Annotated in this window: 60 protein-coding genes, 3 tRNA genes, 1 other RNA gene and 3 pseudogenes (1 of these 67 running past the window's edge); 20 read left to right on the forward strand and 47 right to left on the reverse strand. The window is 35.5% G+C overall.

Annotation, left to right across the window (positions count from 1 at the left end):
- Positions 1 to 246 precede the first annotated feature (246 nt).
- Positions 247 to 1176: a hypothetical protein gene (locus HNR69_RS06320; RefSeq protein ID WP_075293400.1), complete on the forward strand. Its 930-nt coding sequence runs from the start codon at positions 247 to 249 to the stop codon at positions 1174 to 1176.
- A gap of 18 nt (positions 1177 to 1194) precedes the next feature.
- Here the strand turns inward: HNR69_RS06320 and HNR69_RS06325 are convergent, their stop codons facing one another.
- The 10 genes from HNR69_RS06325 to HNR69_RS06365 form a co-directional block, all read right to left on the reverse strand.
- On the reverse strand, positions 1195 to 1641 hold the full coding sequence (locus tag HNR69_RS06325; protein ID WP_075293401.1) for a hypothetical protein: 447 nt from the start codon (positions 1639 to 1641) through the stop codon (positions 1195 to 1197).
- A gap of 217 nt (positions 1642 to 1858) precedes the next feature.
- Positions 1859 to 2191 (reverse strand): hypothetical protein, encoded by a 333-nt coding sequence (locus HNR69_RS06330; RefSeq protein WP_075293402.1) that lies wholly within the window; start codon positions 2189 to 2191, stop codon positions 1859 to 1861.
- Between the two features lie 152 nt (positions 2192 to 2343).
- Positions 2344 to 2484, reverse strand: a complete 141-nt coding sequence (locus tag HNR69_RS09510; RefSeq protein ID WP_157665519.1) for a hypothetical protein — start codon at positions 2482 to 2484, stop codon at positions 2344 to 2346.
- Between the two features lie 76 nt (positions 2485 to 2560).
- Positions 2561 to 3208: a DUF3560 domain-containing protein gene (locus HNR69_RS06335; RefSeq protein WP_075293403.1), complete on the reverse strand. Its 648-nt coding sequence runs from the start codon at positions 3206 to 3208 to the stop codon at positions 2561 to 2563.
- A 226-nt stretch (positions 3209 to 3434) separates the two neighbouring features.
- Positions 3435 to 3695, reverse strand: coding sequence for a hypothetical protein (locus HNR69_RS06340; protein WP_247618151.1), 261 nt, complete (start codon positions 3693 to 3695; stop codon positions 3435 to 3437).
- A gap of 98 nt (positions 3696 to 3793) precedes the next feature.
- A complete protein-coding gene (locus tag HNR69_RS06345; protein WP_075293405.1) occupies positions 3794 to 4210 on the reverse strand; it encodes a DUF4097 family beta strand repeat-containing protein in 417 nt (138 codons plus the stop codon).
- Between the two features lie 98 nt (positions 4211 to 4308).
- Positions 4309 to 4527 carry a hypothetical protein gene (locus tag HNR69_RS06350; RefSeq protein ID WP_075293406.1) on the reverse strand — a complete coding sequence of 73 codons (219 nt, stop codon included), beginning with the start codon at positions 4525 to 4527 and terminating at the stop codon, positions 4309 to 4311.
- Positions 4528 to 4650: 123 nt separating this feature from the next.
- Complete coding sequence (locus tag HNR69_RS06355; protein WP_075293407.1) at positions 4651 to 5115, reverse strand: STY4534 family ICE replication protein; 465 nt, start codon at positions 5113 to 5115, stop codon at positions 4651 to 4653.
- Between the two features lie 762 nt (positions 5116 to 5877).
- A complete protein-coding gene (locus HNR69_RS06360; protein ID WP_075293408.1) occupies positions 5878 to 7908 on the reverse strand; it encodes a DNA topoisomerase III in 2031 nt (676 codons plus the stop codon).
- A gap of 1 nt (position 7909) precedes the next feature.
- The gene (locus tag HNR69_RS06365; RefSeq protein ID WP_041604434.1) at positions 7910 to 8197 is read right to left on the reverse strand and encodes a hypothetical protein; all 288 of its coding nucleotides are present in this window, start codon (positions 8195 to 8197) and stop codon (positions 7910 to 7912) included.
- Between the two features lie 94 nt (positions 8198 to 8291).
- Here HNR69_RS06365 and HNR69_RS06370 point away from each other — a divergent pair, with 94 nt between their 5' ends.
- Together HNR69_RS06370 and HNR69_RS06375 are read left to right on the forward strand one after the other, a co-directional pair.
- A complete protein-coding gene (locus tag HNR69_RS06370) occupies positions 8292 to 9014 on the forward strand; it encodes a hypothetical protein (protein WP_011609878.1) in 723 nt (240 codons plus the stop codon).
- 285 nt (positions 9015 to 9299) lie between these two features.
- Entirely contained in the window at positions 9300 to 9551 is a 252-nt protein-coding gene (locus HNR69_RS06375) for a hypothetical protein (protein ID WP_075293409.1), read from the forward strand.
- On the opposite strand, the gene HNR69_RS06380 is transcribed toward HNR69_RS06375, so the two are convergent.
- Together HNR69_RS06380 and HNR69_RS06385 are read right to left on the reverse strand one after the other, a co-directional pair.
- Positions 9548 to 10444: a hypothetical protein gene (locus tag HNR69_RS06380; protein WP_075293410.1), complete on the reverse strand. Its 897-nt coding sequence runs from the start codon at positions 10442 to 10444 to the stop codon at positions 9548 to 9550. The genes HNR69_RS06375 and HNR69_RS06380 overlap by 4 nt on opposite strands.
- Positions 10445 to 10555: 111 nt before the next feature.
- On the reverse strand, positions 10556 to 11035 hold the full coding sequence (locus HNR69_RS06385) for a hypothetical protein (protein ID WP_075293411.1): 480 nt from the start codon (positions 11033 to 11035) through the stop codon (positions 10556 to 10558).
- Between the two features lie 900 nt (positions 11036 to 11935).
- Here HNR69_RS06385 and HNR69_RS06390 point away from each other — a divergent pair.
- The 4 genes from HNR69_RS06390 to HNR69_RS06405 all read left to right on the forward strand — a co-directional run bounded on the left by HNR69_RS06390 (position 11936) and on the right by HNR69_RS06405 (position 16330).
- Positions 11936 to 13150, forward strand: coding sequence for a CBASS cGAMP synthase (locus tag HNR69_RS06390; protein ID WP_075293412.1), 1215 nt, complete (start codon positions 11936 to 11938; stop codon positions 13148 to 13150).
- Between the two features lie 70 nt (positions 13151 to 13220).
- Positions 13221 to 13655 carry a Mov34/MPN/PAD-1 family protein gene (locus HNR69_RS06395; protein ID WP_081376607.1) on the forward strand — a complete coding sequence of 145 codons (435 nt, stop codon included), beginning with the start codon at positions 13221 to 13223 and terminating at the stop codon, positions 13653 to 13655.
- Complete coding sequence (locus HNR69_RS09605) at positions 13639 to 15342, forward strand: ThiF family adenylyltransferase (RefSeq protein WP_232451735.1); 1704 nt, start codon at positions 13639 to 13641, stop codon at positions 15340 to 15342. Before HNR69_RS06395 ends, HNR69_RS09605 begins: the two co-directional genes overlap by 17 nt.
- Positions 15326 to 16330: a CBASS cGAMP-activated phospholipase gene (locus tag HNR69_RS06405; protein WP_075293414.1), complete on the forward strand. Its 1005-nt coding sequence runs from the start codon at positions 15326 to 15328 to the stop codon at positions 16328 to 16330. Before HNR69_RS09605 ends, HNR69_RS06405 begins: the two co-directional genes overlap by 17 nt.
- 621 nt (positions 16331 to 16951) lie before the next feature.
- Here the strand turns inward: HNR69_RS06405 and HNR69_RS06410 are convergent.
- From HNR69_RS06410 to HNR69_RS06420, 3 genes are read right to left on the reverse strand one after another with little or no spacing between them, the layout of a single operon-like run.
- Complete coding sequence (locus HNR69_RS06410; RefSeq protein ID WP_075293415.1) at positions 16952 to 17374, reverse strand: DUF805 domain-containing protein; 423 nt, start codon at positions 17372 to 17374, stop codon at positions 16952 to 16954.
- 52 nt (positions 17375 to 17426) lie between these two features.
- Positions 17427 to 17927, reverse strand: coding sequence for a hypothetical protein (locus tag HNR69_RS06415; RefSeq protein ID WP_075293416.1), 501 nt, complete (start codon positions 17925 to 17927; stop codon positions 17427 to 17429).
- A 2-nt stretch (positions 17928 to 17929) separates the two neighbouring features.
- Positions 17930 to 18127 carry a hypothetical protein gene (locus HNR69_RS06420; RefSeq protein ID WP_075293417.1) on the reverse strand — a complete coding sequence of 66 codons (198 nt, stop codon included), beginning with the start codon at positions 18125 to 18127 and terminating at the stop codon, positions 17930 to 17932.
- 173 nt (positions 18128 to 18300) lie between these two features.
- On the opposite strand from HNR69_RS06420, the gene HNR69_RS06425 reads away from it, so the two are divergent.
- Positions 18301 to 18762 (forward strand): helix-turn-helix domain-containing protein, encoded by a 462-nt coding sequence (locus HNR69_RS06425; RefSeq protein WP_075293459.1) that lies wholly within the window; start codon positions 18301 to 18303, stop codon positions 18760 to 18762.
- Positions 18763 to 19124: 362 nt separating this feature from the next.
- Here the strand turns inward: HNR69_RS06425 and HNR69_RS06430 are convergent, their stop codons facing one another.
- The 5 genes and pseudogenes from HNR69_RS06430 to ssb all read right to left on the reverse strand — a co-directional run.
- Entirely contained in the window at positions 19125 to 19535 is a 411-nt protein-coding gene (locus tag HNR69_RS06430) for a hypothetical protein (RefSeq protein ID WP_075293418.1), read from the reverse strand.
- A gap of 1 nt (position 19536) precedes the next feature.
- Positions 19537 to 21564, reverse strand: a complete 2028-nt coding sequence (locus HNR69_RS06435) for an integrase (protein WP_075293419.1) — start codon at positions 21562 to 21564, stop codon at positions 19537 to 19539.
- Between the two features lie 2 nt (positions 21565 to 21566).
- The gene (locus tag HNR69_RS06440; RefSeq protein WP_276321274.1) at positions 21567 to 23015 is read right to left on the reverse strand and encodes a site-specific integrase; all 1449 of its coding nucleotides are present in this window, start codon (positions 23013 to 23015) and stop codon (positions 21567 to 21569) included.
- A gap of 58 nt (positions 23016 to 23073) precedes the next feature.
- Positions 23074 to 24030, reverse strand: coding sequence for a site-specific integrase (locus tag HNR69_RS06445; protein ID WP_249967755.1), 957 nt, complete (start codon positions 24028 to 24030; stop codon positions 23074 to 23076).
- Positions 24031 to 24502: 472 nt separating this feature from the next.
- Positions 24503 to 24760 (reverse strand): annotated as a pseudogene (gene ssb / locus HNR69_RS06450) (single-stranded DNA-binding protein); the annotation flags it as partial.
- 211 nt (positions 24761 to 24971) lie between these two features.
- On the opposite strand from ssb, the gene HNR69_RS06455 reads away from it, so the two are divergent.
- On the forward strand, positions 24972 to 25166 hold the full coding sequence (locus tag HNR69_RS06455; protein ID WP_075293420.1) for a hypothetical protein: 195 nt from the start codon (positions 24972 to 24974) through the stop codon (positions 25164 to 25166).
- Between the two features lie 3 nt (positions 25167 to 25169).
- Here the strand turns inward: HNR69_RS06455 and HNR69_RS06460 are convergent, their stop codons facing one another.
- From HNR69_RS06460 to HNR69_RS06475, 4 genes are all read right to left on the reverse strand, one after another.
- Positions 25170 to 25379, reverse strand: a complete 210-nt coding sequence (locus HNR69_RS06460; RefSeq protein ID WP_011609870.1) for a hypothetical protein — start codon at positions 25377 to 25379, stop codon at positions 25170 to 25172.
- 3 nt (positions 25380 to 25382) lie between these two features.
- Positions 25383 to 26180: a hypothetical protein gene (locus HNR69_RS06465; protein ID WP_081376608.1), complete on the reverse strand. Its 798-nt coding sequence runs from the start codon at positions 26178 to 26180 to the stop codon at positions 25383 to 25385.
- A gap of 147 nt (positions 26181 to 26327) precedes the next feature.
- A complete protein-coding gene (locus HNR69_RS06470; RefSeq protein WP_011609868.1) occupies positions 26328 to 26840 on the reverse strand; it encodes a DUF3158 family protein in 513 nt (170 codons plus the stop codon).
- A gap of 40 nt (positions 26841 to 26880) precedes the next feature.
- Positions 26881 to 27150: an AcaB family transcriptional regulator gene (locus HNR69_RS06475; RefSeq protein ID WP_075293421.1), complete on the reverse strand. Its 270-nt coding sequence runs from the start codon at positions 27148 to 27150 to the stop codon at positions 26881 to 26883.
- Positions 27151 to 27349: 199 nt separating this feature from the next.
- Here HNR69_RS06475 and HNR69_RS06480 point away from each other — a divergent pair, with 199 nt between their 5' ends.
- From HNR69_RS06480 to HNR69_RS09610, 3 genes are all read left to right on the forward strand, one after another.
- Positions 27350 to 28534 carry a tyrosine-type recombinase/integrase gene (locus tag HNR69_RS06480; protein ID WP_075293422.1) on the forward strand — a complete coding sequence of 395 codons (1185 nt, stop codon included), beginning with the start codon at positions 27350 to 27352 and terminating at the stop codon, positions 28532 to 28534.
- A gap of 16 nt (positions 28535 to 28550) precedes the next feature.
- The gene (locus HNR69_RS06485) at positions 28551 to 29345 is read left to right on the forward strand and encodes an ATP-binding protein (protein WP_075293462.1); all 795 of its coding nucleotides are present in this window, start codon (positions 28551 to 28553) and stop codon (positions 29343 to 29345) included.
- A 113-nt stretch (positions 29346 to 29458) separates the two neighbouring features.
- A complete protein-coding gene (locus HNR69_RS09610; RefSeq protein WP_081376611.1) occupies positions 29459 to 29575 on the forward strand; it encodes a TnpW family protein in 117 nt (38 codons plus the stop codon).
- Between the two features lie 295 nt (positions 29576 to 29870).
- Here the strand turns inward: HNR69_RS09610 and HNR69_RS09765 are convergent, their stop codons facing one another.
- The 5 genes from HNR69_RS09765 to HNR69_RS06515 all read right to left on the reverse strand — a co-directional run bounded on the left by HNR69_RS09765 (position 29871) and on the right by HNR69_RS06515 (position 31662).
- Complete coding sequence (locus HNR69_RS09765) at positions 29871 to 30074, reverse strand: helix-turn-helix transcriptional regulator (RefSeq protein WP_041604971.1); 204 nt, start codon at positions 30072 to 30074, stop codon at positions 29871 to 29873.
- Positions 30075 to 30189: 115 nt separating this feature from the next.
- Entirely contained in the window at positions 30190 to 30471 is a 282-nt protein-coding gene (locus HNR69_RS06500; protein ID WP_135026463.1) for a hypothetical protein, read from the reverse strand.
- A complete protein-coding gene (locus HNR69_RS06505) occupies positions 30440 to 30661 on the reverse strand; it encodes a RepB family protein (RefSeq protein WP_075293423.1) in 222 nt (73 codons plus the stop codon). Before HNR69_RS06505 ends, HNR69_RS06500 begins: the two co-directional genes overlap by 32 nt.
- A gap of 303 nt (positions 30662 to 30964) precedes the next feature.
- Positions 30965 to 31147 (reverse strand): ribbon-helix-helix protein, CopG family, encoded by a 183-nt coding sequence (locus HNR69_RS06510; protein WP_075293424.1) that lies wholly within the window; start codon positions 31145 to 31147, stop codon positions 30965 to 30967.
- A 296-nt stretch (positions 31148 to 31443) separates the two neighbouring features.
- Positions 31444 to 31662: a hypothetical protein gene (locus HNR69_RS06515; RefSeq protein ID WP_012341117.1), complete on the reverse strand. Its 219-nt coding sequence runs from the start codon at positions 31660 to 31662 to the stop codon at positions 31444 to 31446.
- Positions 31663 to 32616: 954 nt separating this feature from the next.
- Here HNR69_RS06515 and HNR69_RS06520 point away from each other — a divergent pair.
- On the forward strand, positions 32617 to 32916 hold the full coding sequence (locus HNR69_RS06520; RefSeq protein ID WP_012341122.1) for an addiction module antidote protein: 300 nt from the start codon (positions 32617 to 32619) through the stop codon (positions 32914 to 32916).
- A 210-nt stretch (positions 32917 to 33126) separates the two neighbouring features.
- On the opposite strand, the gene HNR69_RS06525 is transcribed toward HNR69_RS06520, so the two are convergent.
- From HNR69_RS06525 to HNR69_RS06570, 10 genes and pseudogenes are all read right to left on the reverse strand, one after another.
- The gene (locus HNR69_RS06525; RefSeq protein ID WP_075293425.1) at positions 33127 to 33645 is read right to left on the reverse strand and encodes a hypothetical protein; all 519 of its coding nucleotides are present in this window, start codon (positions 33643 to 33645) and stop codon (positions 33127 to 33129) included.
- Positions 33646 to 33827: 182 nt separating this feature from the next.
- Positions 33828 to 34442: a PFL_4669 family integrating conjugative element protein gene (locus tag HNR69_RS06530; RefSeq protein ID WP_075293426.1), complete on the reverse strand. Its 615-nt coding sequence runs from the start codon at positions 34440 to 34442 to the stop codon at positions 33828 to 33830.
- Positions 34443 to 34551: 109 nt separating this feature from the next.
- Positions 34552 to 35781, reverse strand: coding sequence for an STY4528 family pathogenicity island replication protein (locus tag HNR69_RS06535; protein WP_081376612.1), 1230 nt, complete (start codon positions 35779 to 35781; stop codon positions 34552 to 34554).
- A gap of 162 nt (positions 35782 to 35943) precedes the next feature.
- Positions 35944 to 36495, reverse strand: a complete 552-nt coding sequence (locus tag HNR69_RS06540) for a DUF2857 domain-containing protein (RefSeq protein ID WP_011609865.1) — start codon at positions 36493 to 36495, stop codon at positions 35944 to 35946.
- A 10-nt stretch (positions 36496 to 36505) separates the two neighbouring features.
- Complete coding sequence (locus HNR69_RS06545) at positions 36506 to 38212, reverse strand: ParB family protein (RefSeq protein ID WP_075293427.1); 1707 nt, start codon at positions 38210 to 38212, stop codon at positions 36506 to 36508.
- Positions 38202 to 39542 carry a replicative DNA helicase gene (gene dnaB / locus HNR69_RS06550; protein WP_260157003.1) on the reverse strand — a complete coding sequence of 447 codons (1341 nt, stop codon included), beginning with the start codon at positions 39540 to 39542 and terminating at the stop codon, positions 38202 to 38204. The genes HNR69_RS06545 and dnaB overlap by 11 nt, the downstream gene beginning before the upstream one ends.
- A pseudogene (locus HNR69_RS06555) lies at positions 39463 to 39977 on the reverse strand (ParA family protein); the annotation flags it as partial. The pseudogene HNR69_RS06555 and the gene dnaB, both read right to left, overlap by 80 nt.
- Positions 39978 to 40111: 134 nt before the next feature.
- Positions 40112 to 40198, reverse strand: a tRNA-Leu gene (locus HNR69_RS06560).
- A 23-nt stretch (positions 40199 to 40221) separates the two neighbouring features.
- Positions 40222 to 40295: transfer RNA gene (locus HNR69_RS06565), tRNA-Cys, on the reverse strand.
- Positions 40296 to 40306: 11 nt separating this feature from the next.
- Positions 40307 to 40382: transfer RNA gene (locus HNR69_RS06570), tRNA-Gly, on the reverse strand.
- Positions 40383 to 40696: 314 nt separating this feature from the next.
- Between HNR69_RS06570 and HNR69_RS06575 the strand changes: the two genes are divergently transcribed.
- Entirely contained in the window at positions 40697 to 41806 is a 1110-nt protein-coding gene (locus tag HNR69_RS06575) for a methionine biosynthesis PLP-dependent protein (RefSeq protein WP_075293428.1), read from the forward strand.
- A 164-nt stretch (positions 41807 to 41970) separates the two neighbouring features.
- The gene (gene trxA / locus HNR69_RS06580; RefSeq protein ID WP_011609498.1) at positions 41971 to 42294 is read left to right on the forward strand and encodes a thioredoxin; all 324 of its coding nucleotides are present in this window, start codon (positions 41971 to 41973) and stop codon (positions 42292 to 42294) included.
- 117 nt (positions 42295 to 42411) lie between these two features.
- On the opposite strand, the gene hda is transcribed toward trxA, so the two are convergent.
- The 5 genes and pseudogenes from hda to gdhA form a co-directional block, all read right to left on the reverse strand.
- Positions 42412 to 43107 (reverse strand): DnaA inactivator Hda, encoded by a 696-nt coding sequence (gene hda, locus HNR69_RS06585; RefSeq protein WP_012341146.1) that lies wholly within the window; start codon positions 43105 to 43107, stop codon positions 42412 to 42414.
- Positions 43108 to 43193: 86 nt separating this feature from the next.
- Positions 43194 to 44435, reverse strand: coding sequence for a uracil-xanthine permease family protein (locus HNR69_RS06590; protein WP_075293429.1), 1242 nt, complete (start codon positions 44433 to 44435; stop codon positions 43194 to 43196).
- 101 nt (positions 44436 to 44536) lie between these two features.
- On the reverse strand, positions 44537 to 45163 hold the full coding sequence (gene upp, locus HNR69_RS06595; protein WP_075293430.1) for a uracil phosphoribosyltransferase: 627 nt from the start codon (positions 45161 to 45163) through the stop codon (positions 44537 to 44539).
- Between the two features lie 139 nt (positions 45164 to 45302).
- Positions 45303 to 46129, reverse strand: a pseudogene (locus HNR69_RS06600) (class II glutamine amidotransferase).
- 193 nt (positions 46130 to 46322) lie between these two features.
- On the reverse strand, positions 46323 to 47672 hold the full coding sequence (gene gdhA, locus HNR69_RS06605; protein ID WP_011609493.1) for an NADP-specific glutamate dehydrogenase: 1350 nt from the start codon (positions 47670 to 47672) through the stop codon (positions 46323 to 46325).
- 404 nt (positions 47673 to 48076) lie between these two features.
- On the opposite strand from gdhA, the gene HNR69_RS06610 reads away from it, so the two are divergent.
- Entirely contained in the window at positions 48077 to 48484 is a 408-nt protein-coding gene (locus tag HNR69_RS06610; RefSeq protein WP_075293431.1) for a hypothetical protein, read from the forward strand.
- A gap of 125 nt (positions 48485 to 48609) precedes the next feature.
- Positions 48610 to 48976: a transfer-messenger RNA gene (gene ssrA / locus HNR69_RS06615) on the forward strand.
- 317 nt (positions 48977 to 49293) lie between these two features.
- On the opposite strand, the gene uidA is transcribed toward ssrA, so the two are convergent.
- Entirely contained in the window at positions 49294 to 51084 is a 1791-nt protein-coding gene (uidA, locus tag HNR69_RS06620) for a beta-glucuronidase (RefSeq protein ID WP_075293432.1), read from the reverse strand.
- Between the two features lie 21 nt (positions 51085 to 51105).
- Positions 51106 to 52134 carry a sugar kinase gene (locus HNR69_RS06625; protein WP_012341153.1) on the reverse strand — a complete coding sequence of 343 codons (1029 nt, stop codon included), beginning with the start codon at positions 52132 to 52134 and terminating at the stop codon, positions 51106 to 51108.
- Between the two features lie 500 nt (positions 52135 to 52634).
- Here HNR69_RS06625 and HNR69_RS06630 point away from each other — a divergent pair, with 500 nt between their 5' ends.
- Complete coding sequence (locus tag HNR69_RS06630) at positions 52635 to 53933, forward strand: adenylosuccinate synthase (RefSeq protein ID WP_136122239.1); 1299 nt, start codon at positions 52635 to 52637, stop codon at positions 53931 to 53933.
- 65 nt (positions 53934 to 53998) lie between these two features.
- Here HNR69_RS06630 and pmbA read toward each other — a convergent pair whose 3' ends face one another.
- A complete protein-coding gene (pmbA, locus tag HNR69_RS06635) occupies positions 53999 to 55351 on the reverse strand; it encodes a metalloprotease PmbA (RefSeq protein WP_075293434.1) in 1353 nt (450 codons plus the stop codon).
- 146 nt (positions 55352 to 55497) lie between these two features.
- Between pmbA and yjgA the strand changes: the two genes are divergently transcribed.
- The gene (gene yjgA / locus HNR69_RS06640) at positions 55498 to 56031 is read left to right on the forward strand and encodes a ribosome biogenesis factor YjgA (protein ID WP_075293435.1); all 534 of its coding nucleotides are present in this window, start codon (positions 55498 to 55500) and stop codon (positions 56029 to 56031) included.
- A 130-nt stretch (positions 56032 to 56161) separates the two neighbouring features.
- On the forward strand, positions 56162 to 57671 hold the 5' portion of the coding sequence (gene der / locus HNR69_RS06645) for a ribosome biogenesis GTPase Der (protein ID WP_011609479.1). Its footprint extends 26 nt past the window's final position; only the first 1510 of its 1536 coding nucleotides appear in the window; the start codon lies at positions 56162 to 56164; the stop codon falls past the right edge of the window.

The following is a 57671-nucleotide window of genomic DNA, read 5'->3' on the forward strand; positions in this document are numbered from 1 at the left end:
GGGTAGGACATACCCGAAGCGTCTATGAAGTGAATCTCAATAGAGATCAGCAGTAGAAACCCGCCGAGAGTAGCCCACAGCTTGCTGTGGGAGCTAGTAGGAATCCCCTGCCTTTAGGCGGGGAGGATGTCAATATGGAGAAGATGAGACGGAAGTGGAATAATTTTTTATTTTGGCAGCAGAAATAAATACCTAAAAACGATGAGTATGGTATTTTATATTAAAATGATATGGTGAGGAGGAATAATGAAAATTTATAAACTAAGCATAAATACCCAAAAAGAATATCACATAGGAAATAGTTCTGAACAGTTTGAAATGCTTACACAACGAAAATCTCCCTATTATCAACATAATCCAAAAGGTATATTAACCGCTTATGCTATTTGTCCCGGTTGTAATAACCCGATAGAACTTATCGGCATGATTAGACAACCAAAAGACAAGAGGCGATATGGAAAACATTGTGGTTATAACGTCATGGGGTTGGCAGTGAATAATGTGGAAGATTATCACTGTTGCAAATATAGAGCCAGACAGAATTATGTTCGTACACAGCGAAGGAATGTAGCCTCTCCTTTGGCCATTCAAATTCTTAACCAACTAAAAGCACAATTCGATCGGATAATTTATCTGCTAAAGGTGACAACAGGTATCCAAATTACACCTAACTTAGCAGAAAAAATGTTAATCACTTATCTTTCCAGTAGAGGTCAATATTATACGGGAGCAGACTTGCGAAATACGCCTTGGATTTTTGCTTATCTCAGTAACAGCCAATCTTTGTATCAGCAGCGTATTTCAAAAAAATATGGAAAATCACCTGAATTAATTGGTGCCTTAAAACAGAGTAAAGATATCGAAATTATTGAAAATGAATCTAGCTATACCATTACAAACAAACCAAATAAGTTTACAACCATCGCATTTTGTTTTCATTCACATAAAGTTATCGCAAAAGAAAATGGGGAGATTATTGAAAAAATGACTTACTCAATTTCTGAAGAAAAAGATAAATTTGACTTTAATGATCCGAAAAATCCTCTAAACAATGTATTGTGGACAACAGAAATCCAATTCGACTATGACTTCTACCAAAAATTGATTTTTTCAAGAAAAAATGAGGATAAACGACAGCATAACTACTTAGCTATCGCCAATAAACTTATTGAGTAATAAAAAGCGATGATCGGCTTAGTGTTGATACCAATAGTCAAAATCTGCATAACGCCCCGATAATCTTAACCAAAAATTTATGGGTAGCGTGGGAATTTCCCCCCTAATTTCTAATTTTTTGAGGGTATCCAAAAACAGGGTAATAGGAAACGTAAAACGGGAAACCGTTTTTTGAGGGGAAACTGAGGTTAGATCAAAGTATTTTTTCTGTATCAGAAAAGCAAAATTTTCATCACAATAATTGCATTGAAAGGTGATATGATGAGTAGGATCAATACGTGCATACCAAGGTGAATAGAGGTAAGGTTGATGTGGAGAGGACTCAATAGCACAAACAACTTGTTTAATCCATTGGTCAGGAATATTAGGGGTAAATCCTTTATCTTTTAACCAAATGAGGCTTTCTATCATCTCTTTTAAAGATAAACTAAATAAGTCATCGTGATGACGAAACAAAATTTCCACGGTAGTGCTCCTCAATAACGGTGATAACAATCTTTTACTATACGGGAGAATTTTGTTAAACAAATCAGAAATTCATTTTTGCCAATAGTTAAAATAAGAGAAATAACAAAAAGCACTCAAAAATGACGATAAAAAACCCGTTTATTACATAATAAACGGGTGAGTGAGTTAATTAATTTTACTTACTAGTACGATGAACATTCACCATACTTGGACGTTAATGTAATGTGGATTTGATTTCTTCCACTTTTGCCATAAACTCATCAAGCGTGTTAATTGCTTCGCCGTTAATGCAAAAATGACTATCCAATCCATTTACAAAGGTGAATACCTTAACTCTCTCATCGCTCTCCTCTAACCCAATGTGTTCAAAGAATAGACTTTCGACCCGTCCGATAACGAGGCTTTGGTAAATGTTACCAAAGTGAGGGATTTCTTTAAAACTTCGAGCAACCTCCCAAACCTCACTATCTTCAATCGTGGCATTAAAATGATAAAGAATGTCCTCCCAATCTGCTAAATTTTGGCTAACATTGTTATCGTAGTACATATTTGTTTCTCCTAGTAATCAATCAGAGAGAAACACACCCTAAAGGGAAGTATTTCCCTCTAGGGTTAAGATGGTGTACAAGGGGAAATATTCCCCTATGGGTATAAAATGAAATCGACCTATTCAAACATAGTCAGATTTAATGTGAAAAGTTAATGGGGTTTGGCTTGTTTATCTGCTTTCACGTTTTTTCCGGAAATCAGATCCCAATTTGCCCAATATACCAAAGCGGTAAAAGTGCCTGCTGCTAGGACTAAAACACTTGACACCCTAATAACCACCAGTTCATACAAGCCTCCTTAACAACGTTGCTTCGTGGTGCGTAAAGTGCGGTGCTATTGCAACACACTTTTTAGATTTTTAGATAAATTAAGCCCAAAGTAATGTCGCTAACTCCACTTTTTTTGCCAATTCATTGACTTTTTTCTTGGCATAAGTGAGTGAAGAGCGACACAGACGTTTATCCGGATTATCCTTCAAATCTTGATGGTTTTCCTTGGCTTTCGCCAATTCAAACTGAAAATATGCAAGACTTTCCGGCATAGATAAATCGATGACTTCTGAACGCTCCAGCCAATAAGGGATTTTGTCCTCATATTGCTCGGCTTTTCGCATTTCTTCGACGGCTTTATCCATACGTCCGGCATTGCGTTCAATTAAAGCACGGTGTCGTCTTTCGCTATGATGTCCTACTTTAATAGGTTCACCTAAGCGTAAAAACTCACGTCCTTCATTTGCTGCTTCACAATACTTTTCGCTACGCGTTTGTGCATTATCTGCCACCGTTTGATAATGTGCTGCTTTTTTAAGTGCATATGTCTGATGATTTACGCCATCGCAACGCACGAAAGAATAAAAATAGAAGTCATCTTGTTGCTTCACAAGGTTGTAGATTTCTACTTCCGTTTCTTTCCCATATTTACTGGTTAGTGTGACAATATCCCCTCGTTGATGAGGTTCGGGACATTTCGCCAAAAATACGTTTGGGACAAATTTTGCATAAGTATTAAGTGACATAAGATATTCTCCTAATAAAACGGGGGAATATCTGCCCCACAAGGGAAAATATTCCCCAATGGGTATAAATTGAAATCTACCTATTCAAACATAGGCAGATTTAATGTGAAAAGTTAACGGGGTTGGCTTGTTTATCCGCTTTCACGTTTTTTCTGGAAATCAGCTCCCAATTTTAACGATGCTGATTGGTATCTTGGATGTTAATGAATAAATTTCATTAAGCCCATCAATACCCCCCCCCCACGCCTGCCAAAATAAACCCTGCCATTTTATACATCGCAGAAGTTAATCTGACTTCAAGTTGGGACATTTCTTGTCTTAGCTCCAATTTCAATTCCTTCAAATCGTCTTTTGTTACTAAGGGGGAAACAGTTTGTCCTAATGCATCATCTAAAGCATCAGCTAAGGCTTCTGCCATTTCAGAAGATTGATTTGCTTCTTGTAATTTTTTTACAAAACGCAATTTGTCAAAACGAATTTGGGACATTGGAATCTCCATAGTCATCTCCATTTAGTGTAAAGAAGTATAAGGGAATTTAGGTAAAAAACAAAATGTTGGATAATTTATCATCTGATAAACGAAAGCTAATCATCACGATAAATATCACCTGAAACCGTATTGACCGCTCCCTGTATCCGTTGTGCTTGTACATCACCATTCACGGTTTTAACATTACCTGACACATCACCGTATATCGACACATCACCGTATATCGACACATCACCACTGACCATTTCAATACATTCGACATTACCTGTTATCGCAATATCGACGAAATTGCTCGCATCAATGTAATTCACATTGCCAAAGACTTCGATGTGTAAAATGGGTGCCTTTTCAAGCACAACCACCTGACCATCAATGGTAAGCTGTGGTGCTTGAATTGACACTTGTCCATTCTCTACTGAGATAGTTTGTGATGAGACAACCATATTTTTCACATTGTTGTGAGAAATCTGAGTGAAAACAGGTTTTCCATTAATATAAATACCTTGTTTCATTGTATTCTCCTGCTAAAAAGAAAATGAAGATAAAGAAAAAGACTAACAAGCGTGCCAGTCTCTCCGTTGAGTGTAATGATTAAGCTTTTGGTGTTCTACTAATGTAGCAATATCGCAAGAATATTGAGAAGCAACCCCAATAGCCAAAAGGTAATACCGACAGTGAAGAGTACGAAAGCCTCTATTTCATCAATATTATCTTTAGCTAAGACAAAACCAATTAATCCAACACCGGCGATGGTGCCCATTTTACGAAAATCCTCCGCAATATATTGCAACGTTTTCGCTGGAATTTTGTTAAAAAATTTGTGAATCATATTGTTCACCACCTTTCATAAAATTAAGGGAATGACACCATAAAGAATATCATTCCCTATGCGGGGTAAGTGAATAAAAGACTGATAATCAACGGTCGTGCTTGTGCATCATCAGTGTAATGATTAAGCTTTTGGTGTTGCTAATTCTACATCGGCATTTTCAACATTTTCTGTCTTTGCTTCAGTAGGATTAGGATATTTGAGTTCACCATCAATTTTAATCATTTTGATATTGATCAAGCGACCTTTCAATGCTACACCTGTATCGCCTTTCTTGTGATTTTTACCCTCTTTTTGATAGGTAAAAGTATCAAACCAAAGGTCTGACATTACAAATGCGATCAGGACTTTTTTGTTAGCATTCACGGCATCTTGACAACGTTTAACCAGATTTTCCGTATCTTTCCCAACAACATTACAGTTGAAAAAACGGTATTCAGGCTGAGAAGACTCTCCTACTAATGCAGCAATATCGCAAGAATAGAAAGGTGTTCCTTTTTTCGGCTCAACTAAACGGATATTGTTTAAATAACCTAAGCCGGTTGTGTGAAGGTTAAAAAAGTTTTTTTGTGCTGATGAGTTAGACATAACGTTTCTCCTAAAGTAAAAATAAAAAAAGCGGAGAAACATCCTTACCCAATACGGGAAAAATGTTTCCCGCCAGGGTTAAACAGATGAGACAGCATTCCTGTTTTTCACAGAGTCATCTTTTCAGAATGCTGATGACATTTCGGCTGATGTTAACACAACTACCACAGCGGGCTAGTCCGTTGCTCTTTCAAGTGTTTGGCAACTTTTAAGGGCTACAAAGTAGCGACTTAATGTCTCCATTTAACCGCAAATACACCGCACTTTCCTAGCAAAAATTAAAAAGACAAATAAAATAATTTTTTCCTAACTAAAAGCAAATAAGCCATTGATGACACATTTCATCAATGGCTTATTTACCTTTTAAGATGAAAAACTGAAAAAAGATTGTGAAAAATTGACCAATATAAACGGATTTTTGAAATCATCCCATCTTCGTTACAATGTTTGATTTCTTATCTCATCTACCTGATTACATTGTGGTCTTTAATCAGTATAACGGAGGCATCTCAATCGATACAAAGGGCACCCAATTTTTCACCAGTGGGCTCTGGCAGGGATAAAGAAGCAACGCATTGCTAAGTCGTGATAACACTTAATAAAATGTTATCACAACTTAGCAATCACGCCATTGTCGATAAAAAGATGAAAAACACACGCTCCCGGTATCACAGAACCCTCTTCCAGAGTGCTAAGGGTATTTCGGCACAACATTGATAACTGACAATGTTAAAATGGTTTATTTTCGGTGCTCATACTACCTTATTTGACGGCTTGACGCAAATTTGCAAATTGTTGAGAAAGGTTGATAGGGGTAACTTTTCCGGCAGATGTTTTTCTTTTCGCACCGGATTCAATATATTTGCATTTCGGATAGCCCGTACAACCTAGGAAATCTCCATTTTTCCCTTTCATTTTTCGAAGTGGCTTACCGCATTGTGGGCATTTTTTAATATCTATATTGCCCATTTTGATACCTTGATGTCCACAGGTTTGAATAAGATGGAGAACAAACTGTTCTTGCTTTTGCATAAATTCCTGCAAGCTCATTTGGTTCTCGGCAATTTGATTTAATGCTTGTTCCCATAATGCCGTTAACCCCGGATCTTTTAATACCGTCGGTAAATTATCAATCAACATCACGCCTGCGTCTGTCGCCACAATGGATTTCCCTTTTTTCTTGATATAACCGCGGTCATAAAGGGTTTTCATAATACTTGCCCGAGTAGCCTCTGTCCCCAGACCTTCCGTTTCACGTAATTGTTTCTTTAGCCGTTCATCTGTAACAAAACGGGCGACATTCACCATTGCCGTGAGCAGTGTACCTTCTGTATAGTGTGCAGGCGGTGTGGTTTTAAGTGATTTTATTTCCGTATTCATCACCTTCAACATTTGCCCACTATTCAGTATTGGCAAACCTTGTTTCTCTCCCTGCTCTTCTTTAGACGCTCGAAACAAGGCTTTCCAACCTGCACTCACAATCACTTGACCTTTTGCAATGCATTGATGCTCTCCACAAGATAACCTAACTCGGGTTTTATCCACTTCAAAGTGCGGTAGAAATTGTGCGAGATAACGCCGACGAATTAAGTCATAAACTTTAAACTCATTCTCGTTCATTTTAGCAATATCAACCGGCTGTGTTGTGGGAATAATCCCATGGTGAGCGGTAATTTTTTTATCATTCCACGCACGGGATTTTTGGCTCAAATTAAGCTGTACTCGCAAAGGCTGTAACTTGGCATCTGACTGCATCAGACTATTAATGACCTGAGGCACTTCAAGTAATTGTGCTTCAGGAAGATAACCGCAATCCGTACGCGGATAGGTAGTTGCTTTGTGTTTTTCATAGAGGGATTGTGCAATATCAAGCACTTGTTGTGTACCTAAATCATAGAGGCGATTACATTCCGCCTGCAAATCACTTAATGCAAAAAGTAACGGCGGACTTTCTTTTTCTCGCTTCGTTTCTACATTCTGCACACACACTTGTCCCGCCTGACGAATCTGTTGTTCCGCTTGCTGAAGCACCTTTATCTCTAAACAACGCCCCTCTTCATCACAATATTGTTCAGGAACCAAAAGGCTTGCCTCAAAAGACTGAGCATTGGTTCCACAGACTTGTACCATCAATGCATAATGATAGGTTGGAACAAAATGAGCAATTTCCTTATCTCGATTCACCACCAGTGCCAATGTGGGGCTTTGCACTCGCCCTACCGAAAGTGGCGGACCTTGATAACCTTGTTGTTGTGCCAAAAGAGTAAACATTCGACTAAAATTCATTCCGATTAACCAATCTGCCCGACTGCGAGCAAGCCCGGCATAATAAAGAGGCAAGGTTTCTTCATTGGTTTTAAGCCGGCTGAGTGCTTTACGCACACTGATTTCATCAAGTGCAGTGATCCACAGCCGCTGAATATGTCCACGATAGCCCGCAATATCTAATAATTCACGGGCAATAGTTTCCCCTTCTCGATCAATATCAGTTGAAATCACTACCGTGCGTGCTTTTTTCAGCAATGTCATCACGGTTTTATATTCTTTTTTTGCATCAGGTTTAGGGGAAACTTGCCATTGGGAAGGGATAATCGGGAGAGTATCTAATCGCCATGCCTTAAGTGCGGGATCGTATTGTTCCGGCGAGAAATGCTCAACCAAATGCCCTCTCGCCCAAGTAACAACAATTGTGCCATCAGCGGTTGATAAATAACCCTCCCCTTTTTGTGTTGCCCCCAGCACTTTTGCAATATCCCGTCCCTGACTGGGTTTTTCGCATAGAAAGAGTTTCATTTCACTTACCTTGAAATAATGTTTTTAACTCTGGGCGACTCGTCTCTGAAATTGTTAAAATCGCTGAAACAATTTCTTGACAGAAAGAGCAAGATTGAATGTAATGACAATTATTGCGATTTTTAATGAAATGAAACAGGACAATATCCTCCCAATCATCGGGATAAACACCCCCATGAATACTTATCAAATAATGTTTAATATCTTCGATTTCAGCTTGAAGTACCCAATTTTCAAGTTCAATCTGCAATTCATGCAATACTTGATGACGAGTTCGGGGAAAATCCATTATGTGTTCCGTTATTAAATGATAATTTAAGGGATATTTAATCAATAACGATTTTTGCTCACAATTTTTTATTCTTTTAAATGTGGAAATAAATATGAAATGGAAAAAAGTTAGAGTCGATTTTACAGAAACCGTTAAATGCAAATTTTGCAATAGGATAATTAACTCAGGTAAAGGAATCTTGATTCAAAATGAATACGGTGATTTCGCATTTTCTGGACCAACATGTGCTAAGAAAAAATCTAATATAACAAACTATGATGAGAACATAATAGATATAACGAAAGGATGCATATTACAAGATAAACCTCATTCTGAAAAACTAATACCGCAAAAAATATTAAATAACAACATTGATATAGAATATGAAAACTTCACCTCTGAAGAGGACGCACAAGTACATAACTATCTTGATGAGAATGCAGTAAGTGCCTATTTAACCTTACGCTTTGAAAAGTTATCCCATATAAAGTCTATTTTTACCTCCAAAAAACTAGATGATATTTATCATTCATACACCATTAATGGTAAAATTTCTGAGCAAGATGAGAATTATATAAAACAAGCCATGTATGGAAATAAATGTCCTCTTTTAACATATCAAAATTTACAATCTGTCTATGCAGCTGAGTATTGGTTATTATCGTTTATTAAATATAATTCAGATTCAGATTTAACCTTTATCAAGAATGTTTTAAGCCAACTGCATAAAAAACTAACATTATCTAATAAACAAATTATTGCTATTAATAAATGGTTTGTCCATTCTGAAGGTAAAACGGTAAAACTAAAAGAAAATAGTTTCATAAATAAATAATCTTAACAAAAAGCCCAATCATCAAGATTGGGCAACACCTAATACTTTTAAGGTAAAATGAAATCTACCAATGCCGGCAAGGAGATCGATAAAAGTGAATTTAGAGAGAAGAAAAGACAATATAATAAGCACTCATTTAATCATATTTTTGATAATTAAATAAATATCTGTTTCATAAACAACCATTTTTTCTCTTATGACTAAATTGAATTAATAACGAGCTTTATTCTATTCCTATGATAAAGTTCGTTATTACTCAATTCGTATTAACTAGGAGAGCATTTAATGAAAAAACATCATAATGACGTATTATCAAATCGAGCTATTCTTAATAATGTAAAATCACCGGAATGCCATCAATGTGATGAGCTTATTATTTTTTCATTACAGGACAATCACCATCATTTCTCTCTTAGCTTATCTACCTTACTTGAATGTTTGAAATTTGCTGAAAATGAAAATGTGATACCACCTATTCATGAAACTTGGTGGGACGAAATATCTAAAATAGTAGAAATTCCATCTCACCGGATTTAAAAAGTAAAACCTTTCTCTTGTGCGACTTCTTTTGCTATTCCAAGAAGTACTTTATTACTTTCTCTTATTTTTTCACTTAATTTATTTTGATCAAAATGTATAATATTTTCAATATATTTGGGATCCAATTTTAACTTATCTTCATAAATAAGTTTATTATTTAGCATTACTTGAAATAGCAGTGTTTCAAGTAATGTATGTTGATTTAACTTGGTCTCATGAGCTATAAAGTAAAATTCTAAAGTTTGATAACAATCGATGTTATTACATATTTTACCATTGTTGATAACAATCTCTCGACAGTTTTCTAAAGTCTGAGCCAAACGGCTTTTAAGGTCAATTCTTCGATAAAATAATGAATTTGCCCTCATAAAATACATTAGCATAAAAGGAATATTTATCAGAGTAGAACCGGGATAAAGATAAGCTTTACTATCAAAGTAATCATTCAGTAAACTGTATGCAAATGACTTACTGATATATATTCCCGTGTATTTAGAAATCAGATAAATCATACGGTCAAAATTTAGAACAAGCTTTTGGATAATTGAAAGAACAAGAGGATTAACTTCAGCTTTTCTGGTCTCTTTATCATATTCTTGTCTTTTAGCACGGTAGGGACAAAAATCATAATCTGCCTGATAATAAGTTGCTAATCCCGATAAAGAATAATTAATATGCTTACCATAAGGTTTATCTGTATTAAGCAGTTTTTTGTAGAGTCCGATAACCTGTACAGGTCCATTACAAGCAGGACAGATAGCATATTGATTAATTTCATTGGAAGCATTTTTACGATTAAATAGTTTGGATTTACGCGTCTTTTTCTCAAAAAGATTTTTATCTATAGGGTAATTTTGGTTATCATTTTGATCAAACTTTATTCTATCCATAGCACCTCCTATATCTAACTACGTTCAATCATAACATTTACTACCTTATGAGCAAACAAAAAAGCCCAATCATCAAGATTGGGCAACACTGAGGTTTTAGAGCAAACAAACCTATTTAGCCGCTTTTAAAATATCCGCTTTTATTTGATTGGCAAAGCCTTGAGACCCTTTCACCCGCCAAGAAATAAGGGTATTTTTGCCCTCTTTTTCTAAGGTAACTGCGACATAATACCGCCCCTCATTACCAAAAGAATCCGCCATTCGATAATAAACGCCCGGCGTTTTTTCATGAACATAGCCGCCTTCGGCAATTGCAGATTTTTTCCAGGCACAATTCTTATTTGATTCAGGATCGCATTTCAACATTTCTTCCATTGTTTCAAACCCTACATTACGCTTAATGCGTACATACAGGGTATCAATATCTCGTTTAGAGGTTAAGGTATCCGAGAATTGTTGTTTATCTGCATTGAGCGTACGATTGATTTCTCCTGCCCAATCGCCTACTTTTTGATTGAGTGCAGAGAGTTCGGCACAACCTGTAATAAGCAATGCAGAAGCCAAAAATAGAGGGTATCTTAAATTATACATGTCATCCTCCTTGCAAGTATTTTGTTGATATTCATTTTTTGCAAAAGTGCGGTTAAAATCTACTTAAATAGAATGGTCATTATCAGTTGGGTAAATCACCTCAATATCTGCGAGATCTTCCATTGGAATACTTGTTTGCATAATGATATATCGATTCATATTTAAATTATTTAATGAATAAAGCAAATTTAGTTAAATAAAATGGTGTCCACTTATTTGATTACGCTGGACCAACGTAAGACTGTACGTTTCAGTATTTAAAATGGTTGTTTCTATATCATATTAAAGTGTAAATCATAAAACTAGTTAAAAATCAAATTGTTAGATATAAATATTGCAATTCAAAACATAAATATGTAAAAATAAAACATAAAAAAACTAGATTTCAGATTTTATTTTTACACCTCATACTTACTATGAGATGTCAAGCAGACAATATTTATTCATAAAACCATTGAAAGCACGAAAAATTGGCAAGTCGTAGTAGAAATTGGCATCAGTTACGTTCAACTTTATAGGAAGTATCACTAAATTTGATTATGCTGTTTTTACACTTATTGACTCAGTTACTCAATCTGCTCATCAGCCCTATTCCACTTCCACCCTTTTCCCAATATCTTTCAATTTCGACAACTTTCCCACCAATCTTGGTGCATCATCTAGACTAATGGCGAAGATCCAAAGATAGGTAATCACCACATAAATATGCTCGCGGTCACGCCTTGTTTAATGATGTTTTAAATACAATAAATGCACAGGATAATGTTCTTTGAGGTGATAAGGAAACACCCTCTGGGAAGACAGTGTTTTTTGCAAAAAGAAACATAAATCAAATGTCAAATTGGCTTGAAATTTATTGCTGATAATCCCATTATACAGTATGTTATTTAGAGGTGAAATATGAACCATTATACAAACAATCTTCATCGTGTTTTTGTAGACCAAAAGATTGGTTTTAAGAAAAAGATTACCCCAACAGAACAGGACTTAAACTTTTTTAATCAGGTTAAAAAAGATGTTAAAAGCCACTTAAAGACCAAAATCAAGGAATTTTTGGAGCAACAAGGAATTGCTAATATTGCCCCAAAATTTCGCATTCAAGGATCGTGGGCGTATGGCACTTGCAATTTGCCGGCCAAACAAGGTCAAGAAATGGATTTTGATTATGGGGTGTATTTGCCTGTTCGTGCATTTGAAGGCTTTAATCCTGATGCTGGTGCAAGTGAGCAAGCCAAAAATTACTTTGAGCAAGTAGAATCGATAATAAGCGATTTATGTCGTCAACATGATGATTGGCAGTTAGATACTTCTGCCCCATCACCGTGTATTCGCATTAAAATCAGAAGGGATGCCCATATGGACATTCCACTTTATGCGGTTCCTGATGATATGTTTGACAGTTTAGAAGAACGCAATGAATTACTAGTGTCGTTGGACAGTACGACTGCTATTAATGAAAGTTTAAATTATTCTGAGTGGGCATTTGAAGATTTTAATATCAGATCATTTGCTGAAGCATCTTTAATGGATAAAAATATTCAAATGATTCATATGGCAAGACGAGATGGTACTTGGCAAGAAAGCGACTGTGAACTGATTCGCAAATGGTTTGTCGATAAATTAAAGTCTTTAGAAAATAACGGTCAGCAATTACGAGCAATTTGCCGCTACTTAAAGGCGTGGCGTGATTGGCAATTTGCAGATAAATCTTTTCAGCCAAGTTCTATTTTATTGATGATTATTGCCTGCAAGCATTATCAATATTACCAATATCGTGATGACTTAGCACTATTATCAGTTTTAGAAAAATTACCAAATGCTTTGAATGACAATGTTTATGAAAACATTGAAGAACACGAAAGTGAAGATTTTAATCGCATGAAAGGAGATGAAAGAGTTGAAGCCGGCCAATATGCTGATAAACTTTATCGGAATTTTATGGCGAGTTTAAATAATTTTGATAAAACCAAAGCACTAAAATTCATCATAAATGAGTGGGGTAGCAGAATACCGGAAGATGAGGATTTGATTGAAACTTCCCGGCAAGCTGTTTTTGATACACCGCCATTAGAGCAATCAAACATCACCCCACAAGTCCCATTAAGGCAAGGCTAATGGATTATACAGAATGGCAAGCAGTTGATAGTGATTTTATTGTGCGTATAGATAACCATATTATCACTCAATTAACTACGTATCGTCAAAAACAAACAGGCAGTCTGAATCTTTGGGACTGCTTGTTGGATTGGTTTGGGAAAATGCTTTTTGGGTCAAAGCAATTACCACGCCAACACCATTTGATGAACTCAGTCGTTTTTTATGTATTCGCACACAAAAATCAGCTGATTACAATTTCAACTTATTGAAAAAATTAAATAAACAATCTAATCATCAATGGCATTATTTGGGAGAATGGCATACACACCCAGAAATTTATCCAAAACCATCAAAAACAGATTTGAATAGTTGGAATGAATTACCTAAAAATACCTACTATGATAGAAATATTCACTTATTTTGGATTTGTAGTAGTGAAGTCCATAGCAACGATTGGCTAAATATTCGTATTAATAATGTATTTTTTAAGTTGGTATTAGAAAACGATGAATCATCGCAATAAAATTATTGAAAAATTGTCTTATCACCAATATGAACCAATCTCGTTCTCAGATTTTAAAAATAGCCAATTAAGTAATGAAAGTATCTGTTATAAAAAAGAAATTATTGTAGGGAATACAAAAATTGAATATTGTTTGATTTTTTCTAATTCAGCATTGTTGGATTTTCCTAAAATTTACATAACAGAAAATCAACTATTACTCTTACAGAAAAATTTCCCACATATTACCCAGCCTATACCTCATTTGCAGAAAAGACAAATTACTTATTCAAATAATAAGTTGTATTACGTTTGTTATTTTATGGAAAACAGTCAGATCATACCAAGAAATGATCTTGATAAATTTATTTTGGTAATTGAGCAATATTTGATGAATTTTTTTGTTAAATTGTTAGATCAAAACAAATATATTCAAGAGTATTCAGAAGATTTTTGGGGAATGGTTATTGTTTTGAATGATTTAACTAATGATAAAAATCATTCTTGGTACATTATTAAAAATGAAGAAAATTATGATTTCTTAAACTCAAAAAATAAAAATAATGTTTTTTATTTGCAAATTAACAACAAAAATAATCCAAATTTTTTAGGGTTATTTAAAAATGATCAAGTTACTGTTCAGTCATTTCTAGATTTTATACAAAAATGGGATGACTGTAATTACAAAAAATTAGAACATTATTTATATAATCTAAACAAAAAACATAAAAAAGAACCGGTCAATATACTAATTAATTGGAAAAATAAGTTAATGGGGGTGTCATTTGAATGGAATGATTTCCAACATAATTTATTAAAAGATTTTTTAGATCAAAAATTTTTGAAGCAAAAATTAGTGTTTCATACGGTGAATTTAATTGATTTAAAAACCAGTATTTTGAGAAATCTGCCAGAGAAATCACAGAATGGTTTGTTAGGTAAAAAAGTTTTTCAGGTTGGTTTGGGATCAATTGGTGGATATATGGCAGATTCCTTGATCAAAATCGGTGCTGGTATTGATGATGAATTTACTATTATTGATAATGACATTTTAAGTATTGATAATATTGGGCGACATTTATTAGGTATTGAATATATTGGAAAAAGTAAATCTCAAGCATTTAAAGAATATGCACAAAGGCAAACTTTTAATCAAATACAAAAGCTAAACACTAAGGATAATAATATTAGTGATTATAACTTTCAATATTTTATGGATAATCCAGTAGATTTAATTGTGGATGCAACAGGTAGTATTGAAGTACAAGAATATCTCAATGAATTAGTGCAACAAATGCCATTAGAATCTCGCCCAAATTTATTACATTTGTGGATTTTTGGTAATGGCGAATGTGTACAAGGATTTTGGCATGATGCAAAATTGCAAGATCATCAAGGTGGCTGTATTCAATGCTTGGGAACATCGGCTAATGGACTGTTTGAAAGTACTTTACCAATTAGAAATTTAAACAAAGAACAACGCTTTGGTGTTTGTTCGGCATTTACACCCTATGCCGTATCTGGTGGAATGATGGCAAGCTCATTGGGTATTAATATGATATTGGAATGGCTAGAAACCGGTATGGTAAAAAATAATTACCAAACCCGTTACAACTCTGAATATCAAAATGAGAAAATCAATGATATGTTAATTATGGCAGACGTAAACTGCCCTTATTGTGGAGAAAAATATGCAAAATCAATCTGATTTTAAAATACTGTCATTATCTGGTGGTGGTTATCGTGGTTTATATACTGCTGAAGTATTAAAAGAATTGGAAAACTATTTAAAAGATAAAAGTAAAAATAACTGTATTGCCAATTATTTTAATTTAATTACAGGTACATCGATTGGCGGTATTATTGCATTGGCATTAGCTTATGAAATTCCTGCTGAAGAAATTGCCAAAATATTTGATAATAAAGGTCAAGAAATTTTTAAGAAACAATCTTGTATTGGCATATTTAAGGCAAAATATAATTCAGCCATTTTAAAAAATATTTTAGTCGACTGGTTTGGTGATGCTTTAATTGGTGATTTAAAGCATCCGGTAGTTATTCCAGCTGTGGATTATACAACGAGCTTCCCTGTTACATTTAAAACAGCTCATCACGATACATTTAAGCGAGATTGGAAACAGAAGATTGTTGATGTGGCATTAGCAACTTCGGCGGCACCAACTTATTTTAAACGCCATCGTATTGGAGAAAATGAATATATTGATGGTGGATTGTTTGCTAATAGCCCAAGTTTGGTTGGGTTACACGAAGCCGAAATCTTTTTTGAACACCCTATAAATCAAGTCAGAATCTTATCTATTGGCACATTATCATCTAAGAAAACTATCAATCCAAAGACCAATAAAAAAGGTGGCTTGACCGACTGGGGGGAAGGAGATATTAGAAAAGCCGCTCCTAACATTATTGATATTACGCTCAGTTCTCAACAATTATTTATGAATCAGTTGGTCAAACACAGGATTAAGGATAATTTTGTTGTTATTGATGAAAACTTAACTCACAGCTCAGCCCCCTATGTTGGATTAGATGAGACCACCAATGAGGCAAAACAAATCCTTAAAGGAAATGCTAGCCGGTCCTCAAAAGTTGCACTTGGAAACTCCGAAACTTTGGCATTTTTTGATGAAATAGCTATTCCGCCTATATTTTATGAAGGAAAAAATAAAAATCAATAGTCAAAGTTATATTCACCTTATCCACATAGGACATACTCACGCTTATCGTGGCCATTTTGGGTATAATTCTCTACCGTAATTTGGGCTATTTTCCTATTGAGAGCCGTTTTGCCTATTTGCCATATTTAAAAAATGGGCAATTTGTACTTTATACTGATAATTTGCCCTATTATCCCAGCAAAGTCACATTTTTTGATTTGTTTGTCAATAAATGATGTTGAGCCATTGTGAACTTCTTTGTGTAGTACAAGGTATTCGAGAGTTTGCTAAACGCTAGGGACAAAAAATCGCCCACTTGAGAAAGTCAAGTCAGCTCAAAGCGTTTATGCCTCGAATACCGTTAATACACTACAAAGAAACTCGTGGATTTTTAAATAAAATAGCGACAAACTTAAAATAGAATCTTGATACAAATACAAGGTTCTACGCCTATTGGTTTGTCTTGCTTCCAATAAGGAAATGCTAGGATTAAATAATTGATTCGTTGCAAATTGTGATTGTTCTTGGAAGATGTTTTCCTCTAAGAACGAGTTTTCAATGTATCCCTAACCTGATATTTAGCCAAATAAAAAGCAACCCACTATAGGATTGCTTAGTATTATTTTAATATTTTTTAGTTGGTTAGCTATTGGTTTTGTCCGTTATCGCTTGATTATCAATTAAAGGATCTTCCCCAAATTTATTAGTGCCATTATTCCCCTGAATTACCCCAATAACAACTGATATAACAAGCGCGATGATTTCGCCTATTCCCGGAATGAGCGAAACCAAGAGAAATAAAGCGAACCACCCTGATAAATTAATATCATGTAATCGCCTAACAGTAAGGGCAATAGAGGGGACAATAGTAATAATAATGAATGCACCAAGCAATAATGTTCCAATCCCTGTTAGTATAGCCAGAACGATCGAGACAAGAAAGATAACACAATACCATAGAGCAAAACCCCAATATTCTCTACGTCTAGAACGCCCTTTGAAATTAGCGTAATTTTTTGTAAATGCTTCTAAAAAATAAGTAAACAATGATTTTTCTTTAAGCATAAATGACCTCTATTTGAAATTAAATAAGTATAAAAAAATCGATTTTCAATATTTATTCAACGGTAACATGACCATTTTTAATATTAACAATGTAATTATGTGTAATATAGTTAGCACCGCCAGTCATAGTATTACTCACAGTATTAGCTAACACTCTACATCTTTTTATTCCATTTTGATTTGATATTTCCTTTGATTCAAAAGAGGAAAATACAATGTATTTGGTTCCTTCTCTTGTTGTTTTTTCTACTTCTCGACCCGCACCCTCAAATGCATTAGCGAATGCATTCCATAATGGGTTAGACCTATCAATATTAGAGTTTGTATGTCTAATAATAGACTGGGCTGCATCATTTAAACGAACGTTGTCTTGTCTAATTCCATTATCAATATAATAACGTACGGCTTCTTCAACCGCATAATCGTCACACGCCATTTCTCCTTGAAAGACAGGTATCGCTTGTAATGGAGAAACTATTGGTAATAATGTATCTACCGTAAAAATAGTCACAACAGCAGGAAAAATAAATTTCCCAAATTTATTAAAAGCCATTTTTACTCCTTAGATTGTTGCGTGTCATTATCTTCGTATTGTTTTTTGCTAAGAAATTTTGCAAACAGGTCTTTCGGATATGTACACACTATCTTTAAATAACTTTTGAGAAAATCGGGAGAATTAACGTCAAGCCCAGCGGTTTTTCGGTGAGCAACGTAGCAGCCAACGATGAGATAAAAGTAGATGATTTCTTTCATAATTTTTCCTTAAATGCCTAATTTGATAGATTAAATTTGAGTGAAGATATGTTTTTGGGCGTGTGTAATTTAGTTGTTTTATGATAGAATTTGACTTATAAATTAACTAGCAACAGGTAGTGTCAATTAGCTTCCCTAGTTGTGGGTAAGCTAACCTAATAGTGGGTGATACGGTGAGTGTGAACGAAAAAATCCGAAAAGTCAGAGAATCTAAAGCATGGTCGCAAGAACAAATGTCTGAAAAGCTGAATATGTCATTAAATGGCTATGCCAAAATTGAACGCGGCGAAACGAAACTATATTTAGATAAACTGGAGCAGATAGCCCAAGTTTTTGATATTGATGTTGTTGAGTTGATGCAGTCTGATGGTAAGAATATCTGCTTTCAAATTGAATCACCTGTATTAGGTGCGATATATCAAGGTGTGGGAGAATCGTCTCTATTGATTGAAATTGAACGATTGAGATTAACGCTTTCTCATAGTCAAGAGGTTTTAGTTTCTACACAAAAGTTACTTGCTGATAAAGAAGAATGGACAAAAAACTTGGTAGAACAGAAAGATGCTGAAATTCATGCTTTAAAAGAAATTATCGCTCTATTAAAACAAAACAGTAAAAACAATCATAGTAGATAAAACGTATTTAAGGACCAGCTAACCCTGTCCCAAATTCCGTGTAAACACCCATTTTAGCTTAACGATGATCGTTTAGGCCATCACCAAAATCAATCATAAATTGATTTATTGCCTGTTTTCAGCTCTGAATTAGCATTATAAATTTTTTTGATGCTTCTTTAATCTCAAGCTATACTACTTTATTACACAATTATTTATCTAAAGCATTTTTAATGTATCCAAATCTATATAGAGTAGCTATTATAAAAAATAGAGCTATTGTTATTTTTCATAATTTTCTACTAATCACTGTATTAGACGTACCTCATTTTCGCTAAAAAGAAGCATTTTCATAAAAATATACTTTTGAAATATAAAATATTTTATCTATGTTGGCGATTAACGGCAATAAGCGGTTTATTTAGTTTATCTTCTGTCATTCCATGCATATACGCATTATATTGCCATACAATAAATTGTTGTTTATATCGTTCATTAATTTCTTCTAAACGTTGTACCTGAGCTTTTAAACTATTGATTTGTTTTTGTAGATAATCCAAGGTTACATTCCGTTCAGGATTAACTTTAGCACTTTCTTTTATTTTTTGCTTCTGTTTACTAAACGCTTTTTGTATATCAGGGTAATTAGCTAATGATTGTCGCTCTATACTTTTAACTTCTAGTAAATCAGCAACTTTAAGACAGAGTAGAGTCCAAGTTAATTTGCCTTCCCAAGAATAAATTAATTGTATAATTTCTTCTAAATTATTTTCAGTAATTAAAATTTTAGGCATTTTATAGCTCCATTAATCTATACAAGTCATCATCTAATTTTGCAGTTTCAGGTTTGGCAATATTTATATCCATACCTTTTTCTAATAAAGTTTGTTTGATAGGTGATGGATCATATTTATCTGGTACTCTGAATAAAGCGCCATTTGGAATTTGCTCATTTTCTAAAAATTTAATTTTAGTTCTAATGTGAGTTAATCTCCACCCCAAACTACTAACCCAACGGTCTGCACCAAAAGTTCCCATTTTGTGATGTTCTTTGGCTCTATTAAATTGCTCAGTTAGTTGAGTTTCACGCTGTTTTAAGATTTCTAAAGAAGATTCTAAACCTTTAATACAGACAAGCTCTTTACATGTTTCACAATCCCCATGGCGCACACGAGGAGACATGGCATAATCATGTTCACAGATCCCAATCTCCGTAACGGTCGCAATTCCAATAATATCCTTTCCCAACTCTTCATAAGTAACAGGTAAATTAAGATGAATTTTATCTAATATAGAAATATCTTCAGGAATAAGTAAATTACGTACTGATTCACTTTTCTCTTCTTCTGTTCTATGATCGTAGGCTCTATTATCCGCAACTCTAGCACGCCCAGCCCAATTAGCTAAAGTTAGTTCATCCATTCCACCTCGTTCAGATTTGGTACTTAACCAATGCCTGGCATTATGGGAAGGTAACTTAATAAATTCTCCTTTTTGTGTACCTATGCAGTGTTTTTCCCATAACGATGTTTTTGGTCTTGTTTCTGAATAACAAAACCTATCATTAATTTGATTAACTGTAGGTAAAACAAAAGAAAAATTTTTAGGAATAACGTCATCATGAAACTCATTCTCTCTGAATAAGAGTAAAGCCTCTGATGCTTTTACATGCTTATTTTTATCAATATATGGCCAATGATTAAATTTTGATGTATATTTTTGATAAACAAATTTACCTAAAACATCGAGTGTAATAGCTCCATTATTTTCTTTTAACAAAGATTTAAACCATTTCGTATTAATTCCATTATTTCCATTAATTCCTAATAATTTACCAATTTGTTTTTCGTTTAGTATTTGATTTGGATAATAATTATCTGATGGTGCTAGCATGAATTTATTAGGGTATTCTTCTGCAAATTTAGCGGCAATTCTAGCAGGTTTGCTAATATTTACTAAACGATTAACGGCTTCAATTACGACATCTTGCATGCTACTAGGAACCCATTTTAACCCTGCTACTCCATTTTTTACAGGTTGCCATCTTATTCCTAGTTGTTTGTTTCCTAAGCTATCTTCTTCCCATTCTAAGCAATTAACAGATAAAGACATCAACTCAGAACAACGAGATGGAGCGACCATAAGTAGAGCCATAACAGCTGTATAATATTCAGTTTCTTTGTCTAAATTGGGGGCATCATGAAAGAGTTTAGCAACCAGCATCATTTCTTCATCAGTTGGCATTTTACTTGAACGGTATTCTTTTCCTTTTTCATCCAGTAATATAGTCAAATCTCTAGGGCGTTTATAAGGATTTTCCCATAAAGGTAGTCGAGATGTAATTTGATTTTCTCTACAAAAATCAAATAATTTTTGAATTTGATAACCTAATTTATTGACTGATTTCGTACCTTTTTTATATTTTTTTGATACGATATTTTCTACTTCATGAATAACTAAATAATCAAGCTGAAGTATGTCAGCCTTTCCTTTAATATTATAGAGAGCCATTTCAACTATACGTAAAGATTCAATATGTCTGGCTAAATTACGAATGGGATTTAGAGAATAAGTATAACGAATATAGGCTTTGGCAAATTCAATGAATGGTACAGCTAATGGCTCATATTTATAAGCTGTAGATTTAATTCTTTCTGTGGAAAAACGAACCTGAACTGGATAAATGCTGAATGTTGTTTTCCATTGGTTGTTTTCCCAGCAATCATTTCCAAAGATAGTAAGCTGATTTTTACTGAAATTAATAAATTGCTCTAAATTAGATTTAGGATTATTATCTTTTGGAGTGAAAATTAGATTGTTCATAATCAGTGGCTTCCCATAGTTCTTTTCATATCATTGCAAGCTTGAACAACATATTCAACAGCTAAAATAATACGATCTTTGGATGATGCATAATCTATACTTTTAGTTTGTTTTAAACGTTCTTCCTTTTCTTCATACAACTTATTTAAGATTTGTTGATGAGGGCCATCAATGAGTGGCCTAAACTTAGGACATAAATAACAAGTTTCATATCCAGTTATACAAAAATCATTTGTTCCACAAGCACCTATCATATCTATTCCGTTATTGGTTATTAAAGATGTTGGATCGTACCCTCTCTCACTTTCATTTAAGTTAGAAATAATTTTACCTGTAAAGGCTTGAGCGAGTTTTCCCATTTCAGCACCTATAACACGATCAATGTATTGCACTGTATCAGCTGTATTTTCAGTATAGACTTTGACGTTCTGTGTATCTGTGTGATCTAGGAGTTCTGCTATAATCGTTGCTCCAACTCCTTTTCTTCCTAGATTCGTTCCCCTTGTATGACGAAAACGTCTTGCATTAACATGAATGATTTCACCTGTTCGCTCTGAAACAGCTTTTTGATGTATACAGAATTTTCGTAATGCATTTTGCTCCAATGAAGAAGCTGAATAATGAAAAATATCTTTGTTTAATAATGAAAGATCAAAATTCCTATTTTTGATATTCTTCTTCAAACAGCTCCAACCAATAAACACTGGTAATTTCATTTTATAACCAGAAATAAAGGTTTCATCAACCAGACTAAGCAATTTCTTATATTGATATTCCATAAAATTTAGGAGAATTAAATATAAGTCCTCTGTGATAGCAAGCTTTTTAAACGTTTCTCTAAATAATATTCCTCTCTTTTTGGCACTAGGGATATTTAAAAAATAATTCCATGTTCCTTGAGAAATTTCCTTTCTTAGGTCTTCAAATTTTAAATGGCGTATTTGAATAGGTCTTCTAGCTGTAGTTTGAAGTAAGTGAATATATGCATATGTTTCAAATGAAATAAGTTCTTCTCTCCAAAGTCTAGCTAGTTCAGCCATTAAAGCCAAAATTTCATTTTCAGTAAATGCTCCTGTATAAGGGCACCTCATTAATACCGATTTACCTTTCTCATTTCCACTCAATGTAAAGCTTTCTAGTAGAGCTGCAACAGCTTTATCAACTCCATAATAACCATACTCATGCCATGACAGTAAAAAAACCTTTAATGCTCCTAAATACCATTCATGCTCTTTTCCTAGTTTATTTTTCCAATCCAATATTATTGGCACATCAATGATTTCTAAATTAGTTGAAATTACTAATCGTTGAAACTGTTGATACATTTGAGATACGTGATAACTTGAGTATTTTTCGGCATATATTGCTAATGTTTTTCTAAATCCGTCTAATGTTTTTTTATTTATATTTAATATGGGTTGAGAAAAGTTAATTGTGTTGTCTTTACTTATACGCTAAAAGTTTTCATTTTTATCAAATGCATACCCATCTCTTGACTGTCTAAAACGTTTATTCTGACTCATAATTATCAACCTTTTTTTGGAACTCAATTTGAAGATCTAATAATATTTTGTTTGCTTTTTCTCTAATATAGCGTTGATTATAAATATTTCCTGATTTTTCTGATGTATGCCCCATAAGATGTTGCCTCATTTTGGCTTTTTTTTCAGGAGAAATAAAATCTTTATGTGAAGAATCATTATCTACATTCTGGTTATTCTTATCTACTTTTCGTGAAAAATCTAAGTTCCATTCATGACGGAAAATATGTGGGTGAATGATAGAGAACTTAGGATCTACTTTTTTCATTGTTGGTACAATAACATTATCAAAAGAACTTGTACTAATTGGACATCCTTGAGTTTTTCCTTTTCGATGAGTAACAAATAAATATGGATGTGTATTTGCGTGTGGAATTTTAGAACGATAATTCATAATGTAATCATCAATAAGTTGAGCTATTTTCTGCGAAATAGGAAGACGTCTCTCTTTCGTTTTACTTACAGCTTGTTTCTTTCTTGTGTCAAATTTATCATCATGCGTTCGTCTAATTGTGATTGAGGATTTAACTGTTCCTATATCAATAAATTGGATTTGAATTGATAATAGTTCTCCTCTTCTAATCCCTAATTCCTTTAATAAGATAAACATTAAATGGTTTCTTTTTCTGATTCCAATATCTTGAAATGGATTATTAGGATTAGAAAAGTTCGCAATAGACATAAACTCATCTAACAATCCATCAGGTAGCTCACTTTCTGGTTTTATAGATAATGTTTTATGATTTTTAGGTCTTGACTCTTTAATTAACTTAATTAGTTTCATCAATTTTTCGATATATTCGTTAGATACATTAATTACTTTAGATAGAAATAATATGTATTCTGAAAGCGTTGTTAGTCTATTATATTGATGACTAAGAGATACTGAAGAATAAATATCAATAAATTGACTCCTGCCTTTCATTAACACACTTTTTTTGTATTGATTACATTCTTTTGCTTTTTTACATTTATTCTCATATGTTGAATAAGAGATTCTAACTCGTTTTCTGTTAAGAGTACTTTGTTATGAATTAGATCGCTAATAACAAGATTATTCTGTTTTTCCCAATTCATTATCCACTGTATAGTTCCCAGCTTATTTCTAATTGTGTTTACTGCGGATTGATTACGTAGTTCTACAGTTACCCATAAGGTTGAATAAAAATCAGGAATACCAGTTTCCACATTAACCAATAGAGGAAAACGTTCTCCATTTGAAAAAAGGACTGTTTCTAATCTATGCATATCTATTTAATTTACAAAAATCTCATATATAAATACTATCAAATTAAAGATATTGTGTCAAAATTAATGTAAAAAAAGAGAAACCTTGTTTTATAAGGTTTCTCTTTGGTTATTATGATGTATTTTTACATAATTTATGTATATGGAATTCAGAATGGGATATTGTCGTCAAAATTATCAGGCGGTAGCTCTTGTTGAGTCATCGTTTTTGCAGATTGATTAGTAGCTTGGTAACTAGCCTGTCCCTCAACGCTATTGGCTACATTCCGACTATCTAACATCTGTAATACATCGCCTTGAATTTCAGTGGTATAACGATCTTGCCCGTTTTGATCTTGCCATTTACGGGTTTTTAGACGTCCTTCAACATAGACTTTCGAGCCTTTGCGTAAATATTTTCCGACAATAATCACTTTATTAATACCGGCCATCGTATTTACTCCTTCAACGAATTAAATTAGGTTTATTAAACGTGATTCGAGTAAAGAAAAAATCATTTAATTAAAATTCTGTTGGAATGAATTTCCAATATGTGAGTCGCTTATTTAGCCACACCGACTCAATGTGGTATATTGAATTTCCATTTTTATCTACCACAACAAAAATAGGAAAATCAATATGTCAGAAAAACTTAGTATTACCTTTGGTGAAGCCGTTATTGCAGCCTCAAATCTCTTGTCACTAGATTTAGGAGAAAGAAATCCAAACGACCTTATAAAAGAATGGGATAAATCACCCTATTCTCAGGAAGATTTTATTGCGATTAAACTAAATACCTTAGCAAAAGCTATTTATAAAATCTGTAATCGATAATACCTACGGATTTTTATCTATTGTAAAATTGTCCCAAGGTCTTGCGTCGAGCCATCTTTCAGAATGAAACTCATTCATCCTATTTATAATTTCTTTCGTTAATTTACGCTCTTGTGAAAAGTAAGAGCGTTTTTCTGCCTGTTCTTTAATTTGATGCTGAACAATGGTTTCACCATCAATTTCGACTGTAAACGTCATTTTTACATTAATCATAAATTACCCCTTGAATAAATAAGACTTAAACCGCTGTAATAACGATTTTTGCACATCTTTTGTTTGTTTTTTTAGTGATAACAGGGATGTGACTTCAACGAGCTTTTTTTTGGCTTGTTCAAAATTTAGTTCTTCGAGTAATTCATGATGACTTTCTTCATCATATTCCTTCCAAATCAAATAAGGTTGAAAATAATCAATCATCCAACCGGCTGTATCTTCTCGTTTTATTAATTTTGACTCAGCTGTCAGAATAACCGGCAAACCAAAGCGTTTAATTTTATCATTTAGTTCGCAATACATTTGGTAAAACATCTCATCAATATCATAATGATTGATAGTGACACCATGTAACTGGGTCTCACCGGTTTCATAAAACATAAATTTTGCAATACAAGTTCGATGATTACCATCTTGACCAATGTAGTAATTCATTCCATCAAGGGTATTAAAATACATTGACGGTGATTTATTTTCTGTTGCCCGATAATATTCCGGCTTCTTATCTTGCAGGGGAAGGTTGATATCCATTCGCTTACCGGATGTTAATAAATCCATCCAGGGGCGATTTTGGTATTGTTGATGGGCTGTTCCTATCACTTGAAATACATTAATTGAACCTTGTGACGTCCAATAGTGACGACGAACAAATGCTCCCATAAGTGAGCGATAAGGATCTTCCCAAGGTTGAATAATATCAAATGCCCAAGGAGGCGGATTTTTAATCACACGCAAGAAAAGTGGTGTTCTCATTTCTTCATAAACCGGACTATTTAATAAAGAATCAATATCAAATTTCATAACTTATTCCAATTTAAAGGAAAGGCTCCTTTTTTCGTTAAGGTAAGGGGCTTGTCCCCTTACCTTTAAAAGGCCTTTTGTATCCAGCGAGTACAAACCTTGAAAATCCAATGAGTACAAACCTGAAAATCCGGCACTACAAACTTTTTAATTAGACGATATTTCACCTTGAGTAAGGTCTTCAATTTCAGCTAATTTATCAATAGTTGCGGATAATTGTCTCATCATCGAATTTAATACCGACATTTGCATATTCAGCACTAATCGTTCTTTTTCCATCTGAGCAATGCGTTTTTTAATGCCGTCAGATACCGCTTTATCTTCAATAAGTCCTTTCCAAATCAACTTGCCTTTTTCAGCGGATTGATTAGTTTTCCCAGTAGTGATACGCCAACGTAAAAAATGCCCACCTGAGGAAGAAGCTTTGTCCTGCATTAAACGAAACCCTAAGGCTTTTGTAATATCATTACTTCTTAATTTTTTGACAATATCTTGATGTTGGCTGATTAAATACTCTCTCACCTGATAAAGTGATAGCTGTAATTGCTCACAATCCTCAATATCAGCTATCTCACTAAAAAACTGTTTCAATACCAAATTAAGTGGGGTATGCACCGCCAAATCACGGTACATACTTTTTGGAATTAACTCATTTTTCATTCTTTCCCTCTTAGCACTGTGCCATTCTTATTTGATTTAATTACGCTGAGCCAATCTCAACAAATTCATCTTGTTCCGGTTCAGCATCAGATGATGAGGTATTTTTTATAACTGGAGCAAAATTTGCACGTTTTTCCCCAGATAAAATTTCGGGGGATAATTCATATTTCATCCGTTTGATTGCTGCTTTATAACGTGCATTATTTTCGATTGCATCGTGGCGAGTAATTCCTGAATGACGATAATTCTCACCGCCAGAGCTCTTCTTTTCTCTGTTTTTTTCTGTCTTTTTTCTTTCATTTTTTATCATTAATTCATTGAAATATAAGCATTTTTGCGTTTTTTCTGTGTTTTCTCTGTTTTTTTGTTATCTGTGTTTATGTGCCTTTTTGTTACTAAATGATCCCTAATTTGTGAGCTTTTACTCACAAAATTTTAATTTTGGATTTTTTAGGGATCATTTGGGATCTTTTGGGCTTGTTTATTCAATTAAATCATGAGGTTAGATGATGGCTAAAATTAATCAATCTTTTGTCGATAAACTGAAAACTACGGGGAAACAAGAGCAGATTTCTTTGGGATATAAGCTTTTTTTGGTTATGTCTCCTAAGGGGACTAAATCTTATCGTTATATTTTTCGGCATCCTGTTACTAAGGCTATTAAGAAGAAGAATTTGGGAAATGCTGATGTGATGTCTCTTGAGTCCGCTTTGTCTTTGGCTATTTCTTTTAATTCTTTGCTTGAGCAAGGTGTCGATCCTGTTGAGAATTTTAAGGCACAATTTAAGCCTGTGGAGAGGGTTGTTTTTACTCTGTCTATGGTTGTTGAGGATTGGCATGTTACTAAGGGGATGCGTTTGAGCGAGAAACATTTACGCGATAGGTTAGCCCGTTTTAAGCGTTATTTGTTGCCTCACTTTGGGGAGCGGGAGGTTTTGGATATTTCTTTGTTTGAGGCTCGGGAGGTTATTAAGGCTATTTTTGAGCGTGCACCTCATATGGGGGAGAAGGTGGCCCGTGATTTGCGGGAGTTGGGCGATCATGCTGTTGATATGGGGGTTTGGAGTGCTAATCTTTTGGCTCCTATTAAGCGTTCTTTTCCTCGGCCTAAGGCTGTTAATAATCCTTGTATTCGTGCCGATGAGTTGCCGGAATTTTTGTGTGTGTTGGCTCGCTCTCGTTTGGATTTTCAGACTCGGCTTTTGATTGAATTTCAGCTTTTGACTATGGTTCGGGCTAATGAGGTTGTTACTGCCAGGTGGGTTGATGTGGATTTTGTTAATGCGGTTTGGCGTATTCCCGCTGAGAATATGAAGATGAATAAGGCCCATGATGTGCCGTTGAGCTCTCAGGCTGTTGCTCTGTTGTTGGAGTTGCGTAAGTTTAATGCTGATAAGCCTTTTGTTTTCCCTCATCGCTCTAATAAAAATTCTCATTGTTCAGCCAATACGGCTAATCAGGCTTTTTATCGGGCTTTGGGATATAAGGATAAGATGACTCCCCATGGGATGCGGTCGCTCGCTCGGACTTGGCTTGCTGATAATGGGGTCGCTTTTGAGGTCGCTGAGGCTTGTTTGGCTCATGAGTCGGGGAGCCAGGTGAGTAAGGCTTATAATCGGACTAGCTATTTTAATCAGCGTGTAGAGGCTATGCAAAAATGGGGCGATTTCGTTGAGGCTTGTAGGAATATGTGATTTTTGTAATGTTTTTTTGTCGTTTTTTGTTACGTTAAATCATGCTGTCCTTTGTTTTTATTGTAAAAAATGTAATGAAAGAATAGATAGTGAGCCACTTGATTTTTCGAATAAGAAATTTATCTTCAAAGTAGCCTGTAGATGCGTAAGAGATGCAGAAGAACAAGAGAAAAAAAGACAAAAATTCTTAGAACAAGAGCGAATAAGACAAAACTGTTTTATCTCGAAAACTCAACATAGTTATAGATTTGAACATTGTGATAAAAATATAGATAAAGAAATACTAAGAAAAGCAACAAACTATGTAAAACATTTTGAAGAAATGAAAAAAGATAATGTAGGACTACTTTTATACGGAAATATAGGAAGTGGAAAAACCTATTTAGCTTGCAGTATTGCTAATGAAATTATCACAAAATATAGCTATGTAGTTAAAGTTAGAAATTTTGCACAGATACTAAACGACCTACAAAAAGGTGGTTTTAATCTTGATCGTAATGAATATATTGATAGCATAACCAATGCAACACTATTAATACTTGATGATTTTGGCATAGAAAGAAATACAGAGTATGCACTAGAGCAAATTTACAATGTAATCAATGCAAGATACTTAAAAGCAAAACCAACAATTATAACAACTAATCTTAATTACAAAGATATTGAGAAAGAACAAGAGGATATAATGCTAGGTAGGATATATTCAAGGATAATTGAAATGTGTTTACCCCTTAGAGTAATAGGAGTAGACAGAAGAAAATTGCAAAGCAAAGAAAAACTAAATAAAGCACAAAATTTAATCAACGAATAAAGACAAGTAGAAGTAAAAATCTAGTTGTCTTTTTATTTACAAGGAAAGGATGGAAGATATGCAAGAAAATAATACAGGAACAAAGACGATAAAAAAGATTGGGAAAGTAACCTATGAGGTTTGTCCACTTTAATGAAAGTGCTACTGAAACTATGCAAGATAAATTGAAACGCATAATGCTTAGAGAAATGGAGAGTGAAAAACATCAAAAAAGTGATAAAAATGATTAGAAAGTCCTTGACAATTTGTTACAGGGGAAACTAAAAAATAGCTCTGGTTGCTTGTAAATAAGGGAACGAGGGCTTTTTTTTGGTGTAAATTAAATGAAAAAATGTCAATTTTTGACAAAAAAACGCGGGTGGGGGAGTGCGTTTTACGTGACTTTTACTTTGCCGTGAATTATTTGTAATAAAAAAAGCAAGGGGAAGCTCCTCTTGCTTTTTATTTATCTCTTATCTATCTCTTAATAAAACAAAATTCATAATAATTTCCTTGGTATTTCTCCTTGTTTGCCCCGGTTATGCACTACGCCGGGGCTTTTTTTATTTGCTGTTTTTGCCATGCGATCAGGTTTTCTCTATCCCAAATGGGAATGTTGCCCATTTTTTGCGGTTTGGGGATTATTCCCTGTTGGCAATATTTGTAGAGCGTTGAACGGCTTATGTTGAGAAATTGACAAACTTCTCGGGTTCGCATGTAGCAGCTGACTTGTATTACGGGTTCTTGCATAGTCCTCCTTGTTGGTTGGTTTTTCCTGTCTTTTCTGTTTTCTGTTCGTGGCTATGTTAGCCGTTTAAGTAGGTTTGGGTTGGCAAATTTGCCAAGATACTTTTTTTGATTGGCGTTAGGCTTGGTTGTACCAGTTCTCAAGGGTTACATCGGAGGGGATTGCCATATTGAGATTTGCCAGTATATCGCCATGTTGATTTCTTAGGCGTTCGAGGTCTTGCCCGAGCTTGCCATTGCGTAAGGCGTTGCGGGCTTGTTGTGGGGTTTTAATATCGTAATGGAGATATAATAGGGTTTTGATGAAATTAATTTGATGTTGTGCAATGCGGGGGCTTGGCGGTTTGCCATTTGCCCCTGCGATGCGGTTAGTTCTGTTTTTTTTGTTGGTATAGCTCAATGAGCATTTTAAGCACTTCCGGACGGCTTTTGCCTTGTTCTTTGGCGATTACATCGAATTGGTCCGCCAGTTCGCTATTGATAAGCATGCTAATTTGGCGTAGTTTGCCTTCAGCTTTTAGGCGTTGATTGCGTTCTTTTGCGGTTTGTGCTCTGAGCTTTTTACTATGTTCTGTGTTTGAATTTGCCATGGTTTTCTCCTGTCTTTACTTGATTTTTAAAAGTTGAAGTTGTATAGTTTAGGAACTGCCTAGCGGTCGCACCCGCTAGGACTTACGTCATCCTAATAAGCTGATTGGCTTATTACTAATAGGATGATTAGAATGATGATTAACCATGGATTCATCTTCTATTTCCTAAGTTGCCCCGGTTTCTCCAAGCCGGGGTTTCTTGTTTCTAGCCCCTTGCCAGATGTTTTATATTATATAGACTTATATAATAAAAGCAAGTATTTCTTGAAAAAAATACCGCACTTTTTGGGTGCGGTTTTTTTGTTATTTGTTGGCTTGTTTAAAACATTCTAGTGCTTGGATAATAAGTTGGTTTTGCGGTATGCCCATTTGTTGGCTTATTTGTTCTATCTCTTCTATCACTTCTAGCGGGAGTTTAAAGGCTTTAAGTTTAATCCCTCGCTTTGCATCAGATTTTGCAACTCGTTCAGCGTTTGTGGTTGCCATGTTTTTCTCCTTGATTTTTTTAAGTGGGTTGTTTAAGATTGGAGCTGTTAGGGAGGAGGCACCCTCCCTAACATTTGTTATCTTAATTAGTAAGCGTTATGGCTTATGCTTATTAAGACAACTAGGATGATGATTTTGATTAGCATATCCTAGCTCCATTTAATGCCCCGTAACTGAACAAGTCGGGGCGTTCTTGTTTCTAGCCCCTTGCTAGATGTCCTCATTATATTAGATAACTAATATTAATACAAGTATTTCTTGAAAAAATACCACACTTTTTGGGTGCGGTTTTTTTGTTATTTATTGCTCTCTCTATACATTTCACAAAGTTTTTTAATTGCTTGCGGTCTTGATAGACCTAGTTCTTGTGCAATAGCATCTAATTCGTTTGCATCTTCGGTGGCAAATTGCATAGTGATACGTTTGACAATACCAGCCTCTAGGCGCTTTTTATTCCATTCATTCGCTGTTTTTATTCTTAATTTGCGTGAATGTTCTGTTTTTGCGTATGCCATTGTTTTCTCCTTACTTGATTTTGTTAGTCGGTGGTTGTATATTAGGAACTGCCTAGCGGTGCGGGTAAATTCACCGCTAGGACTTTAGCTACTTATCTAGTAAGCGGGTAAACTTACTAAGATAAAGATAACTAGGATTAATACTTTAACCAACATAATCCAGTTCCTATTTTAGTTGAGCGGTGAAAGCCGCTCTTCTTATTTCCGCCCTATTGCGAAAACGTGATTAGTATATTGCAATAATATACTAATCACAAGCATTATCTTTTTTATTTCCTTTGTTTTTCTTCTCTTTTTTCTCCTCAATTCCTAAAAAATAGGAACAAAATTCCTAAAAAATAGGAACAAAATAGGAACACTAAATTTTATTAAGTTTTTGATTTTTAAAATATTCATTTTAAAAATTCCTATTTTTCCTAATTTTCCTAATTTAATTTCATGTATAAATGTTTTTATAATAAAAAAGCACCCCTAAGGGTGCTTATTTATTTACATCCACATAGTGGAATTGGCATTGGTCGATGTTTTGCTCTGATAATTGCTCCAGTTTTTGGATCTTCACGAGTCCATCTGAAAATAATAGGGCAAACACAGCCACATTTAGAACAAATAGTCGTAGCCATAAGACTAATCTCCATTTGATAAGTTGCCATCACTTATCTATGGACAATACCGTACAATCTGTTTTAGAATAGACTACCGTTTTCAAAGGTGTTCTTCTATGTTGTAGGTATTGTGTACAGCGGATGGAGAACTGCACATAGTAATTAATACGCCAATATTAATTATTTCCAGTAAAGACCCAGCCATTTCAGTTGGGTTTTTTACATTACGCAAAAATTGAGGATATTATCTATTTGCTAACAAACGGTGGAGATAAAAAAACTCAGCAACAGGATATAAGCGATGCCCAAGTGATATTAGAAAAATTTAAACAATTAGGAGATGATGAAAATGAGTGAACAAAACAATATAGAAGTGACTGATTTTGATGCTGCAGAATTTTTAGAAAATGATGAGTTGATCGCTTTATATCTTGCGGAGACATTAAAGAATGGCAATGATGAAGAATTTATTCAAGCACTCAATACTGTGGCTAGAGCAAAAGGCATGAATGATATTGCGAAAAAAGCGGGGATTGCTCGTGAAAGCCTTTATCAAACTCTTTCAAGCAATAAGCCGAGATTTGAAACTGTGCGTAAAATCTTAAATGCTTTAAATATTGATCTCATTCCTACGGTAAAAACGGCTTAAATGCCGTTTTTTTCTGTGCCATTCCTATTTTTAGGATAAAAATAGGAACAAAATAGGAAAAAATAGGAACACTCAATTTTATTAAAGTATTGATTTTTAACATATTCATTTTAAAAATTCCTATTTTTCCTATTTTTCCTATTTTTCCTAATTTAATTTCATATATAAATATTTTTATAATAAAAAAGCCCGCAATATGCAGGCTGTGATTTATTCGACTTGTAAGATTTTTTTAAGTGCTTCTTTGATATTTGGAAATGGTATCAGCTGAAGAGTATCTTGTTTTAGATATAGCTTATAACTTCCGTCTATATCCTTTGTGTCAAGTTCTTCAAGATGTGCATTGAGCTTGGTATATTGTTCTATTGCTTGTTCTATATCTTCTTCTAAAATTGGCTGGAATGATTGACGTTTTAAATTTACAGTTAATAGAAATTCTTTTTTTAGGTAATCAACATTTACCAAGATGTCCGCACCAAATATAAATTCTTCTGAATTTGAGAATTTTACTTCTATGTTCATTTGCCCTTTGTAATTAGCTAGAATGGTATTCTGTTCCGGGATAGCCGTTACTGAGAATTCAAGTGTTTTCAGAAAGTCTTTTACTTCATCTTGTAAAATCTGAAGGAGCAATCTTTTTTTAGACTGAATAACATTACTCCGCATTTCAAATAATTTTCTATTGCTATCTTTTAGATCCGCCAGTTTTTTATGTAGTTGGAAACTCATTTTTATCTCCCTTTTTTGTATAAATTTCATGCATATTTTAACAAGTTCAGCCATTACAAAAAACTAACTACTTTAATAAAATTTGTATTATTGCCGTTTTCTATGAAAATTTTTCACTTTTTTATTCTTCTTATCTGATCAAATATTTACGCATAACAAAAAAGCAGAATACCAAATGATCCCTAAAAGATAGTTTTAAAAACAAGAACCCTTATTGTATAAGGCTTGAACCCTCGAAGCAGATGAACCCTCTCAACCAACCCAAAACACTGACGGATTAATTTAGCACCTGCTTCAATCCAATCTGAAGCCTCGCTACGTGTCATTAAGGCAATATGCGAAGCTGCCATCACCGCACAAGCAAGCTCATCAAATTTCAAGAAAAGGAAGATTAATTGATAGCCAAGTTGAGAATTAAAGGTCAGTGCATAACGAGCTGGTTCAATACTGACACTGTTTTCCATATGGAATGCCGAAGGGATTTGCTCACTATAAAGGTAATTCACTTTTTCTACAAGTTGTTGCATTTCCTGACGATAACCCAGCACCTTGGTTTCAAACCGTAGTAAATAATCATCAGCATAAGGGTCATTATTCGCTGCCGCACGTTGAATTTGACTTAATAAACTCAAACAATTCGGCATACTGATGATCCCTGCACGGATAATTTTGCCTTGCTCATTTCGCACGGCTGCACGACCTACCCATAATTTAGAGGCATGATGGGTGTTGATCGTAATTTCAGGTGCACTGCGTAGCGGTCCTGGTCGTTGATTTTGAAGATCGGTGGTTGTCATACGGATACTCCTATTCTATGGTTAATAATTTTTGTACTTTGAAGGGTCCCCCTTCACTGGTTAAATTTTGTACTTTGTAGAGTCCCTCTACACTGGTTAATTTTTGTACTTAATTCAAAAGCTGCGTTTTTAAATTACGTATCATTTCGGCACGTGCTTTCCGCTGTTCCAATGTTGGCACAGATGATGGCGGTGGTGTTTTATCCCGCTCTGGCACAGTAATGTGTGTCAGTGATTTATTCATCATTGATAGATTACACTGGCTCAAATATTGTTCAAGTAAATAGGGGTTAAATTGTCCTAAATGAGCTTTTCTCACTAGGCTCAGTAAATATCCCTGTGGCTTCTTAATAGTCCCTTTCTCAAGGCGTTCACCCGCTTCAAACAAAATGGCTTGGCACAGCCCTAAATCAAGCCCTTCCATTGCTTTGGCAACAGTACGTTTCTCAAAGTGGTTTAAGTTAAGTGTCCAATCAATTTCTTCCGGTGTACCTGTACTGTATTTATTTATAAATACTGTACTGTACTTGTACTGATTCACTGAGTTCCTTAATGGAACTGAGTCTAAAATCAAAGACTTACCCTGTTTTTCTTGGCTGAGTTCCCTATTGGAACTTGGGGTATTTTGACTGAGTTCCTTAATGGAACTCGGCAAATTGCTCATTTTTTCACTGAGTTCCTCACTGTTTTCACTGCGTTCCTTATTGGAACTCAGCAAATTCTGCTGCACAGTATCTAAATTTAAATAAGAAAAATCAGCCTCTTTTTCATTTCCAAAACGAGAACAATAATCTTGATAACGGGCTTGCATCCAATCAATATGTGAAACATAGTGCCATTGGGTTTTATCTGAAAGAATATTATTGACAATATGCGTCGCAACACCTCTCACCACGATGTCTTTATGTTTTGTCGCAGAATGTAATAAATGGAGATAATCTTCGTTAAGTTGAATCGCATCTAATATGGGGATAGGCTCATCGTGCAATAAATAGACATTTCCTTTTACTTGCCCTAATTCATTACGCACCGTTTCACAAAGGGTCAACCATCGTGTTAAGCGTAACAATAATAAGGTTTGACTGACAGTTTTACGCGATAGGCTCGCATTCAGGTAAGGTTTATCTGAAAGCAGTTTCCCCAATACTTCGTAAGATGGAAATAATCCCCCTTGAAACTCTCTTGCCTTATGCTTGATCAGTTGCCAAGCAAATTTGGCTCGCGGCGTTAAACAGGGATCATAAAGTAGCCTTGTCGGCACGGTTTCATGCTGATTTCCAAAAAAGAGTAAGCCCTGTTCTGTTTTGTTCGGTGTGGTAAGTTTTTCAAAAATTGTCATTTTTAATTCTCCAAAACCTGTATTTAATTATTTCGATTGTTTTGGGTTTATATTTCGTTATAATGCTTTTGCTTTCTTAACAAAAGAAATGAGGGAAGTCAGTAATACTGTAACCCCTCTATCCCCCGATGTGCCTGATACTCACCTCGGGGGAATTTTTTGTTATTTTTTATTACGATACCAAGGATCAACAGCACGCCAAATCGCAGTCAAATTAATTTGCGTTTCTTCCGCAAATAGCATTAATAATTCCAGACCTTCCATTGACTCTAAATTCTGAATACTGCCTTTATGTTGACACCATAGTTCCCATAAACGTGTCTTTTGCTCATCAGTGGTTGTAGCTTTTCGTCCCGGTTCTTCACGAATCCCCAGCAAACTACGTCTTGCCGACACTTTCGTGGTGCTCAAACCAAAGTAGGTATTCAACATTTGAATGGATGCTCCAAGGAGTAAGGCTCGATCAATAATCATTCGTTCTTGTGAATTGACTTGTGCCATTTTGACCATTTTCCAAAAGGCACTATGGTCGATATTAATCGCCGCAATCGGCACTTTAGATTGAGCAATATCGTACATTTCATCAATGCTTAACTGTTGGATTTCGCTAAGTTCTGCCGTTGAAAACCCAAGGTGATGACAGGTATTCACATTGCCTTCGCGGATATTATTGACAATATGGTCTAAAATCACTTTGTTTAAATTATCAAGCATAATGCCTCCATTAAGCTGAAGCTCGCAAATAGCGAACAAGACGAATGAGTCGAAATAATTTCACCAAGGTAACATCATCAATTTTAGGTTCTCGATCTGCCGAACCTAACAATAATGCCGTATCAAGAAAACAGGCTTCTGAATAGGTTAAATCCTGTGTTTGCAACATACTGAGCAGTTCGTAGATGGTACGTTGTGTGTCGTCTTTTAAAGAACCGTCTACGGCTTTCATCTGAAAGCTGTAATCGACAGGATTGTTCACAACGTGTTCAACGAGTTCATCAATCCCAAACTGCTCGGCAATATCCAAGGCGAGAGAATAAGCTTCTGCTTTATGTTGACGACTTGGGTACACTTGCCAAATATCTGAAACAGGTTGACGACCAACACAAGCAAATTCCAACCCATTTGCAATGGCTTGTTGCTCACGTTGAGCCTGAATGCTCATTCCTGGCGTAATACCGTAATTTTGGGCAAATTGCCTGGCGAGATCTTGGGTTGGTTCAGAAATAGAAATTTCATCGATTGTTACAGTATTCATAATGTCATTTACTGTTTCGGTCTCTAAATTATCGATGCTGACATCTTCCACGAAAGTGCGGTCATTTTTTTCTACATTTTCAGCATACTCATCAGAGACTGGAGAAATGGCACTTGTACTTTCTGTTTCGGTCATCTCAATACGTTGAACAGGCTCGGAAAGGGATTTTTCCAATTGCTGTTGCTGAAATCTCGCCACATCTTCTTCACTATGCTGAATTTGGGCATCAATTTCTTGTTGCTTTTTCGCTAATTTCTGAAATTTACGCTCATCCAAATCCACTTCCATATAGAGCATTTCATAGCTGACTTTGCCCTCAAAAGCATCCGTCATCTCATTAATTAACGCATCCTGAAAGGTTTTCACATTAAAGGGATTATCATCATTACAACGAGAAAGACTATTTTGCCAAATAGCTTCAAAGGCAATGTCAGTCTCAAATTGATATTGTTGCCAAACTTCAAGGGCGTTATTACGAATGGCTAAGAGTTTATCAATCGGGCTATTTCCTAATCCATTAAACAAAACATCAGGAATATATGGATACAAATATGCCACACAACGCTCCATCTTAGAAAGCGTTGTATAGTGAATAATGTACCCATCTTTTTCCAATTCACTTGAAAGTTCTCGAGCGGATAATGAATGCCCAAGTTTTTTCTCGTAATACTCCTTCGCCTGCTGAATCCCCAATGCTTTCTCAATAAAGGTTAAATCTGCACGGGTGTCATTCTCAATTAAATGACCGATCAGCAAATCAAGTTCCGCTTCCACACTATCTGCCGTCTCACCTTTCCAAGGTTTATACAAGCATTCAATCGCCCAAAAACGCTGATCTTGGGTTTCGCTGAATAACTCTTTTAAGGCTTGAATCCTCGTATTCCCTCCGTCTGCAATAATATAAAACGGCTCGCCCGGGCGTTGGGTAATATTGGGCTTATGATCTAATCCACGACGTCGAATAGATTCTTTAATCATCTCAAAGTTAGGATTACGGGTTTTGCGTGGATTATGCTCATAAGGACGTAATTTATCCAACGTTACCGTAATGTATTGAGAAGTTGTAGGGTAATGTGTCGCAGTCGCTCCCACATAAGAAGGCGAAGTATTCACCATTGGTGTAACATTTAAATTCCGTGCCACGGCATCTGATAATTTTTTGTTTTTAGTGTTCATAGCGATATCTACCTAAATTCATTTCATTTTCAAATAAACTAAACTCACCATAAAAGCGGCATTTCACACTCCCTAATGGTCCATTACGTTGTTTGCCGATAATGATTTCAGCTAGCCCTCTATCTACACTTTCCGGGTGATAGACTTCATCACGATAGATAAACAAAATCACATCAGCATCTTGCTCAAGCGAGCCTGATTCACGTAAATCCGCATTGACAGGGCGTTTATTGGTACGTTGTTCTAAACTACGATTGAGCTGTGAAAGAGCATAAACAGGACGCCCCAACTCTTTGGCTAACGCCTTCAACGCCCCTGAAATTTGAGTGATTTCAAGGTGGCGGTTTTCTATTCTGCCGGTACCTCGCATTAATTGGAGATAATCAATGAAAACCGCCGCAGGCAAGCCATATTGTCGGCTATATTGACGCACTTTACTACGTAATCGAGGGATCGTTAATGCCCCTTCATCATCAATAATTAAACGCTTGTTCCAGTCTCGTTGGATACGACCCACCGAGTCGGAAAGTTTGCTCCAATCTTCTACCTTAAGCTCTGTCGCTCGGCGAATCTTTTGCAGGCTTACCCTTGATTTCATTGCCGTAAAACGTTGTAGAATTTGATCTGCGGGCATTTCCTGACTGAAATAAAATACAGGCTGGTCCGTCATCTTATCCAAAATACTTGCCGTTGCCGTAAGGGAAAGAGCGGTTTTTCCCATCGCAGGACGGGCAGCGATGATGATCAATTCCCCCGCTTGCCCGCCGGTAGTTAATTCATCAATTTGTTGGATACCCAATGGCGTGCCTGTAACAGGATCCGCATTTAAGGTGGATTGCTCCATCTTGTCGAACATTTGCGAAAAAATGTCTGCTAATTTCACCGCACTTTTATCTGTTTGATTTAACGAAATTTGCGTATATCGCTGTTCAATCTGCTCTGCAAGCGTTGCCAATTTTTCTGCATTCTTAGGCTCCGCCATTTCACTTAAAATAAACTGTCCCAAGGCTAAAAATTGACGTTGCCGACTATATTGTTTGACAAGTTCAGAATAAGCTACAATATTAGCAACCGATGGCGTGTTATGTGCTATTTCAGCTAAATAAGCCAGTCCACCGACTTCTTCCAACATGCCTTTTTCTTTGCAATATTCTGACACTGTGAGCATATCGACGGCTTTATTGTGATTAACAAGTGATGCGATAGCTTCAAAAATATAGCGATGTTGTATAAGATAGAAATTCTTGCTACATCCCCATCGTACAGCGAATAAACTCTTTTGCGGATAAAATATGTGGCAAAATAGGACAAAATAACAAATCTGCGGCAAGCACAGACATATCTACCGTAATATCCCAAGTTCCACGTGTATCCACAATAATCACATCATAGCCTTTGAGCTTTTTCAGTAGAAAGCTAAACCATATTGCACCATCAGGGGCATTGTGTAGCATTTGGCTGACATTATTTGTGGGATCGTTGGATTGAATTAAATCTAAATTCGGTAGGGTTGTTTTTGAAATAATACGGGTAGGATCGACATCTTGATAGGTCAAAAACTGATACCACCCTGTGCGACATAATCTAAGGCAAAATAAGCATTGAGCGTTGGTTGTGTATCGGTATCAATTAACAAGGTCTTTAACCCGTGATCTGCACAAAACGCACCAATATTCGCCGCATTTGTACTTTTTGCCGAACGGCCTTTGGTTGAAGCAACGGTAATGATGAATGGTTTTTTAGTAACAGCTTGACTAATGTTCATAATCATACTCACTTGTACAAGAAAAATAAGAAAGTATTGGCTGAAATCACTATGTATAGAAGCTACTCTTAGAACTAATAGGGTTAATAAGACTAATAGGATAATCAAATTTTATGCTAAAAACTTGATTTTAATGGTGCCCGAGGGCGGACTTGAACCGCCACAGCTCGAAAGCCGAGGGATTTTAAATCCCTTGTGTCTACCGATTTCACCACTCGGGCGAGTGTTCCGACTCGGTTATGTGTGGAGGCGTGTCCCGGAGTCGAACCGAGCTACATGGATTTGCAATCCAGTGCATAACCGCTTTGCTAACACGCCGTAGCGTAAATTGGAGCGGGAAACGAGGCTCGAACTCGCGACCCCAACCTTGGCAAGGTTGTGCTCTACCAACTGAGCTATTCCCGCTTTTTCGCTGCAACACATTCGCTGTCAGTGGTGCGCATTTTACTTCGTTATGAAAAACTGTCAACAATTCTTTTGAAAAAATATGTTAATTGATGAAAAAAAACTCAAAACAGGTATTTAAGAATACAATTTATACAGAATGTGTTTGTTTTTAGTACATCACTATCACTTATTTCATTTATCTATTTTAATGATATAGAAAATATTCTTTAATCACTGGAAACTTTGTGCAACAATGCAATCCTATTATGTCGTACAATAATAAAATATAGCTAAAAGTGCGGTCGTTTTTCTTAGATTAATTAGGTGAAGTTATGACACAACAATATGCTCTAGATACATTACTGGCTCAGGCAGGTAATAGAACAGATGAAAGAACCGGTGCGGTATCTACGCCGATTTTTCTTTCCACTGCTTATGCTCATCATGGAATTGGTGAAAGTACGGGATTTGATTATACCCGCACTAAAAATCCAACGAGAACGGTATTAGAAGAAACAATTGCAAAATTAGAAGGTGGAGATCGTGGATTTGCCTGTTCTTCAGGAATGGCGGCTATTCAATTATTGATGAACTTATTTGCGTCACCTGATGAATGGATTGTTTCCAGCGATGTTTATGGCGGAACTTATCGTTTATTGGATTTTGCCCATAAGAATACGCATGGTGTTAAGCCTGTTTATGTCAATACAGCTTCAAGTGAAGAAATTGAAAAGGCAATCACTGAGAATACAAAGGCGATTTTTGTTGAAACGCCATCGAATCCGTTAATGGAAGAATGTGATGTGGCAGAAATTGCGAAAATAGCTAAAAAATACAATTTGCTATTGATTGTAGACAATACTTTTTTAACTCCTGTTTTATTTAGACCAATGGAACATGGTGCAGATATTGTTATTCATAGTGGAACAAAATATATTGCTGGTCATAATGACACATTAGTAGGGTTAATTGTTGCCAAAGGGCAAGAGATCTGTGACCGCTTATATTATATTCAAAATGGTGCAGGTCCCGTATTATCACCTTTTGATTCTTGGTTGACCATTCGAGGCATGAAGACACTTGCATTGCGAATGGAACGTCATCAGAAAAATGCACAGGAATTGGCAAACTTTTTAAGAGAACAGCCACAAGTAAAAGATGTGTTATATCCAAATAAAGGAGGGATGCTATCTTTTCGTCTTCAAAATGAAAATTGGGTAAATCCTTTTCTTAAAGCAATGAAGTTAATTACTTTTGCTGAGAGTTTAGGCGGTACGGAAAGTTTCATTACGTATCCGGCGACACAAACGCATATGGATATTCCTGAGGTTGAACGTGTTGCTCGAGGTGTATGCAATCGTTTACTACGGTTTTCTGTAGGATTGGAGAATGTAGAAGATATTAAAGCGGATTTATTGCAGGCATTTTCTCAACTAAAGTAACCGCACTTTAATAGATCAAGATTTAATAAAAGTCGCAACTTATCATACGTAAGTAATTTGTCGTGGTTTATGTTGTGATTTTTCACTTGAAAAGCGGAGATTTATCTTTATACTCTCTAACTGGAAATAATAAATCCCAAACAATAAAAGGAAGAAAAATAAAAATGAGTGAAGTATTACATACAACAGATGCGACTTTTGATACTGATGTATTAAAATCAGATATTCCAGTATTATTAGATTTTTGGGCTCCTTGGTGTGGTCCTTGCCGTATGATTGGACCTATTCTAGAGGAACTTTCAGCTGAATTAGGTGATAAGGTAAAAATTGTTAAAATTAATATTGATGAAAATCAAGCGACACCGGCTCAATTTGGTGTGCGTAGCATTCCAACATTAATATTCTTCAAAGAAGGTAAGGCTGTCGCAACTCAGGTTGGTGCATTACCAAAAAATCAATTAGTAAATTTTATCAACCAAAATAGCTAATATGTAGCTTAAGCAAGACGAACTAAAATAGCTTAAATCTCAAAAGGATTTAAGCTATTTTGTCTATTACACCTTTAAATCGTATATAAAATCATAAAACATTACCTTTGGTAACGGTTAAAGATTTAATATTTCTTTCACAAAAGGAATAGTCAACTTACGTTGTGCTTGTAATGAGGCTTTATCTAATAAAGTTAATGTATCAAATAAAGATTTAATATCACGATCTAAACGTTTTAATAAAAAATTAGCTGTATCATCAGGTAATTCGATCCCTCGTTGATGGGCATTGCGTTTTATCACTTCTACTTTTTGTTGTTCATTTAGTGGATTTAGCTGATAAATTTCTCCCCAACTTAATCGTGAGGCAAGATCGGGTAAAGAGATATTTAAATTCACTGGAGATTGATTGGCACTTATTAACAGTAATGTACTCCCGCTCTCTTTTATTCTATTCATTAAATCAAAAATAGCCAATTCCCATTCATGATTTCCTATTATTGCATGGAAATCATCTAAACAAACCAACTCTTGCTGTTCTAAATTTTCCAAAACTTCAGGGGAAAAATATTGTGCTTTACTCAATGGAATATAAATCGCATTGCGTTGCGATGCTAAAAAATAATTGGAACACGCTTTAAGCAAATGAGTTTTACCTGTACTTTTTCCTCCAAAAATGTAAAAGAAAGGTTGATATAATTGAATAAAATTTTTACGTAATGAACCGAGTAACAATAAATTATTGTCGCTACAAAAATTCTCTAAGGTATCATCGTCTATTTGATGAATAGGCAAAGGGAGTTGTTGGCTCAAAAAATAATTCCATTTGATAGTAAAGTTGACTCATAATACAGAAAAAATAGGAACAGGTGAACCTATTCCTATTAATCTTGTAAATTTTAGTCTTCTATTTGATTTTTAGCCGATGGTAAAATGAGATTTAGAATAATAGCGACAACGGCACATAAACTAATCCCTTTCAAGGATAATTCTCCTAAATTGACAAACATTCCACCAATTCCAAAAGTCATAACCACAGAAATAATACATAAATTACGTGCTTCCGTCACATCAACTTTACCACGAATTAATGTACTCATCCCAACGACGGCAATAGAGCCAAAAACCAGCATCATAATTCCGCCCATAACGAAGGTGGGGATCGTAGATAGGAATGCTCCAACTTTGCCGCAAAATGAAATTGCAATTGCCCATACTGCTGCCCAAGTCATAATAGTCGGATTAAAATTTCGGGTTAGCATTACTGCACCAGTTACTTCTGCATAAGTGGTATTTGGTGGACCGCCTAATAGTGATGCAGCAGATGTTGCAAGACCATCACCTAATAAAGTGCGGTGTAACCCCGGATTTTTTAAGAAATCTTTGCCGGTTACAGAACTGATAGCCATGATACCGCCAACATGTTCAACTGCCGGTGCAATCGCTATTGGTAGCAAATATAAGATAGCTTCCAGTTTAAATTCTGGTGTCGTTAAATTCGGTAAGGAAAACCAAGATGCTTTGGTAATAGGACTAAAATCGATTAATCCCATAAATAAACTCAAGATATAACCCACCGCAATGCCAAACATTATCGGTATTAATTTCATCATACCTTTGGCAAAAACAGCCACAATTAAAGTAGTCAATAGCGTAATCATTGACACGAGAACCGCATCACCATATTCATAGTTACTGCCTTTGCCGGTCGCCATATCTACAGCCACAGGTGCCAGTCCTAATCCGATAATGATAATAACGGGTCCAACAACAACCGGAGGAAAAATTTTCTGTAAAGCCCCCGCTCCACGTAATTTAACCAACAGGCTTAAGGCAACATAAACAAGTCCTGCACAAGCAAGACCACCCATTGTTGCCGGAATTCCCCATGAGGCTACACCATATTGGATTGGTGCAATAAAAGCAAAAGAAGAGGCTAAAAAGATCGGCACTTTCTTGCCGGTACATAGTTGGAAAAGCAATGTACCAATTCCGGCGGTTAATAAGGCAGTATTTGCGTCCAATCCTGTGATTAATGGAACTAATACCAATGCACCGAATGCAACGAATAACATTTGCAAGCCAATAAAAGCTTGTTTGATTTTGCCCGAAATTTCTACGGGGATATTTTGATTTGTCATTTAAGTTTCAACTCTCTGTCTGAATTAACTAAAAGTGCGGTCTATTTTCCAATAGATTACGCGGAAAAAAGCGGCATTAATTGCCGCTTTGTATTTTGGTCTTATTTCGTACCAAAAATCTTATCACCTGCATCGCCTAATCCCGGGATAATATAGCCATTCTCATTTAAATGGCTATCAATTGATGCAGTATATAATTCAACATCAGGATGTACAGCCTCTAAAGCTTTGATCCCTTCAGGTGCAGCAACTAAGACTAGGACTTTAATATGCTGACAACCTTTTGCTTTTAATAAATTAATAGTCGCAATCATAGAACCCCCAGTGGCTAACATAGGATCAACAACAATTGCTAAGCGTTCATCTAAATCACTTGCTAATTTTTGAAAATAAGGAACTGGTTCTAGAGTTTCTTCATCACGATACATACCCACTACACTGATGCGGGCACTTGGAACATGTTCCAATACGCCGTCCATCATACCTAATCCGGCACGAAGAATAGGAACGACAGTGACTTTTTTACCCTTAATTCGATCAATTTCAACAGCACCACACCAACCATCAATTATCACTTTTTCAGTTTCTAAATCTGATGTGGCTTCATAAGTCAACAGGCTTCCCACTTCAGTGGCTAATTCACGGAAATCTTTTGTAGTAATATCCGCAACTCGCATCAAACCTAGTTTATGTTTTACTAGTGGATGTTTAACTTCAACAATTTTCATCGCATGTTTCCTTATTGATCGATTATGTAAAAAAATCCAAACGGCGGAATTCTAAATGATCTTGATTAAAATTAATAGTATTGAAAGAATGTTTTAATAAAAAAACTGCAATATGCAGCTGCAGAATATTTATTTTACCTTAGGCAAACTGTTGCATGCCTAGAGTGCCGTCATCAATGATTTCAGATGCTATGCCTAAGATTTCTGCTACTTTATCACCTTCTTTAAACATCACAAAACCGCCAGATTCCATTTTATTCCAATGTTCATCTTTGGTAAGTGGGAACGTTGTAATAATTGTTACTTTATCTGTTTCTTTTGCATAGTCACGAAAATCAATAATATTATCATCGTCTATGCGTTGTGCTTTTCCGAAAGGTGCCTTACGAGTGAGATAGTGTAAATTTGTTGAACAGTGGGCCATCATCCACTCACCATTAGATAGGATAAAATTAAATGTGCCTCTCTGTGTTAATTCTTGTGTGAGTTTTTGAATTGCACTAAACATATCTTGTTCATTAGGCTTTTTGGGAAAACGTTTCTTTAGTTGGCTAAGCATATAACAAAATGCTGTTTCGGAATCCGTCGAGCCTATCGGTTGAAAAAGACTTTCTGTCATATCGGGTAATGAATTTAAGTTGCCATTATGAGCAAAAACCCAATTTTCTCCCCAAAGTTCACGAATAAAAGGGTGAGTATTTTCAATATTGACTTCTCCTTGTGTTGCTTTACGAATATGTGCAACAACATTTAAAGATTTTATGTTGTATTGTTTAATACAATCAGCAATGGGAGAAGAATGTCCGGGACGATTGTCGCGAAAAACACGAATTCCTTTTCCCTCAAAAAAGCAATTCCGAAACCATCGGAATGACAATTAGTTAATCCTGCTCTTCGACGAAATCCCTCAAACGAAAAAACAATATCTGTTGGGGTATTACAATTCATTCCTAAAAGTTGACACATAATTTATTTCATTTAACCCAATTTTATGTCTTTTTATCTACACAATGAGTATGAATTTAACAAAAATACAGATTAAAAATCAACATGGATCTTAGATCAATTAGTTACATAAAATAGCTGAAAAAACTTACCGCACCAAGTTTTCACAAGGTGCGGTAAGCAAATAAGAAGGTTTAATATAAAATGATAAGGATTAGTAAACACCTTGTGCTAACATTGCATCAGCTACTTTAACAAAGCCTGCAACGTTTGCACCTACAACATAGTTAATATTTTCTTGCCCTTCGACAGTACCGTATTTTTTACAATTTGCATGAATATCCAACATAATACGGTGTAATTTTTCGTCAACTTCCTCAGCTGTCCAGTATAAACGTTGTGAGCTTTGTGCCATTTCCAAACCGGAAGTTGCAACGCCACCGGCATTTGCCGCCTTACCAGGTCCAAATAAAACGCCTGCTTCCAAGAATGCGTCGGTAGCTTCAATTGTTGTTGGCATATTGGCACCTTCTGCAACAAGTTGAACCCCGTTGGCGATCAATTGTTGTGCATCGGATAATTCCAATTCATTTTGGGTTGCACAAGGTAGTGCAATATCCGCTTTCACTCCCCAAGGACGAGCTCCCTCCACGTATTGCAAACCAAATTGTTCAGCGTAATCTTTAACACGACCACGTTTTACATTTTTAATATCTAAAAGTGCGGTCAATTTTTCTTGTGTAAAGCCTTCAGGATCATAAACATAGCCGGAGCTATCAGAACAAGTGACAACTTTTGCCCCTAACTGCAAGGCTTTTTCGATAGCATATTGAGCAACGTTACCTGAACCGGAAACCACTACTGTTTTCCCTGCGAAAGATTGTCCTTTTTCAGCAAGCATAGCTTGAGCAAAATAAACTAAACCATAACCTGTTGCTTCCGGACGAATTAAACTGCCACCAAATGACAAACCTCGACCGGTAAACACGCAAGCTGCTTGGTTAGATAATTTTTTCATATATCCTGCAAGATAACCTACTTCTCGTCCACCTACACCGATATCACCTGCCGGTACATCGGTATCTGCACCGACATGACGATATAATTCAGCCATTAATGCTTGACAAAAACGCATGACTTCCGCATCTGATTTACCCTTAGGATCAAAATCGGAACCACCTTTACCACCCCCCATTGGTAAGGTAGTTAAAGCATTTTTGAAAATTTGCTCAAAGCCTAAAAATTTTAAAATAGATAAATTTACAGATGGATGAAAACGCATTCCACCTTTAAACGGTCCAATCGCACTATTGAATTGAACTCGGAATGCTCGGTTTACTTGCACTTGACCTTTATCATCTGTCCAAGCGACACGAAATTGAAATGCACGTTCCGGCTCAACTAAACGCTCCAATAAAGCTTCAGAGCGATATTTTGGATTTTTCTCTAAAAATGGCCAAATGGAAGTGAATACTTCACGTACTGCTTGCAAAAATTCTGGTTGATGACCGTCACGTTGTTCTACTTTTGCTAAAAAATCTTCTAACGATACGATTGCTGACATAATTTGTTTCCTTCTTAATTGAAATGTTTTGTTTGCTTATTTATATAGAGAGCCTTTATCAGCCCGCGATTAATATGCAATAAAATATCAAAACATTGCAACTAAAATTATTAAAAAAATTAAAAAACTATTTAAATATTAAATTTTATTTAAAATAATTGTGTATATTTTAAATTTATTTTGATTTTAGTTGGGTTGATAGAAGTAATATCAAAAAGCAGGAGGAAAAAACTACCGCACTTATATATTCTAAATTGAAGAATTTACAGCAAAATAAAAACTGGAGACTATATTTATCTTTATATGTTAAGTAAAAAATGTAAATATTAGTTTCATTTTGAAGAAATTTATTACACACTATATGGGCAAATTATTTTGCAACTATTTTTACTTTAGGAGTTATTATGAAAAAAGCACTATTAACAGCATTAGTATTAGGCACGAGTTTAACTGTGACTGGTTGTTTTGATAAAGACAACAACGTTTCTCAGCAAGCAGAAAGTACAAAAGAAAGTGTATCAACAGCAATTGCTGAAACAAAAGAAGCTATGTCAGAACAAGTAACGGAAGTTAAAGAGATGGCGACTGAAAAAGTGGAAGCAGCTAAAGAAGCTATGTCAGAACAAGTAACGGAAATTAAAGAGACAGCAGCTGAGAAAGTTGAAGCAGCTAAAGAAGCTATGTCAGAACAAGTAACGGAAATTAAAGAGACAGCAGCTGAGAAAGTTGAAGCAGCTAAAGAAGCTATGTCAGAAAAAGTAATGGAAGTTAAAGAGATGGCGACTGAGATAAAAAGTGCAGTAGAAAAATAGTCTATATTGGGTTAGATTTTCTTTAATGATTAGAGCTAGAATGATTGTTTTCTAGCCTTTTTTCTTGATAAATTGAGATTAAGTTTGTCTTTTTATCCAAATTTGTTAGAATCAGTCAGAATTTTGGGGCTGATTTTGGATTCGACGGAATTAGCGAAGCCCAAGGTGCACGTCGAGGTGCGGTAGGCCTCGTAAATAAACCGCAAAACAATAGTCGCAAACGACGAACAATACGCTTTAGCAGCTTAATAACCTGCTCATAGCCTTCACTCCCTAGCTTTCGCTCGTAAGACGGGGATAAAGTGGAGTCAAATCCAAACGAGATCGTGTTGAAGCCGCCGCTTTAGGATCGAAGCATTAAATTGAATAAAGCTAGTTTTTTGATGGCGTGTCTGTCCGCAGTCAATTTACGAAATTAAAGATTAGACTAAACGTGTAGGACTGAAGGTAGAGTAATTTCGGACGGGGGTTCAACTCCCCCCAGCTCCACCATATCATTCGAAAAGAAAATTTCTAGACATTTTGAACCGCATTGAAAATGCCAATTTTGGCGTAACTTTTTGTTTTTAATCTTTTTAGTGAAATTTGTTAACAACTTAATTTTATTAACAAAATTTATTTGGCTTTTAGAAGGTTTATGGTACATCTTGTTAAGATGTTAAAGAAAAACCGAAAGAAAAACATTTACTAATTGATGGCTAAGGGTTGTTCTGAAAAACTAAGTTTGGCGATGTTAAAATTTGACTAATTAACTCTATTAGAAGCTAGTTATATCATAACTAGCTTCTCGTTTTTATCTCCAAATTAAATTACTTTTTCTTGTAATTGTAGTTTGGAATAGCGGTCCAGCGTTTTTTGAATTCTTTAACGACTTGTTTTGGTTGACGATTGCGTGAGAAAAGCCCTTTATGGTTTCCTTGTATACGGTAAATCATAAGGTTTGTTTCAAAGTCTGCAAAATTCCATACTTGTTCCCCAACAAGATTAGGGATGCTGTCAAAAACACTATGGCTCATAGCATAAAAATCACATTGAAACTCTTCGGTATAAGGAATATCCCACATAGAATGTAAACCAGGTAAAGTATCTGCACCATATTCTGTCATAAGAATTGGTTTATCTGGGAATTTACTTTGCCATTTTAACAACTCTTGACGAAGTCCAGCTTCTCCTTTAGCTAAATCACCATGATCTACATACCAAGCATAGTATCGATTCAAAGAAATGACATCTACCAAATCCATTACTTCATCACGCTCTGGCGTTGCCAGTAAAATATTGACTAAGGTAACAGGACGTTTTTGCGGATCCAATTCCTTATAAAGAGCAACTAATGGTTTGAAATAATCATGAGCACCTGCTTCATGGCTGGCTGGTTCATTTGCTACTACCCACATGACAACTGAAGGGTGATTTTTATCACGTTTTACCAATTCTTGAATCGCTTGTTCATGTGCTTCTCGGGTTTTCATAGCAGACCAAGTTCCGTTATCTTTGGGATTTAAATCAAGAGAAGCGGTAAAGTTTTGGAAAAGTCCAACGGCTGGAATTTCATCAATTACCAAAACTCCCATGCGATCTGCAAGACGCATCATTTCTTCAGAATAAGGATAGTGTGAGGTTCGGAAAGAGTTGGCACCAATTTCTTTCAAAAGGTTCATATCCATCAAGTTTGCTGCTTCGTTTAAACCGCGACCATTGATAAAAGTATCTTCATGTTTTCCAAAACCTTTAAAATAAACAGGTTTTTGATTGACAAAGAATTGACCATCTGCCACATGAACACTACGTACACCAAATGGCTCATCATAGGTATCAACAACTTTACCATCAACAAGTAGCTCAATATGTGCGGTATAAAGATAAGCATCTAAAACTTCCCATAAGCGTACTTGTTCGAGAGTGATATGCCCGTTACTTGATTGTGCAACTACTTGACGATCTTCATCAAGAATAGTTACTTGGATTGTGTCAACTGCCTTTGATGTTTCAACAGCAATAGAAAGTTTTGCCGTCTTTAAGTCATCTGAAAGCTCACTGACGATGGTAACATCTGAAATGTGAATTTTAGGACGTACCATTAATTTTACGGGGCGATGAATTCCTGCATAGTTGAAGAAGTCAAAGTTTTCTTTAACCACTTTTTTAATACTGCCATCTTCTTGAGTCTCTTCAATGTAATTACCAACAGGAAGTGTGGTGTAATCTAAGATATTATTGGCACAGACAGAGATTTTTATTTGATTTTCTTGGTAAAGATCCTTTGGAATAATTACCTCAAACGGAGTGAATCCACCTTTATGAGAAGCAAGTTCTCGACCGTTAACATAAATTTTGGCATTGTGAGTTACCGAACCAAAGCGTAAAACTAACTCATCATTTTCCGCTAATTTGGGAATATCCACCCAACGCTCATACCAAAAATCTCCAATATAATTACGCTTATCTTTGTCAACCACCACGTCATTAAAGGAAGTTGGTACTACCATTACTTCTTCTGGTGATAAATCCTTTTCGGGATTATGCTCTCCTAGTTTAAATTGCCATAAACCACTAAGGTCATATAAACTTCTTGTTTTTGTTAACGTTGGATATAACATATATTTTCTCCTTTGTGTTTCTTAACGTTTAATCTCGTGGGAAGTCTCATCTAGCAATTGATCAATATCTGCTTGAGAAATCACATTAATATCGCCTTCAATGGTATGTTTGAACTTGAAACTTGCCATAGCAATGGCCAAACTTTTTTCAGGACTTTCTTTTTTAAGCATGCCATGAATAATTCCCGCTGTAAAAGCGTCTCCAGTACCAACACGGTCTAACACTTGAATGCCTGATTTGTCTGTCTGATAAAGATGACCATCCTGATATAAATAGCCTTTCAATAGATATTCATTAGTATGTCCCATTTCTCTTTGAGTAAAAGCAAAGCTTTTCACGCTATAAGTTTTAGCTAATTTATCCAAAATGCTTTTTAATAATTCTTGATCTTCGTAAGGTCTTGTTAAACCTAATTGGTCTTTTAAATCTCCTTGCCCATCACCGGAAAGACTTAACGGCTCAATTCCAATGCAAACATCTGCTAGAGCGGCAAGAGGGGACAATAATTCTCTTGCCTCTTGGAAAGAGTTCCATAAACTTGCTCTAAAATTTAAATCAAAAGAGACAGTGAGTCCCTCTGCTTTAGCCTTGGTCATCAAATAATGGGTTAAGCTATAAAGGTTATCATTCAACGCTGGAGTGATGCCAGACACATGAAACCAGTCGGCTCCTTTGAATACAGACTCTAGGTCATAATCACTCAGTTGAGATTCCCAAAAAGCAGAGTGTTTTCGGTCATAAGTTACCCGACTGGCTCGTAAGGAAAAGCCTTTCTGGTAATAATAAATCCCTAGACGTTGCCCTTTTTCCAAAATGTAATCCTGATTGATTTGACGAGAAAAAAGAAAGTTTTTCGTCATCCTACCTAAATCATTATCCGGAATGGCAGATATAAGAGAAACGTTGTGCCCTAATTGTGCCAAGGTTGAAAGAACATTTAATTCTGAACCGCCAAATTGACATTCTAGACTGGTTGTCAGTGTTAGGGTTTGATACTGTGGTGGTGATAACCGTAACAAGATTTCACCTAAAGAAACTACTGTTTTCAACTAAAACCTCCATCTTGATGGGTTGTGCTAAAAGTAGTATACACGATATTATGTTTTTTAGTACAAGAAAGTGGGCTACAGTAAAAAATAAGTTATATCATCATCGTAACAGACTGCTTATTTAGAATTCTTAATATCTATTAGATTATTAGATTGTTATTCGCATTGATTTGTCGATAATCTTCAATGCAGTGATGTTTTAAAAAAACAAGCATATTCTCTTTATAAGATATTTAGAAAAATCTTTTTTGTTTTTTGTCGTGTGGAGTGACAAAAGTGCGGTGTCTTTTGGTGTGTCCTTAGAAATACTTTACAAGTGTTGATTAAATAAGTTCAAAGATAGCCAGCAAAAGAATTATTTTAGAAATGCAGTAAAAATTATCATTTATGCCATAGAAATATTAACAGAAATTAGTAATTTAAATTGAGATTAACGACAGAAAATAGTAAAGTAGCCCACTATTCATTCACTTACAAAAATAGCTTTTAAGGCGGAATTTATGGGAAAAAGTGTTGTTGTTTTAGGTGCTCAATGGGGCGATGAAGGGAAAGGCAAAATCGTTGATTTATTAACAGATCGAGTTAAGTATGTGGTTCGCTATCAAGGTGGGCATAATGCGGGGCATACATTGATTATTAATGGTGAAAAAACAGTTCTTAGATTAATTCCATCAGGTATATTACGTGAAAACGTAACCTGTCTGATTGGAAATGGGGTTGTTCTTTCACCGACAGCCTTAATGCAAGAAATGGGGGAATTAGAAAGTCGTGGGATTAATGTTCGTGAACGTTTGTTAATTTCTGAGGCTTGTCCGTTAATTCTTCCTTACCATGTTGCAATGGATAAAGCTCGTGAGTCAGCTTTAGGCAATAAAGCAATCGGTACCACAGGGAGAGGTATTGGTCCGGCTTATGAAGATAAAGTTGCTCGTAGAGGTTTACGTGTCGGCGATTTATTTGATAAAGAATTATTTGCCGAGAAATTAAAAAATATTCTAGATTACTATAATTTTCAATTGGTTCATTATTACAAAGCCGAAGCTGTTGATTATCAAAAGACGTTGGATGAAGTATTTGCAGTGGCAGATATTATTACGGCTATGGTTGCAGATGTTTCGACAATTTTAGATATTGCTCGTAAAAATGGCGATAACATTTTATTCGAAGGTGCTCAAGGCACAATGTTGGACATTGACCAAGGTACTTACCCTTATGTAACCAGTTCTAACACAACTGCTGGTGGTGTATCCACTGGAGCAGGTTTTGGTCCTCGTCATATTGATTATGTTTTAGGTATTATTAAAGCCTATTGTACTCGTGTTGGTGGGGGGCCATTTACAACAGAATTATTTGATGATGTGGGTGCGGAAATTGCACGCAAAGGAAATGAATTTGGTGCAGTAACCGGTCGTCCTCGTCGTTGTGGTTGGTTTGATGCCGTTGCTATTAAGCGTGCAATCCAAACTAATTCTATTTCCGGTTTTTGTATGACCAAGCTGGACGTATTAGATGGATTTCGTGAAGTCAAAATTTGTGTTGGCTACAAAATGCCTAATGGTGAAATTGCTGAATATGCACCGTTAGCAGCAAAAGATTGGGAAGGTGTAGAGCCGATTTATGAAACCTTACCGGGTTGGCAAGAAAATACATTTGGTATAACAGATGTTAATCAGTTACCGGAAAATACTCGTAATTACATTAAACGTATTGAGGAAGTTACGGGCGTACCTATCGCGATTCTTTCGACAGGTCCTGATCGTGTTGAAACTATGATTTTAAACGATCCTTTTGCGGTGTAAATCATAAATAATAGAGACAAAAGTGGTTTAATTCAGAAATGAATTAAGCCACTTTTTTATCTCAATCAACTTCCTGAAATCTTCATTTTTTCCAACAAAATCGAACCTGTTTGAATATTCGATCTATATTCAATATCGTTACCAACCGCAATAATATTTGCAAACATGTCTTTTAATTGCCCGGCAATAGTGATCTCCGATACAGGATATTGAATTTCACCATTTTCAACCCAAAATCCAAAAGCTCCACGTGAATAATCACCGGTAATAATATTAACCCCTTGTCCCATTAAATCAGTGACCAATAAACCTGTTCCCATTTCTTGTAAAAGTGCGGTTAAATTTTGTGAATTTGGCTTAACCAGCCAGTTATGAATTCCACCTGCATGTCCTGTACTTTGCATACCTAATTTTCGACCGCTATAACTTGTCAGCAAATAGGTTTGTAAAATACCTTGTTCGATAATTTCTAAATTTTTCGTACGAACACCTTCACTATCAAAAGGTGTTGAAGCAAGTTTGCCAATCAAATGCGGTCTTTCACTAATATGAAACCAATCAGGTAATATTTTTTTACCTAGATGATCGAGTAAAAAACTGGAATCACGATATAAACTTCCACCACTAATCGCCGTCGCCAAGTGTCCTATCAATCCGGTTGCCACACTATTCATAAAAATAACCGGCACTTCTTGAGTTGGAATTTTTCTCGGTTGTAAATGAGATAGTGCTTTTTTGGCAGAATTTTCGCCAACCCAAACCGCACTTTCCAACTCTTGAATATTACGTGCAACAGTATATTCATAATCTCGCTCAAGTTGTTCATTGCTGCTTGCAATCACAGAACAAGATAAAGAATAACGACTTGATAAATAGCTTTGTAACATGCCGTGGCTATTACCATAAACTCGCACACCGGTATGCGAATTAAATGTGGCACCTTCACTGTTTACAATGCGTTTATCATAATCTAAAGCGGCTTTCTCTGTTTGCAAAGCCAATGAAACGGCATGATCAACATCAATATCAGACTCATGATAAAGTGCTAAATCCGGTGCATCAAATGCCATTAATTCCTTATCAGCTAACCCTGCACAATCATCCGGAGAGGTATATTTCGCAATAGCTAAGGCGGAATCTACCGCACTTTTTATTGCGGTATGGCTTAAATCTGACGTTGAGGCATTTCCTTTTTGATTCCCCAAATAAACGGAAATACCTAAAGCACCATCATTGTTAAATTCTACATTTTCAATTTCCTGTAAACGAGTTGAAACGGATAAACCATTGACTTTTGTAACTGCAACTTCTGCTGTTGCACCTGCTTGCGTAGCAGTTTCAATTGCATAGCTTACAGCATCTTGTAACATTTGCTCTTGTTGCTTTAAAAGTGCGGTGGAATTTTGTTGAGTTATCATTATAAGCCTTTTTATTAAACAGAAATTTTGGCTATTTTAGCTTATTTTCAAATTTGTCGCTAACCACAAATACTATGTCATTTCGGCAAAATGTGAAGTTATGCTAAAATACGCCGAATTTTACATAAGGAAAATAGGAATAAATCATGGCGAAACGTAAAGAAGAAGTGTTTAATTGGGAAGATGAGGAACAAGAAGAAATTATTTGGGTGAGCAAAAGTGAAATAAAACGTGATGCGGAAGCTTTGAAAAAATTAGGTGAAAAACTCGTCAATTTAACCAAAACAAATTTGGATAAAATACCATTAGACACAGGGTTGCGTGATGCGGTCGAACTTGCACAACGTTTGCAAAAAGAAGCTCTTCGCCGTCAAATTCAATATATTGGCAAACTCTTGCGAGCCATTGATCCGGAACCAATCCAAGAAGCGTTAAATAAAATTGAAAATAAACATCAGCAGCAACAAGCAATATTACATAAATTAGAATTATTACGAGATGAATTGGTTCAAAAAGGTAACAGTGCATTTACAGAGCTATTAATACAGTATCCTCATGCAGATCGCCAACATTTACATAACCTAATTCGTTCAGCACAAAAAGAGCGGGAACAAAACAAACCACCTAAATCATACCGAGAAATTTTCCAATATTTGAAAGATCTGATTTTGGAAGATTAACATGAAAATCCGCATGTTAAAGTGCATTAACGTTTATCTGCTATTTTTCACATGTACCAAAATCCGCTATAATGGCGGACATTTTTGATATAACGTACCTAATAATGTAAAAAAACCAAAGAGGTTTATTATGACTACTCCAGTAGTTGCTTTAGTCGGTCGCCCAAACGTAGGTAAATCGACTTTATTTAATCGTCTAACACGTACTCGTGATGCTTTAGTGGCTGATTTTCCCGGTCTTACTCGGGATCGAAAATATGGTCAAGCACATTTCAATGGTTATGACTTTATTGTGATTGATACGGGAGGTATTGATGGGACGGAAGAAGGCGTAGAGGAAAAAATGGCGGAGCAATCCTTACTTGCCATTGAAGAAGCCGATATTGTTTTATTTCTTGTAGATGCTCGTGCCGGCTTAACTTCTGCGGATGTTGGTATTGCTCAATATTTGCGTAAACGCCAAAATAAAACTACTGTACTTGTGGCAAATAAAACCGATGGTATTGATGCAGATTCTCATTGTGCAGAGTTTTATCAACTGGGCTTGGGTGAAATTGAAAAAATTGCAGCATCACAAGGACGCGGTATAAGTGCATTAATGGAAAAAGTTTTGCCGTCTGTTGCCGACAAGCTAAGTTTAGCTAACGCAGAAGATCATTCAGAAAGTGCGGTAGAAAATTCAGATGAAAGTGCGGAAGAATGGGAAAAAGATTTTAATTTTAATAGTGAAGAAGATATACAGCTACTTGATGAGGCTCTTGTAGAAGAACAAGAAGAAAGTGAAGATAAAAATATCAAAATTGCCATTGTGGGTCGTCCAAATGTAGGAAAATCAACACTAACTAACCGCATTTTAGGTGAAGATCGTGTAGTGGTGTATGACTTACCGGGGACCACTCGAGACAGCATTTATATTCCGATGGAGCGAGATGGTCAGCAATACACTCTCATTGATACGGCCGGTGTACGCAAACGTGGTAAAGTTCATTTAACAGTAGAAAAATTCTCTGTTATCAAAACATTACAAGCTATTCAAGATGCGAATGTTATTTTGTTGACGATTGATGCTCGTCAAGGCATATCCGATCAAGATTTATCGTTATTAGGTTTCATTTTAAATACCGGTCGTTCCTTGGTCATTGTTGTCAATAAATGGGACGGTTTAAATCAAGATATAAAAGATCAAGTCAAGTCTGAATTGGATCGTCGTTTAGACTTTATTGATTTTGCACGTGTTCATTTTATTTCTGCTCTACATGGTAGTGGTGTAGGCAATTTATTTGACAGTATAAAAGAGGCTTATGCTTGTGCTACAAAAAAAATGACAACGTCATTACTAACCCGCATTCTACAAATGGCAACAGATGAACATCAACCGCCAATGATAGGTGGACGCAGAATTAAACTAAAGTATGCACATCCAGGCGGGTATAATCCACCAATTATTGTTGTACACGGCAATCAAATCGAAGGTTTGCCGGACAGCTACAAACGATATTTATCTAACTATTACCGTCGTAGCTTAAAAATTATTGGGTCACCGATTCGTTTATTGTTCCAAGAAGGAAACAACCCGTTCGCAGGGCGTCGTAATAAACTGACACCAAATCAGTTGCGTAAACGTAAACGTTTGATGAAAT

The organism is Histophilus somni (assembly GCF_014202395.1).
GTDB lineage: Bacteria > Pseudomonadota > Gammaproteobacteria > Enterobacterales > Pasteurellaceae > Histophilus > Histophilus somni.

What these genes read in the sequence shown, in the direction of transcription:
- HNR69_RS06320 (WP_075293400.1), top strand. Translation starts at nt 247, where the DNA reads ATGAAAATTTATAAACTAAGCATAAATACCCAAAAAGAATATCACATA.
- HNR69_RS06330 (WP_075293402.1), bottom strand. Translation starts at nt 2,191, where the DNA reads ATGTACTACGATAACAATGTTAGCCAAAATTTAGCAGATTGGGAGGAC.
- HNR69_RS06335 (WP_075293403.1), bottom strand. Translation starts at nt 3,208, where the DNA reads ATGTCACTTAATACTTATGCAAAATTTGTCCCAAACGTATTTTTGGCG.
- HNR69_RS06340 (WP_247618151.1), bottom strand. Translation starts at nt 3,695, where the DNA reads ATGTCCCAAATTCGTTTTGACAAATTGCGTTTTGTAAAAAAATTACAA.
- HNR69_RS06345 (WP_075293405.1), bottom strand. Translation starts at nt 4,210, where the DNA reads ATGAAACAAGGTATTTATATTAATGGAAAACCTGTTTTCACTCAGATT.
- HNR69_RS06350 (WP_075293406.1), bottom strand. Translation starts at nt 4,527, where the DNA reads ATGATTCACAAATTTTTTAACAAAATTCCAGCGAAAACGTTGCAATAT.
- HNR69_RS06355 (WP_075293407.1), bottom strand. Translation starts at nt 5,115, where the DNA reads ATGTCTAACTCATCAGCACAAAAAAACTTTTTTAACCTTCACACAACC.
- HNR69_RS06360 (WP_075293408.1), bottom strand. Translation starts at nt 7,908, where the DNA reads ATGAAACTCTTTCTATGCGAAAAACCCAGTCAGGGACGGGATATTGCA.
- HNR69_RS06365 (WP_041604434.1), bottom strand. Translation starts at nt 8,197, where the DNA reads ATGGATTTTCCCCGAACTCGTCATCAAGTATTGCATGAATTGCAGATT.
- HNR69_RS06370 (WP_011609878.1), top strand. Translation starts at nt 8,292, where the DNA reads ATGAAATGGAAAAAAGTTAGAGTCGATTTTACAGAAACCGTTAAATGC.
- HNR69_RS06375 (WP_075293409.1), top strand. Translation starts at nt 9,300, where the DNA reads ATGAAAAAACATCATAATGACGTATTATCAAATCGAGCTATTCTTAAT.
- HNR69_RS06380 (WP_075293410.1), bottom strand. Translation starts at nt 10,444, where the DNA reads ATGGATAGAATAAAGTTTGATCAAAATGATAACCAAAATTACCCTATA.
- HNR69_RS06385 (WP_075293411.1), bottom strand. Translation starts at nt 11,035, where the DNA reads ATGTATAATTTAAGATACCCTCTATTTTTGGCTTCTGCATTGCTTATT.
- HNR69_RS06390 (WP_075293412.1), top strand. Translation starts at nt 11,936, where the DNA reads ATGAACCATTATACAAACAATCTTCATCGTGTTTTTGTAGACCAAAAG.
- HNR69_RS09605 (WP_232451735.1), top strand. Translation starts at nt 13,639, where the DNA reads ATGAATCATCGCAATAAAATTATTGAAAAATTGTCTTATCACCAATAT.
- HNR69_RS06405 (WP_075293414.1), top strand. Translation starts at nt 15,326, where the DNA reads ATGCAAAATCAATCTGATTTTAAAATACTGTCATTATCTGGTGGTGGT.
- HNR69_RS06410 (WP_075293415.1), bottom strand. Translation starts at nt 17,374, where the DNA reads ATGCTTAAAGAAAAATCATTGTTTACTTATTTTTTAGAAGCATTTACA.
- HNR69_RS06415 (WP_075293416.1), bottom strand. Translation starts at nt 17,927, where the DNA reads ATGGCTTTTAATAAATTTGGGAAATTTATTTTTCCTGCTGTTGTGACT.
- HNR69_RS06420 (WP_075293417.1), bottom strand. Translation starts at nt 18,127, where the DNA reads ATGAAAGAAATCATCTACTTTTATCTCATCGTTGGCTGCTACGTTGCT.
- HNR69_RS06430 (WP_075293418.1), bottom strand. Translation starts at nt 19,535, where the DNA reads ATGCCTAAAATTTTAATTACTGAAAATAATTTAGAAGAAATTATACAA.
- HNR69_RS06435 (WP_075293419.1), bottom strand. Translation starts at nt 21,564, where the DNA reads ATGAACAATCTAATTTTCACTCCAAAAGATAATAATCCTAAATCTAAT.
- HNR69_RS06445 (WP_249967755.1), bottom strand. Translation starts at nt 24,030, where the DNA reads ATGAAAGGCAGGAGTCAATTTATTGATATTTATTCTTCAGTATCTCTT.
- HNR69_RS06455 (WP_075293420.1), top strand. Translation starts at nt 24,972, where the DNA reads ATGTCAGAAAAACTTAGTATTACCTTTGGTGAAGCCGTTATTGCAGCC.
- HNR69_RS06460 (WP_011609870.1), bottom strand. Translation starts at nt 25,379, where the DNA reads ATGATTAATGTAAAAATGACGTTTACAGTCGAAATTGATGGTGAAACC.
- HNR69_RS06465 (WP_081376608.1), bottom strand. Translation starts at nt 26,180, where the DNA reads ATGAAATTTGATATTGATTCTTTATTAAATAGTCCGGTTTATGAAGAA.
- HNR69_RS06470 (WP_011609868.1), bottom strand. Translation starts at nt 26,840, where the DNA reads ATGAAAAATGAGTTAATTCCAAAAAGTATGTACCGTGATTTGGCGGTG.
- HNR69_RS06475 (WP_075293421.1), bottom strand. Translation starts at nt 27,150, where the DNA reads ATGATAAAAAATGAAAGAAAAAAGACAGAAAAAAACAGAGAAAAGAAG.
- HNR69_RS06480 (WP_075293422.1), top strand. Translation starts at nt 27,350, where the DNA reads ATGGCTAAAATTAATCAATCTTTTGTCGATAAACTGAAAACTACGGGG.
- HNR69_RS09610 (WP_081376611.1), top strand. Translation starts at nt 29,459, where the DNA reads ATGAGGTTTGTCCACTTTAATGAAAGTGCTACTGAAACTATGCAAGAT.
- HNR69_RS09765 (WP_041604971.1), bottom strand. Translation starts at nt 30,074, where the DNA reads ATGCAAGAACCCGTAATACAAGTCAGCTGCTACATGCGAACCCGAGAA.
- HNR69_RS06505 (WP_075293423.1), bottom strand. Translation starts at nt 30,661, where the DNA reads ATGGCAAATTCAAACACAGAACATAGTAAAAAGCTCAGAGCACAAACC.
- HNR69_RS06510 (WP_075293424.1), bottom strand. Translation starts at nt 31,147, where the DNA reads ATGGCAACCACAAACGCTGAACGAGTTGCAAAATCTGATGCAAAGCGA.
- HNR69_RS06515 (WP_012341117.1), bottom strand. Translation starts at nt 31,662, where the DNA reads ATGGCATACGCAAAAACAGAACATTCACGCAAATTAAGAATAAAAACA.
- HNR69_RS06520 (WP_012341122.1), top strand. Translation starts at nt 32,617, where the DNA reads ATGAGTGAACAAAACAATATAGAAGTGACTGATTTTGATGCTGCAGAA.
- HNR69_RS06525 (WP_075293425.1), bottom strand. Translation starts at nt 33,645, where the DNA reads ATGAGTTTCCAACTACATAAAAAACTGGCGGATCTAAAAGATAGCAAT.
- HNR69_RS06530 (WP_075293426.1), bottom strand. Translation starts at nt 34,442, where the DNA reads ATGACAACCACCGATCTTCAAAATCAACGACCAGGACCGCTACGCAGT.
- HNR69_RS06535 (WP_081376612.1), bottom strand. Translation starts at nt 35,781, where the DNA reads ATGACAATTTTTGAAAAACTTACCACACCGAACAAAACAGAACAGGGC.
- HNR69_RS06540 (WP_011609865.1), bottom strand. Translation starts at nt 36,495, where the DNA reads ATGCTTGATAATTTAAACAAAGTGATTTTAGACCATATTGTCAATAAT.
- HNR69_RS06545 (WP_075293427.1), bottom strand. Translation starts at nt 38,212, where the DNA reads ATGAACACTAAAAACAAAAAATTATCAGATGCCGTGGCACGGAATTTA.
- HNR69_RS06575 (WP_075293428.1), top strand. Translation starts at nt 40,697, where the DNA reads ATGACACAACAATATGCTCTAGATACATTACTGGCTCAGGCAGGTAAT.
- trxA (WP_011609498.1), top strand. Translation starts at nt 41,971, where the DNA reads ATGAGTGAAGTATTACATACAACAGATGCGACTTTTGATACTGATGTA.
- HNR69_RS06590 (WP_075293429.1), bottom strand. Translation starts at nt 44,435, where the DNA reads ATGACAAATCAAAATATCCCCGTAGAAATTTCGGGCAAAATCAAACAA.
- upp (WP_075293430.1), bottom strand. Translation starts at nt 45,163, where the DNA reads ATGAAAATTGTTGAAGTTAAACATCCACTAGTAAAACATAAACTAGGT.
- gdhA (WP_011609493.1), bottom strand. Translation starts at nt 47,672, where the DNA reads ATGTCAGCAATCGTATCGTTAGAAGATTTTTTAGCAAAAGTAGAACAA.
- HNR69_RS06610 (WP_075293431.1), top strand. Translation starts at nt 48,077, where the DNA reads ATGAAAAAAGCACTATTAACAGCATTAGTATTAGGCACGAGTTTAACT.
- uidA (WP_075293432.1), bottom strand. Translation starts at nt 51,084, where the DNA reads ATGTTATATCCAACGTTAACAAAAACAAGAAGTTTATATGACCTTAGT.
- HNR69_RS06630 (WP_136122239.1), top strand. Translation starts at nt 52,635, where the DNA reads ATGGGAAAAAGTGTTGTTGTTTTAGGTGCTCAATGGGGCGATGAAGGG.
- pmbA (WP_075293434.1), bottom strand. Translation starts at nt 55,351, where the DNA reads ATGATAACTCAACAAAATTCCACCGCACTTTTAAAGCAACAAGAGCAA.
- yjgA (WP_075293435.1), top strand. Translation starts at nt 55,498, where the DNA reads ATGGCGAAACGTAAAGAAGAAGTGTTTAATTGGGAAGATGAGGAACAA.